The sequence below is a fragment of the Enterobacter vonholyi genome (assembly GCF_008364555.1).
GTDB lineage: Bacteria > Pseudomonadota > Gammaproteobacteria > Enterobacterales > Enterobacteriaceae > Enterobacter > Enterobacter vonholyi.
This window is the reverse complement of sequence record NZ_VTUC01000008.1, coordinates 57,672-114,659: the sequence shown is the minus strand read 5'-3', so window position 1 is coordinate 114,659 and position 56,988 is coordinate 57,672. Positions and strand designations below refer to the sequence as shown.

Sequence of the window (56,988 nt, the reverse complement as noted above, 5' to 3'; positions counted from 1 at the left end):
CAATTCTTTTCCATGCACGACGTGCATCTCCCGCCTTTTGCCAGCTTTCCGCCAACAAAATGGCAGCAGCTTGACCAGGCCGCGTGGCAGGAAGTGTTCGATCTCAAGCTCGGCTGGGACGTGACGGCGTTCGGCGGCAACAGCTTTGCCGCAGAGGGCCTGACGCTGTTTACCCTGCGCAACGGCTCGCCCAACGGCGTACCTTATGAAAAATGCTATGCCGAAAAAATCATGCACGTTCGAGACGGCCAGGTCACGCCAATGCATTTTCACTGGCGCAAGCGCGAAGACATCATCAACCGGGGCGGCGGTAATCTGATTATTGAGTTATGGAATGCCGGGGCGCATGAAGAGACGGAAAACACCGACGTGACGGTCACCGTCGACGGCTGCCGTCAGACCCACGCTCCCGGCAGCCAGCTGCGCCTGCTGCCCGGGGAAAGCATCTGCCTGACGCCCGGTCTTTACCACAGTTTCTGGGGCGAACGCGGCTTCGGTGACGTGCTGGTCGGGGAAGTGTCCTCGGTTAATGACGATGAACACGACAACCACTTTTTGCAGCCCGTTGCCCGCTATAACAACATAGAAGAAGACGAACCGGCGCTGCTGGTGCTGTGCAACGAGTACAACCTGTTTCGGATATAAGGGGTAAATAATGCCATTAATTTCTCTTGCCGACGGTCTTGCGCACGCCAGACAGCACCGCTACGCGCTGGGCGCGTTTAACGTGCTCGACTCCCACTTCCTGCGCGCGCTGTTCGCCGCCGCAAAGCAGGAACGCTCGCCGTTTATCATCAACATCGCCGAAGTGCATTTTAAGTACGTGTCGCTGGATTCCCTTGTCGAAGCGGTTAAGTTCGAAGCCGCCCGTCACGATATTCCCGTGGTGCTCAACCTCGACCACGGCCTGCATTTTGACGCCGTCGTGCGCGCCCTGCGCTTAGGGTTCAGCTCGGTAATGTTCGACGGCTCTACGCTGAGCTACGAGGAAAACATCCGCCAGACGCGGGAAGTGGTGAAAATGTGCCACGCGGTCGGCGTGTCGGTGGAGGCGGAGCTGGGCGCGGTCGGTGGCGATGAAGGCGGCGCGCTTTACGGACATGCGGATGAAGCCTTCTTCACCGATCCGCAGCTGGCGCGCGAATTTGTTGATTCAACCGGCATCGATGCGCTGGCCGTCGCCATCGGCAACGCGCACGGCAAGTATAAAGGCGAGCCGAAGCTCGATTTCCCGCGCCTGGACGCCATTCGCCAGCAGACGGGGCTGCCGCTGGTTTTACACGGCGGCTCCGGGATTAGCGATGCTGACTTCCGCCGCGCCATCGAGCTGGGCATTCATAAAATCAATTTCTATACCGGGATGTCGCAGGCCGCGCTTGCCGCCGTTGAGCAGCGCATGGCTAACCGCCAGCCGCTGTACGACGAGTTTGCCGAGCTGCTGCTGGGGATAGAAGAGGCGATTACGGATACGGTCGCCGAACAGATGCGCATCTTCGGCAGCGCGGGGCAGGCATAATGGAACGTAAAGGCATCATCGCCGCAGGCAATATGCTGGTGGACCACGTCCACCAGATCGTGCAGTGGCCGGAGCGCGGCTGGCTGGCGGAAATCACCCACAGCGAACGCTCAACCGGCGGCGCGCCGCTCAACGTCCTGCTGACGCTGGCGAAAATGCACGTTGGCCTGCCGCTGCAGGCGGTGGGGCTGATTGGCGAAGATGGCGACGGGGACTACATTCTGGCAATGCTCGACCAGTACCACGTCAACCGCCAGCGCGTTCAGCGCACCACATTTGCGCCAACCTCCATGTCGCAGGTGATGACCGATCCCAGCGGACAGCGCACCTTTTTCCACTCGCCGGGGGCCAACCGCCTGCTGGATCTACCCGCCTTCGATCGCTTAGACGGATCGATGAAGATCTTCCATCTCGGCTATCTCCTGCTGCTCGACAGCCTGGATATGCCCGATGACGAATTTGGCACCCGCAGCGCGCGGCTGCTGGCGCAGATGCGTGACCAGGGGTATGAAACGTCGCTCGATCTGGTTTCCCGCAAGGGCGACCCGCGCTATCAGCCGCTGGTGCTCCCTGCCCTGCGACATCTCGACTATCTGGTAATTAACGAGCTGGAGGCCGGTGAGTTTAGCGGCCTGACAATGCGTGACGAAAACGACGCCCCGCACGTTGCCCATATCGCCGACGCCGCGGCGCAGCTGCTGGCGGCCGGGGTACGCCAGCGGGTGGTGATCCACTGTCCGGAAGGAGCATGGGGAGAAGCACATGGTGAAGAGGGTCGCTGGATCCCGTCATGGATGCTGGAGCAGGAAGAGATTATCGGCAGCGTCGGCGCGGGCGATGCCTTTTGCGCAGGCTTTTTATACGGCTGCCATGAATCGCTGCCGCTAACAGAGAGTATTTATCTGGCACACGCCTGCGCGCGAGCAAGCCTGCTGGCCGCCAATGCGATTGATGGCGCAAAAACGCTGGCCGAGCTGCAGGCGTTTATTCGCGAGAGTGTTTAATTTAACAATAATTGCGATTTTTCATTACAGATCTATGAATTTTACATCTCCGAACTACACTCTCTCCATCTGGCATATTCGGCGTGGGCAGCACTCTGTCCGCACGCTTTTCCGAAATGAGATAGAAAGAGGACAAGGGAAAAATGTTCGCAGCCATCATCATCGGTATTTTCATTATCAGCGTTATTTATGCGCATTCACGCGGCAAAGAAAAACAGACGCTTTCCCGTCAGCTCTTCGACCATTCGACGTTCATGGCGCCCATCAATATGTTTATGACGGCTTTTTCTTCCCTGCCCGCCAGGCAGCCTTTCTTTGAAACAGAACGTTTTCCTGAATTAAATAAGCTGACGGAAAACTGGCTGATTATTCGCGAAGAGGCGCTGCGTTTGCAGCACCATATTAAGGCGGCGGAAAATAATAACGACGCTGGCTTTAACACCTTTTTTAAACGCGGCTGGAAACGGTTTTACCTGAAATGGTATGCCGATGCCCATCCCTCCGCGCAGTCTTTATGCCCGGTGACGACCCGGCTGGTGAGTGAAATCCCCTCGGTGAAGGCGGCCATGTTTGCCGAGCTTCCGGCGGGTGCAAAGCTTGGCAAGCACCGGGACCCGTACGCGGGCTCGGTTCGTTACCATCTGGGCTTATTCACACCGAATGACGACCGCTGCTTTATTGAAGTCGACGGGCAGCGCCACAGCTGGCGGGATGGTGAAGCCGTTATTTTTGATGAGACCTACGTCCACTGGGCAGAGAATAAATCGGATCAAACGCGCATTATTCTCTTCTGCGATATTGAGCGTCCGATGAAATGGCGCTGGGCGCAGGCGGTTAACCATTGGGTGGGGACCACGCTGATGTCTGCAGCCAGCTCACCGAATGACGAGAATGACAGCACCGGCGGCATAAACCGCATTTTTAAATACGTTCATGCGGGCCGCGAGCGGGGGCAGCGTCTGAAAAAAAGAAACCGTAAGGCCTATTACGCCCTCAAGTATCTGTGCATCATCGCAATTTTTGCCGCCATCATTGTTCCGGCAATAACGTAAGCCTTATGCCGCCTGCTCGGGCCGGCTCACGTCGGTGGCAAACACGTAACCCAGCCCGCGGATCGTTTTGATGAGCGCAGGCTGATGCGGGTTAGCCTCTATTTTCCGGCGCAGGCGCATGATTAGCACGTCAATCGTGCGGTCGAACACGTCGGCGCTTTCGCTGTGGGTCAGCTCAAGCAGCCTGTCACGGCTTAGCACCCGACGGGCATTCTGCGTGAGCGCCAGCAGCAGGCCGTACTCTCCCTGGGTTAAGGGCACGGGATTACGCTGCGGATCGCTCAGCTCGCAGCGGGTGGTATCTAGCGTCCATCCGTTAAACGCAATGCCCGCGGCGGGTGCTGCGGGAGCTTCCGCCGCCAGCACACCCGTACGGCGCAGCACCGCTTTCACGCGGGCAACCACCACGCGCGGGTTGAACGGTTTGGCAATATAATCGTCGGCCCCCATCTCCAGCCCCACCACCACGTCTGACTCACTCCCCAGCCCGGTTAGCATCACAACCGGTAGCGCCGGGCGCTGCTTTTGCAGCTGCAGCAGAACCTGCAGGCCGTTGATATCCGGCAGCATCATATCCAGCAGCACCAGCGCGATATTCGGCTCCTGTTGTACCCGGCGAAGTGCATCCTGGCCGTTATGGCAGACAAGCACGCTAAAGACGTGCTCGCTCAGCACGTCCTGAAGCAGTTCGCAGACTGCCGTATCGTCATCAACCACCAGAATCGCCGGTTTCATCGTATGCTTCCGTCAGGAGATTATGTTAAGTCTGAACTATTCTGCCGTCGGCTCCAGTCAAAAGGTTTTTTCAGTGACGGAAATTCAACCCATGTCACATCCGCCGCCCTGTCGACACGTCAATTTTGACGATTGGCTGCTTTTTGTCAGGGTTTTCACCGCGAAGGGACCGTAAAGTCAGGGTATACCCATACGAAAAATATGGCATAGAAGCTGCATAGTGGGTGCGAATGATTCGATTAACTGGAGCAGACTGATGAAAAAAGTCGTCACGGTTTGCCCTTATTGTGCCTCAGGTTGCAAGATCCACCTGGTGGTCGATAACGGCAAAATCGTCCGGGCGGAGGCCGCACAGGGGAAAACCAACCAGGGCACGCTGTGCCTGAAAGGTTACTACGGCTGGGATTTTATTAACGATACCCAAATCCTCACCCCGCGCCTGAAAACCCCTATGATCCGCCGCGAGCGCGGCGGCAAGCTGGAAGCCGTCTCCTGGAACGAGGCGCTGGATTACGTCGCCACGCGCCTGAGCGCCATCAAGGCCAAGTATGGCCCGGATGCCATCCAGACTACCGGCTCTTCCCGCGGGACGGGAAATGAAACCAACTATGTGATGCAAAAATTCGCGCGCGCCGTTATTGGTACTAATAACGTCGACTGCTGCGCTCGCGTCTGACACGGCCCATCGGTTGCAGGTCTGCACCAGTCGGTCGGTAACGGCGCAATGAGTAATGCCATCAACGAGATAGATAATACCGATCTCGTCTTCATCTTTGGTTATAACCCGGCGGATTCTCACCCTATCGTCGCGAACCACGTTATTCGCGCTAAACAGAATGGGGCGAAAATCATCGTCTGCGATCCGCGCAAAATTGAAACCGCGCGCATTGCGGATATGCACATTGCATTGAAAAACGGCTCAAACATCGCGCTGTTGAACGCAATGGGGCACGTCATTATTGAGGAGAACCTGTACGACCAGGCGTTTGTCGCGACCCGTACAGAAGGCTTTGAAGAGTATAAGAAAATAGTCGAGGGCTATACGCCTGAATCCGTCGAAGCGATAACCGGCGTCAGCGCGCAGGAGATTCGTCAGGCGGCCAGAATGTATGCCGGGGCAAAAACCGCCGCCATTCTCTGGGGTATGGGCGTAACCCAGTTCTACCAGGGCGTGGAAACCGTGCGCTCGCTCACCAGCCTCGCGATGCTGACCGGTAATCTGGGTAAAGCCCACGTTGGCGTGAACCCGGTGCGCGGTCAGAATAACGTGCAGGGCGCCTGCGATATGGGCGCGCTGCCGGATACTTATCCGGGCTACCAGTACGTGAAGTTCCCGGAAAACCGCGCCAAGTTCGCAAAGGCCTGGGGCGTGGAAAGCCTGCCGGAACACACCGGGTATCGCATCAGCGAGCTGCCGCACCGCGCGGCGCATGGCGAAGTGCGTGCGGCCTACATCATGGGTGAAGATCCGCTTCAGACCGACGCCGAGCTTTCTGCAGTGCGTAAAGGGTTTGAGGATCTGGAGCTGGTGATTGTCCAGGATATCTTCATGACCAAAACCGCGGCGGCGGCGGATGTGATTTTACCGTCGACCTCCTGGGGCGAGCATGAAGGCGTCTATACGGCGGCGGACCGCGGCTTCCAGCGCTTCTTTAAGGCGGTCGAGCCGAAGTGGGATCTGAAAACGGACTGGCAGATCATCAGCGAAATCGCCACCCGCATGGGCTACCCGATGCACTACAACAACACCCAGGAGATCTGGGACGAGTTGCGCAGCCTGTGTCCGGACTTCTACGGCGCCACCTATGAAAAAATGGGTGAGCTGGGGTACATCCAGTGGCCGTGCAGGGATGAGTCAGAGGCCGATCAAGGCACGTCCTATCTCTTTAAGGAGAAATTCGACACCCCGAACGGGCTGGCGCAGTTCTTCACCTGCGACTGGGTCGCGCCGATCGATAAACTCACCGACGAGTATCCGATGGTGCTCTCCACCGTACGTGAAGTGGGCCACTACTCCTGCCGCTCGATGACCGGAAACTGCGCCGCGCTGGCGGCGCTGGCGGATGAACCGGGCTACGCGCAGATCAACACCGCCGATGCGGAACGGCTCGGTATTGAGGATGAAGCGCTGGTGTGGGTGAACTCGCGCAAAGGGCGGATCATCACCCGTGCGCAGGTCAGCGATCGTCCAAACAAAGGGGCGGTCTATATGACCTACCAGTGGTGGATTGGTGCCTGCAACGAGCTGGTAACAGAGAACTTAAGCCCGATAACCAAAACGCCGGAGTATAAATACTGCGCCGTTAACGTTGAGCCGATTGCGGATCAGCACGCGGCGGAACAGTACGTGATCGATGAATATAACAAGCTGAAAGCCCGACTGCGCGAAAGCGCAATGGGTTGAAGCCGTTAATTCATCGCTGAATAAAGGGAGTGATATATTCACTCCCTTTTTATTTTCGATTAATTCATAAGAAATATAAATTATTATTCTGGAAAGCGGCTCGCAGAAATAATGTAATTTACGCAGAATAGAATTACATCTTTGCATTTTAATTCAGGGGGATAAGATGTTCGGCGGATGCTTAAGACTTTCTGTCTTGAGCATTGTTGAGGGACAGAAAGTGGAAAGCCCCGGGAAATTTTCATTCACCCGAGGCTACCCCTCAACAACCAACAGGTTGAGAGTAGCCTCTTATTCTTTTTTTGACAAGGAGTAAAAGGCATGACGCCATTAAAAACTGCGTTAGGCATCGTCTTTATTGTTTGCCTGACGATAGTGATTTTTACCTTTATTACTCGCGGTAAGCTCTGCGAGTTCTCAATAAAGAGTAAGCATCAGGAGGTGGCGGCAAAATTAGCCTGCAACGCAGGCTAATCTCTACGTGCGGAACAACGGTTCCGCCCGGCTTGTAGGATGCTGAGGTTTTAATGCACCCGTTTTTTTCTTTTGCGCCCGCGATTATACTGCGCGGCGTGTACCCAGATGATAAGAATCCATGAAAGCCATTTTTCTGTTGTTATTGTTTTTTACGTCCTTCGCCCGCGCGGATGAGATAGGCAGCCAGTATCGACAACAGGCCGAAGCCGGTGATGCGCGTGCCCAGTATTATCTTGCCGATACGTACTTCAGCTCCGGCGACAGCAAGCAGGCCGCGCAGTGGGCCGAGAAAGCCGCGAAAGGCGGCGATGTCGACGCCATGGGGTTGCTCTCGCAAATCCTCTTTACGCAAGGTGATTACGCACAGGCCAAAGCCCTGGCCCAACAGGCAAACATTGCTGGCAGCAAACGCGGTGCGATCATGCTGGCGCGCATTCTGGTGAATACTCAGGCGGGGAAAACTGACTATCCCCAGGCCATCAGACTGCTGCAAACGGCGACCGAAGATATCGACAGCGACTCTGCGGTCGATGCCCAACTGCTCCTGGGGCTGATTTATGCCAACGGCGTCGAGGTAGCGCAGGATGACGTGCAGGCTGCCTCGTGGTTCAAGCGGAGTTCAGCCCTTTCGCGTACCGGCTATGCCGAGTATTGGGCTGGGATGCTGTTCAGGCAGGGTGAGAAAGGCTTTATCACGCCCAATAAACAGAAAGCACTGTACTGGTTGAACCTGAGCTGTACGGAAGGGTTTGATACGGGATGCGAAGAGTTTGATGCGTTGAGCGGGGAATAAAATCCCCTCACCCTAACCCTCTCCCCAAAGGGGAGAGGGAGACAACGTTACATTACTGGTCAGCAGTCTTATCAAAACGACCCAGCACCTCGCGTTCATACGCCAGCGCCTTTTTACGATCGAATTTGTGTTCCCACTTGGCGATAACCAGCACCGCCAGCGCATTACCCACCACGTTCAGCGCCGTACGCGCCATGTCGAGGATACGGTCCACACCGGCGATAAAGGCCAGACCTTCCAGCGGAATGCCTACGCTGCCCAGCGTCGCCAGCAGCACCACGAACGAAACGCCCGGTACGCCTGCGATACCTTTAGACGTCACCATCAGCGTCAGTACCAGGACGATCTCCTGCCACAGCGACAGGTCAATGCCGTACAGCTGGGCAATAAAGATAGCGGCGATACTCTGGTATAGCGTCGAACCATCCAGGTTAAAGGAGTAACCGGTCGGCACCACGAAGCTGGTAATAGAGGCAGGCGCGCCGTAGGCTTCCATCTTCTCAATAATACGCGGCAGCACGCTCTCAGAGCTTGCCGTGGAGTAGGCCAGAATCAGCTCATCTTTCAGGATACGAATCAGGATCCAGATGCTCAGCCCGCACAGACGCGCCACGATGCCCAGCACCACCAGTGCGAAGAACAGGATGGCGAAGTGCACCAGGATCACCAGCTTCGCCAGCGGCCACAGGGAGGCAAAACCGAAGTTCGCCACGGTGACGGCGATAAGCGCAAACACCCCTACCGGCGCGTAACGCATCACCATGTGGGTCACTTTAAACATGGTCTCGGAGATAGAGCGGAACACGGTCACCAGCGGTTCACGGTGCGTCGCGGGCAGAGAAGAGAGCCCCAGACCAAACAGTACCGAGAAGAAGATGATCGGCAGCATTTCGCCCTTCGCCATCGACGCCACGATGTTGGTCGGCACCAGCGACAGGATTGTGCCCATCAGGCCATGCGCATGGCTCTGCACGTCAGCGGTCGTACTTTGGTATTTCGAAATATCCACCGTTGCCAGCTGCGACATATCGATCCCGGAACCCGGCTGGAACACGTTCGCCAGGGTGATACCAAGAATGATCGCAACCGTAGTGATCACTTCGAAATAGATAATGGTTTTTGCACCAATACGACCTAACTGCTTCGCATCGCCGACGCCCGCAATACCGACCACCAGCGTCGAGATCACAATCGGAACCACAATCATCTTAATCAGATGAATGAAGATATCCCCTGCCGGTGAGAGCAGGTTTGCAATCAGCCATTCGCGGCTGTCGCTGTGATAGTGAAGGTAACTGCCCAGCAAGATGCCCAGCACAAGGGCGATTAAGATCTGCCAGGCAAGGCTGACTTTAACGTTTTTCATAGAAACTGACTTCCTCAATGAAGCGCCTTATTCACTCAAACTGCATGAATATGGAGACATACTGAAAGGGTATGAATTGTGTTGCGTTGGTTTATGGGATTTTTTAACGCGGCGTATGAGTATCATTTGCGCGACCTGTTGCGCAAGCCTTAAAGAACGACGCGTTTCACTCACAAAAGCGACGATGACGGCAGTTTGTTCTAATTCTGATAAATAACCTTTTGTTATAAAAACGCTTTTTTAAACATAAATGTGAATAATCGTCAGCATAAATTATTTTCCTTCAAAGATTCATTCGCTCAATTTTCATACTCTTCAAACAATGCGTGATCTGCAGCCCAAATAATAAACAAAGCTTGTAAAGCCCCTACAATTAACGTTTTTGCGACATATTATTAACATCTTACAAGGAGAAAAAAAGCCATGAGCCAAATACACAAACATGACATTCCCGCAAATATTGCGGACCGTTGCCTGATCACCCCGGAGCAGTACCACGAGAAATATCAGCAATCTATCACCGCCCCGGACACCTTCTGGGGTGAGCAGGGTCATATCCTTGACTGGATCAAACCTTACCAGAAGGTGAAGAACACCTCCTTTGCGCCCGGCAATGTCTCCATTAAATGGTATGAAGATGGCACCCTGAACCTGGCGGCGAACTGCCTTGATCGTCACCTTGCCGAGCGCGGAAACGAGACGGCGATTATCTGGGAAGGCGATGATGCCTCCCAGAGCAAACACATTACCTATAAAGAACTGCACCGCGACGTGTGCCGCTTCGCCAACGTCCTGCTGGAAAAAGGCATTAAAAAAGGCGATGTGGTCGCTATCTATATGCCGATGGTGCCGGAAGCGGCTGTAGCCATGCTGGCCTGCGCGCGTATTGGTGCGATCCACTCCGTTATCTTTGGCGGTTTCTCACCAGAAGCGGTTGCGGGCCGTATTGTCGATTCCAGTTCAAAACTGGTGATCACCGCCGATGAAGGCGTGCGCGCCGGACGCGGAATCCCCCTGAAGAAAAACGTCGACGAAGCGCTGAAAAACCCGAACGTCAAAACGGTCAGCAACGTCATCGTCCTTAAGCGTACCGGCGGCAAAATCGACTGGAACGAGGGGCGTGACCTGTGGTGGAGCGACCTGATTGAAAAAGCGAGCGACCAGCATCAGCCTGAAGAGATGAACGCAGAAGATCCGCTCTTCATTCTTTACACCTCCGGCTCGACCGGTAAGCCGAAAGGCGTGCTGCACACCACCGGCGGCTATCTGGTCTACGCGGCCACCACCTTCAAATACGTCTTTGACTACCATCCGGGCGACATCTACTGGTGTACCGCCGACGTGGGCTGGGTTACCGGACACAGCTACCTGCTGTACGGCCCGCTGGCCTGTGGCGCAACGACGCTGATGTTTGAGGGCGTACCGAACTGGCCGACTCCGGCGCGGATGTGTCAGGTGGTCGACAAGCACCAGGTCAATATTCTCTACACCGCACCAACGGCGATCCGCGCATTAATGGCGGAAGGTGATAAAGCCATCGAAGGCACTGACCGCTCTTCATTGCGCATCCTCGGTTCCGTGGGTGAGCCCATTAACCCGGAAGCCTGGGAGTGGTACTGGAAGAAAATCGGCAACGAGAAATGCCCGGTCATGGACACCTGGTGGCAGACCGAAACCGGCGGCTTTATGATCACCCCGATGCCGGGCGCCACGCAGCTGAAAGCGGGCTCGGCAACGCGTCCGTTCTTCGGCGTACAGCCTGCGCTGGTGGATAACGAAGGCAACCCGCTGGAAGGGGCCACCGAAGGCAACCTGGTGATCACGGACTCGTGGCCGGGTCAGGCGCGTACCCTGTTCGGCGATCACGATCGCTTCGAGCAGACCTACTTCTCGACCTTTAAAAACATGTACTTCAGCGGCGACGGCGCGCGTCGTGATGAAGATGGCTATTACTGGATCACCGGACGCGTGGACGACGTGCTGAACGTCTCCGGCCACCGTCTGGGCACCGCTGAGATTGAATCGGCGCTGGTGTCGCATCCGAAGATTGCCGAAGCCGCCGTTGTCGGCATTCCGCACAACATCAAGGGCCAGGCAATTTACGCTTACGTCACCCTGAACCACGGGGAAGAGCCGTCGCCAGAACTCTATGCTGAGGTGCGCAACTGGGTGCGTAAAGAGATTGGCCCGCTGGCGACGCCGGACGTGCTGCACTGGACCGACTCGCTGCCGAAAACCCGCTCCGGCAAAATCATGCGCCGTATCTTGCGCAAAATCGCGGCAGGGGACACCAGCAACCTCGGTGATACCTCAACGCTCGCGGATCCTGGCGTGGTGGAAAAACTGCTCGAAGAGAAGCAGGCCATCGCAATGCCTTCCTAGTGTTTTCTCCCTCTCCCCTCACCCTCTCCCCATAGGGGAGAGGGGATAAAAACTAACCTTACCTTTGGAGACTCTGTGATGAATGACCATATTTGTCAGCAGATAGAGAATAGTGCGCACTACAGGGAGCTCGTCGATAAGCGGCAACGGTTTGCCTTCACCCTTTCCATCATCATGCTGATTATCTATGTCGGCTTTATTCTGCTGATCGCCTTTGCGCCGCACTGGCTGGGTACCCCGCTGCACGAGGGCACCAGCGTGACGCGCGGTATTCCGATTGGCATTGGCGTCATCGTGATTTCATTTGTGCTGACCGGCGTTTACGTCTGGCGCGCGAACGGTGAATTCGATCGCCTTAATAAAGCGGTACTGCAAGAGGTAAAAGCATCATGAAGAGAATTCTGACGGCGCTCGCCGCCACGCTTCCCTTTGCCGCCCACGCGGCAGATGCGATTACCGGCGAGGTACAGCGCCAGCCAACCAACTGGCAGGCGATTGTGATGTTCCTGATTTTCGTGGTGCTGACGCTGTATATCACTTACTGGGCGTCGAAACGCGTGCGCTCCCGTAACGATTACTACACCGCAGGCGGCAATATTACCGGCTTCCAGAACGGGCTGGCGATTGCGGGTGACTTTATGTCCGCCGCCTCGTTCCTCGGGATCTCCGCGCTGGTGTACACCTCCGGCTATGATGGCCTGATCTACTCCCTCGGCTTCCTCGTCGGCTGGCCGATCATTCTGTTCCTTATTGCCGAGCGCCTGCGCAATCTGGGCCGCTATACCTTCGCCGACGTGGCCTCGTATCGTCTGAAGCAGGGGCCGATTCGCACCCTCTCCGCCTGCGGCTCGCTGGTGGTGGTGGCGCTGTACCTGATTGCGCAGATGGTCGGCGCGGGTAAATTGATCGAACTGCTGTTCGGCCTGAACTACCACATCGCGGTAGTGCTGGTGGGCGTGCTGATGGTGATGTACGTTCTGTTCGGCGGCATGCTCGCCACCACCTGGGTGCAGATCATCAAAGCCGTTCTGCTGCTGTTCGGCGCCAGCTTTATGGCCTTTATGGTGATGAAGCACGTTGGCTTCAGCTTCAATAACCTGTTCACCGAAGCCATGGCGGTCCACCCGAAAGGGGAAGCCATCATGAGCCCGGGCGGGCTGGTGAAAGACCCGATATCGGCCCTGTCGCTCGGTCTGGGCCTGATGTTTGGTACCGCAGGCTTACCGCATATCCTGATGCGCTTCTTCACCGTGAGCGATGCGCGTGAAGCGCGCAAGAGCGTCTTCTACGCTACCGGCTTCATGGGCTACTTCTATATCCTGACCTTTATCATCGGCTTTGGCGCGATCATGCTGGTGGGGGCGAACCCGGCGTTTAAAGACACGGCGGGCGCGCTGATTGGCGGTAACAACATGGCGGCGGTGCATCTGGCGGACGCCGTGGGCGGTAACCTGTTCCTCGGCTTTATCTCTGCCGTAGCCTTCGCCACCATTCTTGCGGTGGTTGCGGGTTTAACGCTGGCCGGGGCGTCTGCGGTGTCGCACGACCTCTACGCCAACGTCTTCCGCAAAGGCGCGAGCGAGCGCGATGAGCTGAAGGTCTCGAAAATCACCGTGCTGGTGCTGGGCGTCGTGGCGATTCTGTTGGGCATTCTGTTCGAGAAGCAAAACATCGCCTTTATGGTGGGGCTGGCCTTCTCGATTGCGGCAAGCTGTAACTTCCCAATCATTCTGCTTTCCATGTACTGGTCGAAACTGACCACCCGTGGGGCGATGATTGGCGGCTGGCTGGGGCTGCTGACGGCGGTGATCCTGATGATTCTGGGACCAACCATTTGGGTGCAGATCCTCGGTCACGCAAGCGCCATCTTCCCGTATGAATACCCGGCGCTGTTCTCTATTGCCGTGGCGTTTATCGGTATCTGGGTCTTCTCGGCAACCGACAATTCGCCGGAGGGTAACCTGGAGCGTGAGAAATTCCGCGCCCAGTTTATCCGTTCACAAACCGGTCTCGGCGTTGAGCAGGGCCGCGCGCACTAAGCCTTTCTCCCCGGTCATTCTGGCCGGGGAGCTTAAAACATCACCCACGCCACCAGCGGCGCAACCAGCACCATCACCACGCCCGACAGCATCATGACCAGGCTCGCGACAACGCCCTCCTGCTGGCCCAGCTCATAGGAACGTGCCGTGCCCGCGCCGTGCGACGCCGCGCCAAACCCCGCGCCTTTGGCCATCCCTTCCCGAATAGAAAGCCGCAGAAAGAGCATATCGCCCACCGCCATCCCAAAGACGCCCGTCACCACCACAAACAGCGCCACCAGGTCCGGCTGTCCGCCGAGGGGTTTAGCCGCCGCCAGCGCGAACGGCGTGGTCACCGAGCGTACGGCCAGGCTGCGCTGAATTTCGTCGGGCAGCGTAAACAGCCGCGCCAGCCAGACGGAGCTACAGACCGCGACCACCGTGGCGGTAATCACGCCTGCGCTGAGCGACATCCAGTGGCGTTTGATAATCGCCAGATTGTCGTAAACGGGCACGGCAAAGGCGATGGTCGCCGGGCCGAGCAGCCACAGCAGCCAGTGGGATTCACCAATATAGTTTTGCCAGGAGATATGGCCGAAGACCAGCATCAGCACCAGCAGGATCGGCGTGAAGACCAGCGGCATCAGCGGCAGGGCATGAAAACGGCGATACAGCCGCTTGTTGGCAAAGTAGATCCCGAGCGTCGCAATCAGGCACAGGACGCTGATCTGAAAGTTAGTCATGTTTGTGCCTGCTGATTTCAAACCGGTAGACTTTATCCACGACCCAGGCGGTCGCTCCCAGCACCATCAGCGTACTCAGCGCGATGACCGCGAAGATGCGCCAGCCGTCCACCATCAGCAGCTGCGCATAGTTCACCACCGCCACCACGGCAGGGACAAAGAACAGCAGCATCTCCGCCAGCAGCCAGCGCGCCCCGGCGCGCACCCAGTTGAGGGGGATTACGCGACAGAGGATGAGCGTCAACATCAGCAGCATTCCCACCAGGTTGGCAGGCAGCGGCAGATGGAGCCAGCCGACAAGATATTCGGCGAAAACAAACAGTCCCGCGTAGAGCAGTACCTGAACCGGGACCTGGAGTCGTTGTACAACGGCAGGCGTAACACGGCTTAACGCCACGGCCATGGGGGTTTTCCTCAAAAATGAGACGAGGCGCCAGTATAGTGAGCGCACGGTGTGGACTGAAATGAATTAAAATCATCAAAGGTATAGTTTCGAGGAATAATCATGGACATAAGAACGCTGCGCTATTTTGTCGAAGTGGTTCGTCAGCAAAGTTTTACCCGCGCAGCGGAGAAGTTGTTTGTTACCCAGCCCACCATCAGCAAAATGCTGAAAAACCTCGAAGATGAACTGAACTGTACCCTGCTGATCCGCGACGGGCGCAAGCTGCTGCTGACCGACACCGGACGCGTGGTGTTCGAACGCGGGCTGGCGATTCTGGCGGAGTTCCGCCAGCTGGAAGCAGAGCTGGACGATATTAATCATCTGACCAAAGGGGTGCTTCGCCTCGGCATTCCCCCGATGGTCGGCATGATGATGGCCGGACCGATTAGCCTGTTTCGCCAGCGTTATCCCGGCGTAGAGCTGAAGATTTCGGAGTTTGGTGGGTTAACCGTCCAGCAGGCGGTCACTAACGGCGAGCTCGACGTGGCAATGACCGCCCTCCCCGTTGAGGAAGAGAGCGGCCTGGCGACGCTTCCGCTCTTTAGCCACCCGCTGTGCGTGCTGGTGCCCCGCTCCGGCGACTGGCTAAAGAGGGAGTCGGTGAAGCCTGAACTGCTCGGCGAGCACCCTCTGCTGATCTACAACGAAGACTTCGCCCTCAGCCGCCAGCTTATGACGCTGTTTAACCAGCATAACGTCAAGCCACGCATTGCGGTACGCAGCGGACAGTGGGATTTCCTGGCGGCGATGGTGCAGGCCGGCGTGGGAATTGCCATTCTGCCGCAGCCGATTTGCGAGCGTCTGGATAAAAACACGCTGCGCTGGATCCCACTGGAGAGCGATCTGCACTGGCAGTTAGGGATGATCTGGCGTGAAGGGGTCTATTTGTCGCAGAGCGCGCAGGCGTGGCTGCAGTGTTGTGAGGGGTTTTGGGTGCGGTCTGAATAGTGCCCGGTGGCGCTTACCGGCCTACGTTCGAACCGTAGGCCGGGTAAGGCGAAGCCGCCACCCGGCAAAACAGCGCTACTGATTCTCTATCAACAGCGCTTCCAGCAGGTCCAGATCGTGCAGCAGCTTTTGCAGCGTCTCGTTACTGATCTGGCGCGTGGCGCGCAGGTGATACAGTTCGGCGCGCTCTGAGCGCAGCGCCGCCAGGCGGAACCGGCGTTCCAGGTTCTCCTCCTGCAGCGAGCTTTCCACATCGTTACGCCCGTCCGCGCGGCGACGAAGGTTACCAATCACCCGGGAACTCACTTCCGTCAGCAGCTGATTGTCGATGTTCTCCTCCGCATCTGCGGCCAGACGCTCTTCCATTTTCTGGATGGCGACAATGGCCACTTCGGCGGTGGCTGCGCGCGCAATGCGCTCTTCCTTGTGCTGCTGGGTCGAATCGCCGACATCAATATGCTGCAGCAGGATCGGCAGCATAATCACGCCGACAAACAGTGAGAAGAGAATCACGCCCGCCGCCAGGAAGACCAGCTCGTAGCGCGCCGGGAAGACATCGCCTGTCGGCAGCAGCAGCGGAATGGAGAGCACACCGGCAAGGGTAATCGCCCCGCGTACGCCCGCAAAAGAGGCAATCAGCAGTTCACGCGTTGTCCACGAGCCGAACTCCATCGGTTTTTTCTTCAGGAAGCGGACGCTGAAGTTTTTCATCGTCCACAGCCAGCCGAAGCGCACCAGCATCAGCGCCATGTAAATCAGCACGATGTCGGTAAACAGCATCCAGACCTCAACGTTCGGGTCGGCCTCCGCCGCCACCAGCGAGGACTCCATAATGCCAGGCAGCTGCAGGCCCAGGAGCAGGAACACCATGCCGTTAAAGACAAACTCCAGCATGGCCCAGGTGCTGTTTGCACGCAGGCGCATGGCCAGCGGCGCGCGGCGCATTACGCCGGAACGGGTAATGGTCATCCCTGCCGCAACCGCTGCCAGAATGCCCGACACGCCGATATGTTCGGCAATCAGATAAGAGGCAAACGGCAGCAGGAACAGCAGTACGATCTGCGTAGCGGGTTCATCGCCGCCCCAGCGGCTGAGGAAGCGCAGCGAGCGGCCGTACAGCCAGCTCACCACGAAGCCTGCGAGAATACCGCCAATCGCCACCTTGAAGAATTCCAGCGTTGCGCCGCCGACGGTAAAGACCATCGTACCCATCGCTACGGCCACGGCAAACTTCAGGGCGACCAGGCCGGAGGCGTCGTTCATCAGCGCCTCACCCTGTAAAATCCCCATGATTTTCTTCGGAATACGGCCTTCACCCACAATGCCGGACAGCGCCACGGCATCGGTTGGCGACAGCACGGCGGCCAGCGCAAAAGCCGGTATTAACGGAATGCCCGGCACCGTCCAGTAGATCAGGAAACCAATCCCGACGACGGTGACCACCACCAGCGCAAGCGCCAGGCCGAAGATCTCTCGCCCGTGCTCAAGGAATTCGCGCGTGGGCGTTTTCCAGCCATCGGCAAAAAGCAGTGGCGGAATAAACAGCACGAGGAACAGTTCGGGGTCAAATTCCACGTGCAGGCCAAACGTCGGCCACGCCAGCAGCGCGCCGATGGCAATTTGCATTAATGGTAGGGGGACCTGAAAGGGCAGTACGCGTGTAACCACCCCGGATAGCGAGACCACAAGGGTCATGATGAGTATTGTGAAGAAGATTTCCATGCGTTCCCTGTTTGCTGTGTTGCTTATGTACTCCGGAAGGCGTCGTGCCTTTTATTCTATCTTCCCCAGAGTAACGCAAAAGGCAACAGGATGAGTCCTGAAAATAAAAACGGGCGGCCTGAGCCACCCGTTTTCGCATCAAAGGACAACTTAGATTGCCCAGCCGCCTGCGTAGAACGCCACCAGCGCAACGGCGATAACAACGGTGCCAACGTTCAGCTTGCGCCATTCACCGGAAACCAGACGACCGATCACCAGCGACGCGAAGCCGATCATAATGCCGGTCACGATGTTACAGGTCAGTACGATGAAGACCGCGGTAATCAGGCCAGACATCGCGTCCACAAAATCCGCAAAGTCGATTTTCGCCACGTTGCTCAGCATCAGCAGGCCAACGTACATCAGCGCTGGCGCGGTCGCGTACGCCGGAACCAGGTACGAGAGCGGAGAGAGGAACAGGATCAGCATGAACAGCACGCCGACGGTGATCGCCGTCAGGCCGGTTTTACCGCCTGCCGCCGTACCCGCCGCGGACTCGATGTACACCGCCGCAGGCGCCGCACCCACCAGACCAGAGAAGACGCTGCTCAGGGAGTCAGTGGTCAGCGCTTTGCCGCCGTCAATAATCTGACCGTCTTTATCCAGCAGGTTCGCCTGACCGGCCACCGCACGAATAGTACCGGTCGCGTCAAACACGGCGGTCATCACCAGCGCCAGCACGCTTGGGAGGATCACCGGGTTCAGCGCGCCAACGATATCCAGGCTGCCAATCAGAGAGTTGCCTTTGTCATCGCTCAGCGACGGCATGGCGAAAATGCCGGAGAAATGGACGTTCGGATCGAAAATCAGGCCCACAATCGACACGCCGATAATGGTCAGCAGAATGCCGCCCGGGACTTTTAGTTTTTCCAGACCGATAATCACCGCCAGTCCGATCAGCGACATGATCACCGGGAAGCTGGCGAAATGGCCGAGCGCCACCGGCAGGCCGTCCAGCGGGTTCTTGATGACCAGACCGACGCCGTTGGCGGCGATCAGCAGCAGGAACAGGCCGATGCCGATGCCGGTACCGTGCGCTACGCCCTGCGGCAGGTTGCGCAAGATCCAGCTACGGATGCCGGTCGCTGAAATAACGGTAAACAGCACACCCATCAGGAACACGGCGCCCAGCGCAACCGGTACGCTGATGTGCTGACCCAGCACCAGGCTGAACGCGGTAAACGCGGTCAGGGAGATGGCGCAACCAATCGCCAGCGGCAGGTTCGCCCACAGGCCCATCACGATAGAGCCCACGCCGGCCACAAGGCAGGTCGCTACAAAGACAGCCGCTGGCGGGAAGCCCGCTTTGCCCAGCATGCCCGGCACAACGATGACGGAATAAACCATCGCCAGAAACGTTGTCAAACCGGCAACGATTTCCTGACGCACGGTGCTGCCGCGGGCCGAAATTTTAAACATGGCGTCAAGTGAACCGCCAGTACGCGCAGATGGCGTAGACATAGAAAACATCCCCTGAGAGTTTTTTAGGAAGTCCGTAAGCGAGGTGGAGACGCCACTGCCAGCTAAACGTCAAATCCTTGTGTTGCGTTTGCGACGAAAGGGCGTCACAGAAAAAGCAAACGTTTAGCTCCGCGCTTACAAACGGGTGGTCAAATTAAGGCAAACGATTATCTAGCCTAATCCCCGCCCTTTTCAACTGAACTTTATCGTTTTTCGCTAAAATTCACTTATGACGCTGAAGAAATAAACAGAGGATGCGCAAACGTTATCGTCAATGCGCAATTTGTTTACATTTAATCCTCACCCGGGATGGATAACGGCCCCCCTTGTTCCAGGGTTCTTTGCCAGCCAGGGCTGTTCTCAACCTTACTTTTCCACGCCTGAATATGCGGCAGGTTGTTAATACCGCCGCGCGCCAGCAGGGCAAAAATCGGAAAGCTCATCTGGATGTCGGCCATGCTGAACGTATCCCCGGCAAACCAGCTGTTTTTAGCCAGATGTGATTCAATAAAGCGCGCATGGGTTTCCAGCTGGCGGTTGAGGTACGCTTTCTGCACCCCCTGCCCCAGCGCTTTCCCCAGGGTTCTGATACCAAACGGCACCGGCGGTTTGCCGAGGCTGCTGAAGACCAGCTTCATTAACAACAGCGGCATCAGCGATCCTTCCGCATAGTGCAGCCAGAAGCGGTACTGCACCTTATGCGCCGGATCTAAAGGCTTAAGCCGCGACTCGGGATCGTAAGTTTCCTGCAGGTACTCCAGAATGGCGCCAGACTCCGCAAGGATCAGCCCGTTATCTTCGATAACCGGTGATTTACCCAACGGATGTACCTTTTTGAGAGCCTCCGGCGCCAGCATGTTTTTTTGGCGCTGATAGTGAACGATCTCATAAGGCAGGCCGAGTTCTTCCAGCGCCCAGATGGCGCGGTGTGAGCGCGACTGGTTAAGGTGGTGTACCGTGAGCATGGCTTTCTCCTGTTATTCATACTTTTTAACTATAGAAAATTGAACAACACCGCGAAAAAAATTCGGCTAAAAACCGGTCAGCGACGCTGGCGAAAAAACGGGGCTTGCATAGAATTAAAGTGTCAGCACAATCCGGAACCTCCCCAACCAGCTCGACACTGAGGGGTGCTGACGTCGGGGGAAACCCTCCCGTGAACCAGCGGGATAGAGTGAAAGACAAAGACCGGGAAAAACTAAAGCGCCCTTATGTGGCGCTTTAGTTCTTTATGTGCTTTTTGCCGCGCAATCTCAATCCTCTTCCAGCAGCCGCGCCCCCGTCCCCTGCTCGCCCAGTTTGTCGCCGGGGTTACGCAGCGGGCAGTCGCTGCGCGACAGGCAGCCGCAGCCGATGCAGCCATCCAGCTCGTCACGCAGAGCGACCAGCGTGTGAATACGCCTGTCCAGCTCTTCACGCCACTGGGACGACAGCTCTTTCCACTCTTTCGGACTCAGCGTGTGCCCTTCCGGCAGTACCCCAAAGGCCTCACCGATCGTGGCCAGGGGAATTCCGATTCGTTGCGCAATTTTGATTATCGCCACGTAGCGGAGCACGTCGCGAGTATAGCGACGCTGGTTACCCCCGTTACGGATGCTCTTGATTAACCCTTTGCTTTCATAGAAGTGGAGCGCCGATACCGCAACGCCGCTTCGTTTCGCCACTTCACCGGGAGTTAAAAGCGCTTTAATTCGCGGCAATCTCTTTTCCATAAAACCTCTTTACCTCAAGTTAACTTGAGGAATTATACTCACCCGCAGAGAAAACGACGAATTAACCGAGATAGTTGTATCTACAGAGGGGCAACCTTATGTCGCATCAGCAGATTATTCAGACGCTTATTGAATGGATTGATGACCATATCGACCAACCGTTGAACATTGATGTGGTCGCGAAAAAGTCGGGCTATTCGAAATGGTATTTACAGAGAATGTTCCGCACGGTCATGCATCAGACGCTGGGTGAGTACATTCGCCAGCGCAGACTTCTGCTGGCAGCGCAGGCGCTACGCTCAACGCAGCGGCCCATTTTTGATATCGCGATGGATCTTGGCTATGTGTCGCAACAAACCTTTTCCCGCGTGTTTCGCCGCGAGTTTGACCGTACGCCGAGCGACTATCGCCACCAGTTGAATTAATCACTCTCAGTGCAAAGGCTGCTGCTGCCAGGTCATAAATTCCTGGGGCGGCATCGCTTTCGCGAAGTGCCATCCCTGACAAAACTGGACGCCGCGCTTCAACAGCCAGCTCACCTGCTCTGCCGTCTCTACCCCTTCCGCAATGGTTTTCAGGCGCAGGCTCTGCGCCATCTCGATAATATGCTCGGCGATCAGGTGGCTGGTACTGTTGGTCGTTAAGGTATCGATAAACGATTTATCGATCTTCAGGATATCCACGTTCAGCGAGTAGAGATTGTGCAGGTTCGAGTAGCCGGTACCGAAGTCATCGATCGCGACTTCATAACCCGCCTGACGGAAAGCCTGAATCACCGGCGTGGTTTTTGGCACATCGATAAAACCACGTTCCGTCACTTCAATTTTGATTTGCTGCGCGCGGACGGCGTAGTGGCGAGCCTTGTCGGAAATCATGGCGATCAGCCGCGAGGAGTGGAAATCCGTGGCCGACAGGTTAATCGAAATATAGAGATGCGGATGCTCCGCCAGGAAATGGCCCAGATCGTTGAACACCTCCTCAACGACATAGTCCGTAATCCGCTCGCTCATTCCCTCATTTTCCGCCAGCGGAATAAACTCAGCCGGGCTCATCACCTGCCCGTTAAAACCCGGCCAGCGTAACAACGCTTCCGCACCCACACACTGGTTGTTCTTGATATCAATAATCGGCTGATAGTGGACGCAAAGCTGTCGCTTGTTCAGCGCCCGGTGCAGTAAGCGCCCCGGCGAATTAAGCTCACGATGGGTACGGGACCATACCAGCAAAATAATAATGCTGCAGATCATGCCCAGCGGTAGCGTCAACGTCGCCTGGTGATAAAGCGTTTCATAAAAGCGTTTATTCGATGTCGACACAATGGCCGCAATAGGTCTTTTGGGAGACGTTACTATCGTATAAAAGCGGTTATCTTTTTGAAATACCGATTCCTTATCTCGAATCATCGAATTTAATAAAGAAACATTGGCTTTCTGGCTAACCGAAAAGAAAGCATTGGTTACCGTGTCGTACACCCCCCACGAGAGAGAATGATCCGCGGACATGACTTCGCTGTATGAAAGCGGATTGACGACCACCACATAATTTCCGCGCTGCATATATGTCATTTTATAGCCAGTATAAAATGGGGTATCGCGATAATAATAGATAGCGACGTCAGGTTTACGCGTGTAATTAGCGACAGGAATAGCGTAGGGATGATCCGGTGTAAAAACGGTCGAACAAAGAAAATTCTGACCTTCAGCGTAAATTAAATCGGCGACAAACAGGCGGCCACGAACAACGTTCAGCATATATTGACGGTGTCCCGGCGTGCAAAGCTCACCCTGATATTTTTCAGCCTCGTCCCGGGCCAGCTCAACCTGTTGAATAACCAGCTCTGTTTTGTCCAAAGCCAGTTCAGCAAATGTGCGTAGCTGTGCGCTTGTTTCAGACACGGCGCGTAGCTGGGCAAACCATAGCGCAAGCATCACCGGCAGCATAACTACCATGATGATCCCTACCACCCTGAGCATTTTGCGCCGCGCGCTACGATTCATTTCCCGCCCTATATCCCTGCATGTTGTACGCCTGTAGTAATGAAGGCCGGATGCTTTGTTAAACAGGTGATTACGTTGCATGAATCATGCAAAGTTAGCAACTGACTTTTAGTATTAAAAATCTTAAATTTCGTTATGACGATAATATTTTCCCGTAAGTTAAACTGTAAGTATTCGTTCCGTTTCAATTAAGGGAAATAATTATCCAGCCCGCCGGGGCCGACGGAAAGATAACACAACAGGCGATCGTTGATTAAGCCAAACGTCTGACAGCATGAAAAAAGTACAACATCGTCATGACGTTTTATGCTATTTGCGCCGGGTACTGTGTTTGTTGATTTATAAATAATCAGTCTTGACCACAGTATTTTCAGTAATGGCGGAGAATAACGCCCCTGTTATAAAAACCGAATTTGCGGTATCCCCACTTACCCGACGGTCGTTTCCGGCACGTTGTGGGTTCACTTCCTCATGCGCCGAGGCTGGTCCTGCCTACAGAATCGCTTTTCCTGAGGAATAAAATCCTCTTTTTTGATCGCACTGGCACTGGCGAATAAATCATCAATTGTGATATAGTTCACACATATTTTGTAACGAGAAACACTGTTTCATTCAGTTCGTCTGTTTTGTAGAGGATGGGTTTTATGGCAACCATTACTACCAGCATGGTTCTTCTGCGCTGGCCTTTGTTGAGTGCGGTACTGATGTTTTTAGCCAGCACGCTGAACATTCAGTTTCGTAAATCTGACTATGCGGGTCTTGCTGTCATCAGCACCCTGCTGGGGCTGGGCGCTGCCTGCTGGTTTGCAACGGGTCTGCTTGGTATCACCCTGTTGGATATCGCTGCCGTCTGGGAAAATATTAAAGTGGTGATGGTTGAGGCGATGAGCCACACGCCGCCAGACTGGCCGATGGTGATTACCTGATCCCTTACGGAATAAAAAAACCCAGACGATGGTCTGGGTTTTTTGTTTAGCACGCGGAAATCAGAACGGAATGTCGTCGTCGAAATCCATTGGCGGTTCGTTAGACGGCGCCGGAGCAGACTGCTGCTGCGGACGAGACTGTGCTCCGCCGCTGAACTGGTTGCCACCCTGCGGCTGCTGAGGCTGACCCCAACCGCCCTGCTGCTGGCTCTGACCGCCACCTGCAGGTGCGCCGCCGCCCTGACGGCCACCCAGCATCTGCATGGTGCCGCCCACGTTGACCACTACTTCAGTCGTATACTTCTCAGCTCCGGACTGATCGGTCCATTTGCGGGTACGCAGCTGGCCTTCGATATAGACCTGAGAACCTTTGCGCAGATATTCTCCGGCCACTTCGGCCAGTTTGCCAAACAGCACAACGCGGTGCCATTCGGTCTGCTCTTTCATCTCACCGGTCGCTTTATCACGCCAGGATTCGGAAGTAGCCAGCGTAATGTTGGCAACTGCACCACCACTCGGCATGTAGCGTACTTCCGGGTCCTGGCCCAGATTACCGACGAGAATCACCTTGTTTACGCCTCTGCTGGCCATGTTCGTGTCTCCTGAATACGTTTCTTAATAGTGTAAACGCGCGAGTGTACCATTTCCATGCTGCACTTTGATAGTTGCGTAGCACGTTCCAGAGTTCTCCCGCAACTCAACATTGTTACACAGCGAATCAGAAAATGCATTCCAATACTGTATATTCAAACAGGTCAAATTGTGTCATAATTAGCCGTTTCTGACAGCCGTTTGTCCTTCAAACAAACCAGGCAATCCGTGTTCCAACCGGGAAAGGTGAATGGATAAGATCGAAGTTCGGGGCGCCCGCACCCACAATCTCAAGAATATCAACCTCATAATCCCTCGCGACAAACTCATTGTCGTGACCGGGCTTTCGGGGTCTGGCAAATCCTCACTGGCTTTCGACACTCTGTATGCCGAAGGACAGCGTCGTTACGTTGAATCGCTCTCGGCGTACGCTCGTCAGTTCCTGTCACTGATGGAAAAACCGGATGTCGACCATATTGAAGGGTTGTCACCTGCTATCTCTATTGAGCAGAAGTCCACGTCGCATAACCCGCGCTCAACGGTCGGTACCATTACCGAAATTCATGACTACCTGCGTCTGCTGTATGCCCGCGTGGGCGAGCCGCGCTGCCCGGACCACGACGTCCCGCTGGCGGCGCAAACCGTGAGCCAGATGGTCGATAACGTGCTGTCGCAGCCGGAAGGCAAGCGCCTGATGCTCCTTGCGCCAATCATCAAAGAGCGTAAGGGCGAACACACCAAAACGCTGGAAAACCTGGCAAGCCAGGGCTATATCCGCGCCCGTATCGACGGCGAAGTGTGTGACCTGTCCGATCCACCAAAGCTGGAGCTGCAGAAGAAGCACACCATCGAAGTGGTGATTGACCGCTTTAAGGTGCGCGACGATCTCGCCACGCGCCTGGCGGAATCCTTTGAAACGGCGCTGGAACTCTCTGGCGGCACGGCCGTGGTCTCCGACATGGACGATCCAAAAGCGGAAGAGCTGCTCTTCTCCGCCAACTTTGCCTGCCCGATTTGCGGCTACAGCATGCGCGAGCTGGAACCGCGCCTGTTCTCCTTTAACAACCCGGCGGGCGCGTGCCCGACGTGTGACGGCCTGGGCGTGCAGCAGTATTTCGATCCGGATCGCGTGATCCAGAACCCGGAGCTGTCGCTGGCGGGCGGGGCCATTCGCGGCTGGGACAAGCGTAACTTCTACTACTTCCAGATGCTGAAATCGCTGGCAGAACACTACAAGTTCGACGTTGAAGCGCCGTGGGCCAGCCTGAGCCCGAACGTGCACAAAGTGATCCTGTTCGGTTCCGGTAAAGAGAACATCGAGTTCAAATACATGAACGATCGCGGCGATACCTCCGTGCGTCGCCACCCGTTCGAAGGGGTGCTGCACAACATGGAGCGCCGCTACAAAGAGACTGAATCCAGCGCGGTGCGCGAGGAGCTGGCGAAGTTCATCAGCAACCGCTCCTGTGCCACCTGTGAAGGAACGCGCCTGCGCCGCGAAGCGCGCCACGTGTTTGTGGAAAACACGGCGCTGCCGACCATCTCAGACATGAGCATCGGCCACGCGATGGACTTCTTCAATAACCTGAAGCTCTCCGGCCAGCGCGCGAAAATAGCCGAAAAAGTGCTGAAAGAGATTGGCGATCGCCTGAAATTCCTGGTGAACGTCGGCCTGAACTACCTGACGTTATCCCGCTCGGCAGAAACGCTCTCCGGCGGTGAAGCGCAGCGTATACGTCTGGCGAGCCAGATTGGCGCGGGTCTGGTAGGCGTGATGTACGTACTGGATGAGCCGTCCATCGGCTTGCACCAGCGCGACAACGAGCGTCTGCTCGGCACGCTGGTCCACCTGCGCAACCTCGGCAACACGGTAATCGTGGTCGAGCACGATGAAGATGCGATCCGCGCGGCTGATCACGTGATCGATATTGGTCCGGGCGCAGGCGTACACGGCGGGCAGGTGGTTGCAGAAGGGACGCTGAAGGACATCATGGCGGTGCCCGAATCGCTGACCGGCCAGTACATGAGCGGCAAGCGTAAGATTGAGGTGCCAAAACAGCGCGTAGCGGCAGATCCAGAAAAAGTGCTGAAGCTGACCGGCGCGCGCGGCAACAACCTCAAAGACGTCACCCTGACGCTGCCTGTTGGCCTGTTTACCTGTATCACCGGCGTATCCGGTTCCGGTAAATCGACGCTGATCAACGATACGCTGTTCCCGATTGCGCAGACGGCGCTGAACGGCGCGACGCTGGCCGAGCCGGCGCCGTACCGTGACATCCAGGGGCTGGAGCATTTCGACAAAGTTATCGATATTGACCAGAGCCCGATTGGCCGTACCCCGCGCTCTAACCCGGCAACCTATACCGGCGTCTTCACGCCCGTACGTGAACTGTTTGCCGGTGTGCCGGAAGCACGCTCCCGCGGCTATACGCCAGGACGTTTCAGCTTTAACGTACGCGGTGGCCGCTGCGAAGCGTGCCAGGGCGATGGCGTGATCAAGGTTGAGATGCACTTCCTGCCGGATATCTACGTGCCGTGCGACCAGTGCAAAGGCAAGCGCTATAACCGAGAAACGCTGGAGATTAAGTACAAAGGCAAGACCATCCACGAAGTGCTGGACATGACCATCGAAGAGGCGCGCGAATTCTTTGATGCCGTTCCTGCGCTGGCGCGTAAGCTGCAGACGCTGATGGACGTGGGCCTGACCTACATTCGTCTGGGGCAGTCGGCAACCACGCTGTCCGGCGGCGAAGCGCAGCGCGTGAAGCTGGCGCGCGAGCTGTCAAAACGCGGCACCGGTCAGACGCTCTACATTCTGGACGAGCCGACCACCGGCCTGCACTTTGCCGATATCCAGCAGCTGCTCGACGTGCTGCATCAGTTGCGCGATCAGGGCAACACTATCGTGGTCATCGAACATAACCTGGACGTGATTAAAACCGCGGACTGGATTGTCGATCTCGGCCCGGAAGGCGGCAGCGGCGGCGGTGAAATTCTCGTCTCCGGTACGCCAGAGACGGTTGCAGAGTGCGAAGCCTCGCACACTGCGCGCTTCCTTAAACCGTTGCTGTAATTGTCACACGGAGAGCTGCTGTCGGGTCGTTTCCGGCAGCAGCTCAACCGCCTGCTGATAGGACGCGTCCACCAGGTAGTAAATTTGCGAGCCTGGAATCGATCCATCCAGATAGACGGTGCTCCAGTGCGCCTTATTCAGGTGCTTGCTCGGCCTCACGTCATCATGCTGTTGACGTAGCAAATCAGCCAGTTCAGGGCTGGTTTTCAGCGACGCCGCAGGACGGCCTTCCACCTCTTTCACCATCGCAAACAGCACATCCCCCACCTTAACCTGCGTGGCTTTCCAGTCGCTATGGACGCTCTGCTCCGCGCCGGGCTTGCTCATGCAGTACTGAAGTATCTCCGAAATTGTCATCTTTATTCCCCTTGTAGCGTGGCGATAATTTTACGCGAACCACCGTGAATGCGATGCTCTCCCAGCCAGATCCCCTGCCACGTTCCCAACAGCAGCCGCCCGTTGTGAACCGGCAGCATAAGCGATACGCCCAACAGGGAGGATTTAATATGCGAAGGCATATCGTCTGCCCCCTCATAGTCATGCTCATAAGGAGCGTTGTCCGGGACGCTCTTCAGAAAATGGTGCTCCATGTCTGACCGGACGGTGGGATCGCAATTTTCATTAAGCGTGAGAGAGGCAGACGTGTGCTGAAGGAGCAGATGCAGCAAACCCGTTTTGACCCGCGGCAGGTCGCGGATTTGCCCGATGACTTCGTCCGTCACCAGATGAAATCCGCGTGGTTTCGCGCTTAAGGTCAGGGTCTGTTGATACCACATGTGCTGCTCCGTAATGAAAGATGAATCTTTCTAAGTGTGCAGCAAGAAGGCAAAAGGTAAAACCCGCAGCGACGAGATTTGCTTAAAAAAGAGTCAAACTCGTCGCCTGCGGTTTAATACTCAGAGTTCACAATGACCTCTTCGCCAAACTTTCCGGCCATCGGCAGCGGTCGATAGGTGGAGTTAGAGGCACGCAATACCCTGATTCCTCTGGCACCCACGTCATGCGCGGCGGTGATGTCGTTATCCGAATCGCCGTAGAATACTTTGATATTTTTCTTTTCCAGCCACTGGGTTTTGGTGTTTTGCCCTTCTTTGTCACCAGCAAAAATCACCGGATTCATGCTGGTCGCCGGGATCTGGAAATCATCCTGCAGCGTTTTCGAGACGGTTTCCGTTTTGGTCTGACTGCGGCCGGTCACAAAATAAATGCTGTCACCGCGCTTCACGTGCATGGCAATAAGTGCACGGGCAACCTCTTTCGGGATGCTGAATTCGTCCCAGCCGTTATTCATTTTTTCCCAGAATTCCGGGTTCTTCAGATACGCTTCGCTGTCGGGTGAATACGTTTTCTTCCCGCGCCAGAAGCCAGGGCTTGAGAACAGCACGGTATCGTCAATGTCAAAGCCCACGGCCATTGGCGCGCGGCCCATCAGGCTGTTTTCGATTTGGGCCACGGAAACCCAGTGAATAGGTGCCTGCTCGGCAAGAATGGCGGCGGTGGTGCCGGTGTAAAGCGGCGTCGGGGCAGAAGCTCGCGCGACGACGGCGCTATTAAGCGAGAACAATAAGCAGGCGGCGCTGAGCGCCAGTGTGATCTTGCGCATATTTTCCCCTGAAAATTCAGTTTGTTATCGTTTTAATTTGAGCGAACGGTCAAAAAACTATCCGACCATAACCCCAGCGGGAGGTGAAGGGAAGGAGTTTTTACTTATGAAGATGAATAAAAAGAAGATGATCACAAAGCGCAGATGTGACGTGTAGGCCCGGTAACCGGGCAAGATTCTTGTGCGGCCTGATGCCCTCACCCCAACCCTCTCCCACAGGGAGAGGGGGAAAAGAGTAGTGAGTACTTACATTACAGCAGCAAACGCCTGCGCCACGCGATGAACGTTGCTGGAATTCAGACCCGCCACGCACATACGGCCGCTGGCGATGAGATAAATGCCGAACTCTTCGCGAAGGCGATCGACCTGCGCCGCACTCAGTCCGGTATAGCTGAACATCCCGCGCTGCTTGAGCAGATAGTCGAAGTTATGTCCCGGCACCGCCTCTTTCAGGACGTTAACCAGTTCCTGACGCATCGAAAGAATGCGCTTACGCATCGCTTCCACTTCGCCAAGCCAGGACGCTTTCAGCTGCTCATCACCGAGAACCGTCGCCACCACCTGCGCACCAAAGTTTGGCGGGCTGGAGTAGATACGGCGTACCGTCGCTTTCAGCTGGCCGAGCACGCGGCTGGCTGCTTCGGCATCCTCACACACTACGGACAGACCGCCAACGCGTTCACCGTACAGGGAGAAGATTTTAGAGAAGGAGTTACTAACCAGAGCAGGCAGCCCGGCGCTGGCTACGGCGCGGATGGCGTAAGCATCTTCTTCCATGCCCGCGCCAAATCCCTGGTAGGCAATGTCGAGGAACGGGATCAGGTCACGGGCCTTCAGTACCTCAATCACCGCATCCCACTGGGCGTTAGTGAGATCTGCACCGGTCGGGTTATGGCAGCATGGGTGCAGCAGCACAATACTGCGCGCCGGCAGCGTGTTCAGTTTTTCTAACAGCGCTTCAACGCGCACGCCGTTAGTTTTGCTGTCGAACCATGGATAGGTCTCGACCTTAAAGCCTGCGCCCTCGAAGATCGCAACGTGGTTTTCCCACGTCGGGTCACTGACCCACACGCCTGAATCCGGGAAGTATTTTTTCAGGAAGTCTGCACCCACTTTCAGCGCACCCGAGCCGCCCAGCGTCTGGATCGTCGCCACGCGTTTTTGCGCGAGCACTGCGTGATCGGCGCCGAACAGCAGCGGTGTAATGGTGTTGCGATAAGCGTTTAGCCCTTCCATCGGCAGATAAAGGGAAGCGCCGTGTGGAACAGCGTTCAGACGCGCTTCGGCTTCGGCAACGGCTTTTAATTGAGGAATGATGCCATCCTCGTTGTAATACAGACCGATGCTGAGGTTCACTTTGTCGCTACGAGGATCTTCTTTGAAACGCTCCATTAAGGAGAGGATAGGGTCGCCGGCATAGGCGTCAACTTTCTGAAACACGCGATGGTTCTCCGGAATTCGATGAGGCAGGGATTTCAACAATAAACCGGAAGCAGGTGAAGGTCGAGAGCGATATCAGATCAGTCCCTGGATATATCGGCAAATGTGATCGATTCGCTCAGGCAATGAGCCCCGCACGCGCAGAAAAGGAATATTTCGTGCCGACAGCTCTGCTTCATACCATACCTGCTGTCTGTGGCGAAACGCCTCGCCCTGCCGGGTCCCATCCTGCACAAAGGGAAATTCATCCCCGCAGAGTACGACCAGAGAATAGTCGCGTTCGGCTAACTCAATTAACGCCTGCGGCGCGTTGCCAAACTGATCGAGCGCGTAAAACAGGGTCGTTAAAGGTGACGTATCACAGACCAGATAAGGCGCCGTGCAGGCTAATTCTTCCCGACGCACCTGCTCGCGGGCAATATGCAGCAAATCCTCCCGATCCAGGATACCGTTCTTCTTTTCCCAGTGTTCACGACCATACTCTGCAACGTACGGAACGTTTAGCGTTTGCGCCAGTGCCTTTGCAAGCGTGCTTTTGCCCGTCGATTCTCCACCTAATAAGCAGATACGAAAAACAAAGCTACGGTACACCTCTGGGGACATCATCTTGCGATAACGATGAACATCAGAGCGGATGAGCGTTCCCGATGGAGCTTCTGGTCCCCGTTGACGCTGGAGACGCACGTGCGCAACCGGTCGTCCGAAACGCTGGCTCAGGACAGTGGCAAACCCGTCTCCATAGTCTTCGGCAGTAAATACCGCTTCTGGCTGACAATGCAAAATGTCCTCACACAGCGTTGCAACATAATGCCTGTGAAGATCGTCATCAGCGTCATTCGGTGGCGGTGGCGCAAGGCCATATGAAGCCAACACTTGCGGCGAAAGCACGAGGTGGCGACATTGTGGGAAGCGCGTTGTTAACCAGTTAAGCCGCTTTTCAGGTTCGTAACCGCGTATTTCCGGCGACGAATAGCTGATGATACAGACCGTCTCGCACTGCTCAAGTGCCGTATTGATGAGCGCTTCATGGCCCGCATGTAATGGTGCGAATTTGCCTACCACCAGACCGTTGGCATACAGCGTCATTGCGCACGGATCTCCTTGCGCCATTGATACAGTCCGTGCCACGCATTTAACCAAAACACCAGATATAAACCGGCGGTCAGATACAGTTCTCTCGTCGCGTACAGCGGTACTGCGAGCGTATTAACGGCAAGCCAGATGTACCAATTTTCCAGACGCCGTCCCATCAACATAAACTGAGCAAGAATGCTGAATGTCAAAATGATGGAGTCCAGCCAGGGGGCCCATGCATTAGTATAGAGATGCAGTATCCACCCGTATACCACTGCTACGCTTATGGCGCAGGTTAAAAGCATAAAAAAATGTCTCGGTCTGGTACGACGAACAGGCAAGACCTCTCCATGATTGCCTTTAAGCCAATGCAGCCAGCCGGTTATGCTCGTTATGATGAAAAAGAACTGAAGGGTAACGTCAGCATAAAGCTGCACAGAATAGAAGACCCAGGCATAAAGCCCGCTACCGATGATGCCTATCCACCACGTATGGATATTGTTTCTGGCGGCCAGCCAGACTGAGAGAGCATAGGCCAGACACGCAGCGATTTCTGAAGGTGACATTATCCTTCCCTGGAATGAAACGTTAGTCGACGTACTTCATCGCCACCCGAGACGTCAGGCGGGTAATAAGTTCGTAAGCACTCACTTTAGTGATTTCAGCAATACGTTCAACGGGTAAACCTTCCCCCCACATCACCACACCGTCGCCGGGTTTATCCTGCGCTTCTGGCCCCAGATCGACGCAAATCATGTCCATCGCCACGCGACCAACAATCTTCACCTCGCGACCGTTGACGAGAACCGGCGTACCCGACGGCGCGGCACGGGGATAACCGTCGCCATAGCCCATCGCCACCACGCCAAGACGGGTATCACGCTCGCTGGTCCAGGTACCGCCGTAGCCCACCGGCTCACCCGCTTTATGGTCACGCACGGCAATCAGGTTAGAGACCAGCGACATGACCGGCTGGAAGCCAAAATCCGGCCCCCAGGGCTTGTTCTCCAGCGGTGATACGCCGTAAAGGATGATACCCGGTCGCGCCCAGTCGAAGTGCGACTGCGGCCACAGCAGGATCCCGCCGGAAGCTGCGATCGAGCGCATCCCCGGCTTGCCTTCGCAGAAGGTATTAAAGATATCCAGCTGCCGCTCGGTTGCACCGCACTCGGGCTCATCGGCACGGGCGAAGTGGCTAACAATATTCACCGGCTGGCGCACGTTTTTGCACCGGCATAAACGCTGGTAAAACGCTTCCGCGCTTTCAGGACGCACGCCCAGACGGTGCATGCCCGTGTCGAGCTTCATCCAGACGGTCACCGGCTCGCTCAGCTCGGCGGTTTCAAGTGCGGCCAGCTGTTCTTCATTGTGTACCGCCGTGTGCAGATGCTGGTCAGCAATGGTTGGCAGATCGCTGGCTTCGAAAAAGCCTTCGAGGAGGAGAATCGGTTGGGTAATCCCCCCCGCGCGCAGGCGGAGGGCTTCTTCAAGACGGGCGACGCCAAAGGCATCGGCATCGGGGAGCGTTCGCGCGGTCTCAAGAAGACCGTGTCCGTAAGCGTTCGCTTTCACGACTGCAACGAGCTTGCTGGCAGGCGCCAGTTCACGCAGACGTTGCAGGTTGTGTCGCAGAGCGCGGCGGTTAATAACAACAGTTGCCGCTTGCATTTGAATTCCTTAGAAATTACTCATCATCATATTGAGGACCGGCATAGTTGTCGAAACGCGACCACTGTCCGTTAAAGGTCAGACGTACCGTCCCGATCGGGCCGTTACGTTGTTTACCAATAATAATTTCGGCGATCCCTTTCAGGTCGCTGTTCTCGTGATAAACCTCATCACGGTAGATAAACATGATTAAGTCGGCATCCTGCTCGATGGAGCCGGATTCACGCAGGTCGGAGTTGACCGGGCGCTTGTCGGCGCGTTGTTCCAGAGAACGGTTAAGCTGCGACAGCGCCACCACCGGCACGTGCAGCTCTTTGGCTAATGCCTTGAGCGAGCGGGAAATCTCCGCAATTTCCAGCGTACGGTTGTCGGAAAGCGACGGGACGCGCATCAGCTGAAGGTAGTCGATCATGATGAGGCCGATGCCGCCGTGTTCACGGGCGATACGGCGCGCGCGGGAACGAACCTCCGTCGGCGTCAGGCCGGAGGAGTCATCGATATAGATGTTCCGTTTTTCCAGCAGAATGCCCATGGTGCCGGAGATGCGCGCCCAGTCCTCATCGTCAAGCTGGCCGGTACGAATGCGGGTCTGATCCACGCGCGACAGCGACGCCAGAGAACGCATCATAATCTGCTCGGAGGGCATCTCAAGACTGAAGATAAGCACCGGCTTATCCTGCAACATCGCCGCATTTTCGACGAGGTTCATCGCAAAAGTGGTTTTACCCATCGACGGACGCGCGGCGACGATAATCAAATCCGACGGCTGCAGACCGGCGGTTTTCTTGTTCAAATCATCATAGCCGGTGTTCACCCCGGTGACGCCATCGTGCGGCTGCTGGAACAGCTGTTCGATACGGGCGACGGTGGCGTCGAGCACATCGGCGATATTTTTTGGGCCTTCGTCTTTGTTAGCGCGGCTTTCGGCGATTTTAAAAACGCGGGACTCAGCAAGGTCAAGCAGGTCTTCGCTGGTGCGCCCCTGCGGATCAAAACCGGCTTCGGCGATCTCGTTCGCCACCGAGATCATCTCGCGGACGACGGCACGTTCGCGCACGATATCGGCATAAGCGCTGATGTTCGCCGCACTAGGCGTGTTTTTTGACAGTTCCGCCAGATAGGCAAACCCACCGCAGCTGTCGAGCTGACCAAGACGCTCCAGCGATTCCGCGAGCGTGATCAGGTCGATCGGGCTGCCCGACTCCTGTAGACGCGCCATTTCGGTAAAGATATGGCGGTGCGGACGGGTGTAGAAATCTTCCGCCACGACGCGCTCGGCGACGTCGTCCCAGCGCTCGTTATCCAGCATTAAACCGCCCAACACCGACTGTTCCGCTTCAATCGAGTGCGGCGGGACCTTTAACCCTGCGACCTGGAAATCACGCTCGCGAGGTTCAGTCTGTTTGTTGAAGGGTTTGTTTCCTGCCATAGTGAATGGAGTTACCGAGATAAAGAGTGGGTCGAAAGATTACCATATTTTTCTTACGGAGGGAGCATGGCAACGCGCATTGAATTCCAGAAACACGGTGGGCCAGACGTACTCAAAGCGGTGGAGTTCACCCCCACCGCGCCTGGCGAAAACGAAGTGCAGGTTGAAAACAAAGCCATAGGCATAAACTACATCGACACCTATATTCGCGGCGGTCTCTACCCGCCTCCGTCAATGCCGAGCGGCCTCGGCACCGAGGCAGCCGGTGTCGTCGTAAAAGTGGGCAGCGCGGTTAAGCATATTAAAGAGGGCGACCGCGTGGTATATGCGCAGTCTGCGCTGGGCGCTTACAGCTCCGTCCACAACGTTCCGGCGGATAAAGCCGCCCTGCTGCCTAACGCTATCTCCTTCGAACAGGCGGCGGCCTCGTTCCTGAAAGGCTTAACCGTTTACTACCTGCTGCGTAAAACCTATGAAATTAAACCCGACGAGCAGTTCCTGTTTCATGCCGCGGCGGGCGGCGTCGGGCTCATCGCCTGTCAGTGGGCAAAAGCCCTGGGCGCAAAACTGATCGGCACCGTGGGCAATGCCCAAAAAGCGCAGCGCGCGCTGCAGGCGGGCGCCTGGCAGGTGATTAACTATCGTGAAGAGAGCATTGTCGAACGGCTGAAGGAGATCACCAGCGGCAAAAAGGTGCGCGTCGTGTATGACTCGGTTGGGAAAGACACCTGGGAAGCGTCGCTGGACTGTCTGCAGCGTCGTGGGCTGATGGTGAGCTTCGGCAATGCGTCAGGCGCTGTCACCGGCGTGAATCTCGGTATTCTGAATCAGAAAGGTTCGCTGTACGTCACGCGCCCTTCCCTGCAGGGCTACATCACCAACCGGGAAGAACTTGAGGAAGCCAGCAACGAGCTGTTCTCGCTGATCGCCAGCGGTGTCATCAAAGTGGATGTGGCAGATGCGCAGAAATTCGCGCTGACCGATGCGCAGCGCGCGCATGAGGTGCTGGAGAGCCGGGCGACGCAGGGGTCGAGCCTGTTGATTCCCTGAGCCCCAAAAAGAAATTGGGCTTCCCGTGGGAAGCCCTTTCTTTTTTTAGTTCGGCTGTATGTAGGGTACAGCACGATGAATTCTTTAACGGCAGTCATAGTGACAGATTCGATAAGTAAATCCTATTCTGTTCTAAGCCATGCTGCCGGAAAAGTTACAACTATGTGACGAACCCCTCAATACCTTAGTAACGAAAGCGGTTATTGCGCTGATAACCGGGCACTTTTGGCGATTTAATCGACCGAATCACCCACACCACCGCAACGGCCAGCAGTAACCACGGCAGCAGTTTGATCGTCAGCGCAAACAGTCCGCCAATAAACATGACCACCGTCGCCACCACGATAGCCGCCAGAATGCCGAGCAACGAAACGCCTGTCGCTAACAGCATGACAAAAAAGCCAATCACAAAAAGTAGTTCCAGCATGGTGCTCTCCCACGAGTTCCCGAGTAATGCATTAAGCATTACAAGATCCATGCCAAAGCTAACGTTTTGTTCTTAAAGCAAAACGCCCCGCAAGAACTCGCAGGGCGTGGTGAATTTGACGAACTTTTAGCGAAAGTTATCGCTTGTCTGCCACCAGTCGCAGCGCATGTTCCAGCACCTCAATATCGGCTCCGGCTTTATGCGCATTCTCGCTCAGGTAGCGGCGCCACTGACGCGCGCCCGGTATACCCTGGAACAGACCCAGCATATGGCGGGTGATATGGCCGAGATACGTACCGTTGCTCAGCTCGCGCTCAATATAAGGATACATCGCCCGCACGACGGCAACCGGATCGGTGTCTGCGCCTTCAATGCCAAAGATTTCGCGATCGACCGTCGCCAGAATGCCCGGGTTCTGATACGCCTCGCGGCCGACCATCACGCCATCCATATGCGCCAGATGCGCTTTGGCCTCTTCCAGCGACTTGATGCCGCCGTTAATGGACATGGTCAGGTGAGGGAAGTCACGCTTCAGCTGATGCACGCGCGGGTAGTCCAGCGGCGGGATTTCGCGGTTCTCTTTCGGGCTCAGGCCGGAGAGCCAGGCTTTTCGCGCGTGGATGATGAACATCTCGCATTCGCCCTTTCCGGAGACCGTATCGATGAAGTCGCACAGGAATTCGTAGCTGTCCTGGTCGTCAATCCCGATACGGGTTTTGACCGTGACCGGAATGGAGACCGCATCGCGCATCGCCTTGATACAGTCCGCTACCAGCTGCGCGTTCCCCATCAGGCAGGCACCGAACATACCGTTTTGCACACGGTCGGACGGGCAGCCAACGTTCAGGTTGATCTCGTCGTAGCCGCGCGCTTCCGCCAGCTTCGCGCACTGCGCCAGCGCGGCCGGATCGCTGCCGCCCAGCTGCAGGGCAACCGGATGCTCTTCTTCGCTATAGGCCAGATAGTCGCCCTTCCCGTGAATAATTGCGCCCGTGGTCACCATTTCGGTGTACAGCAGCGTATGGCGGGAGAGCTTGCGCAGGAAATAGCGGCAGTGTCTGTCCGTCCAGTCGAGCATCGGCGCAATGGAGAAACGGTGTGCGGGGAAAGCGGTCTGTGATTCTGACGACATGGCGAAGTTTTAAGCATCTGGTGGAAAAGGGGCGCTACTATAGCACAAAGAAAAGCCGGAGGCGCAGCGCCTCCGGTTGACTTTAGAACGTCATGCTCAGCTGAGCCCCTGCGCCCCAGGTTTCGTCTTCACCGTACAGGCCCATCAGGTCAACATGCACGGTGCTAAACGGCGCGAAACCGACACCGCCGGTAAAGACATTGCTGTCGTTACCCTTCACGTCTGCACGATAACCCGCACGCACCGCCAGCCAGCTCAGCGGCGTCACCTCGGCACCGACACCCACGTACTGCGACGTATCTTCGCTCTTGAAGCCTTTGGTTTCGGTCAGATCGCCATCGGCGGTCAGCGTCACCAGGTCGTTGTGCCAGGCGGCACCGGCGGTTACCAGTGGGCGGATCTGATAGGTGTCTTTATAGCTCACCACTTCTCCCGTACGGCCATTGCGGATACGGATATCTTTGGTGTCGATATCGCGCGACATCAGGTTTTGTCCGCTCACGCCAACGGTCCAGTGTTCGCCGAAATCGGCCGCAATACCGGCATCCACGTTGAAGCCCGTATCGTCAGTACGGTAGCGGCTGTCGTTCCACTTGTTACTGTCGTAATCGTAGATTGACGTGGTGTAGTTATAGACCCAGGTTTTTTGCAGCTTTGGCGTCACGCCCACGGAAACAGGGACGCCGCCGAGGTCAAACTGACGGGCAACGGCAACACCATAGTCGGAGACAATCGCCGCCCGGCCGGATGCCGTTGAGTTGAGATTTTTGGTGATCTGATCCGTGCCGTTCAGCGCAGCGTCCAGTGCAACACCGGCAGCCACCACGTTACTGCGTTGAATACCGCGAAGGTAATCAATATCCTGCTGATCGATAGACGAGCTCACCCGGCCATGGGCATAGCCTTTCGCCATGAAGGCTACCGAAAGGACATCGTTAGGGATACTCACCGCAAGCCCTGCCCCTGCCGTTGCGCGTGCGGTTTTGCCTTTGAGATAGTCCAGCTCATCGGCCAGATCTTTGGCCGCGCCCTGGAATTGATTAATGGAACCTAATGGATTGGTGATAATTTCTCTTGGCGTGAGATTATCAACCACATCCTTGTAGTGATTGATTTTGTCGTTGATGGTATCAATCTCGTCCTGAAGATTGTCCTCATCCGTTACCTGTACGCCAATGGACGGCAAAATAACCGTCACATCATCGTCAGGTTTTGCCTTTGCCAGCAGCGCGGGGTTGATTAATGCCCCACTGCCATAGCTCCCGGAGGCAACGCCAGTGCCACCCATTGCGTCGCTCCGTGATTCTGTCCAGGTATTGGCTGCTCCCGCCTGATTTGCCATAAACAAGGAAACAGCGATACTAACCACCGAAAATTTAAAATTTTTTTTCACAGTATGCCCGTTATAGTCTGTTATGAAATAACCCCTGTCTGTTATCACCCAAACAGGAACGAACTATTGCTGTGAATAAGTAGTAAAAGACCCGCTATTTCTATCCCTAAGTAAAACTCCCTTACGGCCTGTTATATTTTGTGACGGCCCTCAATATTTATAGAAGAGGAAATTATTTTTTCCCAGGTTTTCCATCATGCGGTCCAAAAAACTGGGGCGGGTGGTCTACCCAGCGATCCTCTCGGGTAGCGGCATAAACCGGGTTAAGCGGATAGTATATGCGGTTATGCTTCTTGTTGGCCTCGCCAACGACCAGGAGCCGAACCTCGTCGTCCGTGTTGTTGATAAAGGTATGACAGATGCCGGTACCGGCGGGAAAACCTACGCTGTCGCCAGGCTCCAGCTTCCACAAGTAGCCATTAATCCAGGCGTCAGGGTGGCCTTCAAGCACGTAAATAAACTCTTCTTCGTCGCTCTCCGCGTGCGGATAGGACGTCCTGCGCCCAGGCGGCAGGCGCTCATGATGGATGCCAATACGCCCGAGCCCAAGCTTTCGAGCCAACGGGGCGCCGATAGAAAAAAGCTCATCGCTGTCGGGATAGGTCGAATCATCCGCGCCTTCAAGGTCGCGCCAGTGTCGAATACAGTCAGGTTTTTTCATTGTTTATTTCCCGGTTTGTAATGGGTCAGGTATAGCACAGACTGGCGGATCTCGGCGTTTTTACCAGAACATGATAAAGTGAGGGTTTTCCGTCCTATAACATCCGGGGTGCTACATGGATAAGTCCACAAAAGAGCTGTTAGCGCAGGCCGAAAAGCTGTGTGCGCAACGCAATGTGCGCCTGACTCCGCAGCGCCTTGAAGTATTACGCCTGATGAGCCTGCAGCAGGGTGCTATCAGCGCCTACGATCTGCTCGACCTGCTCCGCGAAAGCGAGCCGCAGGCAAAGCCGCCGACGGTTTATCGCGCACTGGATTTCCTGCTGGAACAAGGGTTCGTGCACAAGGTGGAATCCACCAACAGCTATGTGCTGTGCCATCTGTTCGATCAGCCCACCCACACATCGGCGATGTTTATCTGTGACCGCTGCGGCGTGGTGAAAGAAGAAGCTGCGGAAGGCGTGGAAGATATAATGCATACGCTGGCAGCGAAAATGGGCTTTGCCCTGCGTCATAACGTGATTGAAGCCCACGGGCTCTGTTCCGCGTGCGTGGAGGTGGAAGCCTGTCGCCATCAGGACGCCTGTCAGCACGACCACTCTATCCTGGTGAAGAAAAAGCCGCGTTAGCGGCAAAAGAAAAGGCGGCCTGGAGCCGCCCTGTGGGTTATTCAGCGTTACCAGCGGTAGTCGTTACGGGTTTCCCAGTCTTTGACTTCGTTTTCCGCCTGATCTTTCGCGTAGCCGTAACGTTCCTGAATTTTACCGACAAGCTGATCGCGTTTACCTTCAATGACGGTCATGTCGTCATCAGTCAGCTTACCCCACTTTTCTTTCGCTTTACCTTTGAACTGCTTCCAGTTGCCGCCGATTTCGTCTTTATTCATCATCGTGTCCTCTTAGTTAAGCGTCGGGTCGTAACGTCCGTTACGTTCTTTTCTGCTGGACGTGATAATTATTGTAGTTAAGGATTCCGTAGTTAATTTCATATTCGGAATCTTTAACCGTCACGATATATCGTGGCGCGAAGAGAACCAGGTATCGTTTTGCCAGTGGCGGTGCCAGATAAACGCCAGCGATAACCCGCGCAGCGTGAGGAAGACGGCCAGGGCCAGCCACAAACCGTGATTACCCAGCCAGGGAAGCGTTAGCAGCGTCAGACCAAACCCTGCCGCCGCGACCGCCATGCTGTTGCGCATTTCTGCTCCGCGCGTCGCACCAATAAACATGCCGTCCAGCAGATAACACCAGACGCCGACCACCGGTAAGATGACTTGCCAGAGGAGATAGTGACTCGCCAGCTCGCGCAGAGCAGGGATAGTCGTCAGCAATGCAACGATCTGCTCACCAAAGCAGGCGTAAACCAGACCAAAGGCCAGCGCCACCAGTCCCGACTGACGGCAGGCTGCCCGCCAGACATCCCGAAGCTGCCCGCTTTCTCGCGCACCGTACGCCTGCCCGGAATGCGCTTCAACCGCGTAGGCAAAACCGTCCAGCGCATAGGCGGTAAAGGTCAGAAGCGTCATCAATATCGCGTTGACCGCCACGATTTCTGGCCCCAGTCGAGCCCCGAAAACCGTCAGCGCGCCGAAGCAGAGCTGAAGAAGCAGCGAGCGCAGCATGATGTCACGGTTGAGGGCTAGCAGCTTACGGATATTGCCGCGCCATGCGCTTTTGAGCAGCGCCAGAGAGATCCCGCGCATCGACAGCACGCGCCAGACCATCCACAAGCCAATGATAAAGGTCCCGTATTCGGCAATCGCCGTCGCCAGCGCCGCGCCCCGCACGTTCATATGCAGGCCCATCACCAGCCAGATATCCAGCACAATGTTGAGAAGGTTGCCCACCACCAGCAAAATCACTGGCGCCCGGGCATACTGAACGCCCAGTAGCCACCCCAGCAGAACCAGGTTAGCCAGCGACGCTGGCGCGCTGAGCCACCGGATTTCAAGGAAACGTCGCGCCTGATCCAGTACCGCCTCGCTGCCGCCAACGATATGAAGCGCAAGATCGATCAGGGGTGTCCGTAATACAACGATTAACGCACCCGCGCCAAGCGCGAGTATAAGCGGCTGCACCAGCGCGCGCGCCAGACGCAGCGGATCTTTCGCACCATAAGCCTGTGCGGTAAGACCGGTGGTGCTCATGCGTAAAAAGAGCAACAGCATAAACAGGAAGCTGGTTGCCGTCGCGCCAATCGCCACGCCGCCAAGATAAACCGGTGAATCAAGATGGCCTATAACGGCAGTATCAACCAGTCCCAGCAAAGGCACGGTAATATTGGAGAAAATCATCGGCAGGGCAAGACGCCACAATGCCTTATCTGATGCCGTCAGTAGTGACATGCGAAATACCGGGAAAGGTAGATGAACAGGCTACAGCGGAAGCGTAGCCTGTCAGGAAGAGATTACAGCCATTCACCGTTACGAATCACGCCTACTGCCAGACCTTCGATAGAGAAGTTCTGTTCGCGGAGATCGACCACAATTGGGGTGAACTCGTTGTTTTCAGGCAGTAACTGAACGGTGTTACCCTGTTTTTTCAGACGTTTGACGGTGACTTCATCGTCAATGCGCGCGACAACCACCTGGCCGTTACGCACATCCTGCGTTTTATGTACCGCAAGCAGATCGCCGTCAAGAATACCGATGTCTTTCATCGACATGCCGCTAACGCGCAGCAGAAAATCAGCGCTCGGCTTGAACATGGCTGGATCGACCTGGTAATGACCTTCAATATGCTGCTGTGCCAGTAAAGGCTCACCGGCAGCAACACGACCTACCAGCGGAATGCCCGTCTCTTCTTCTACCAGCAGTCGGATACCGCGTGACGCGCCTGATACAATCTCAATCACGCCTTTACGCGCCAGCGCTTTCAGGTGTTCTTCGGCAGCATTCGGAGAACGGAAACCCAGACGCTGCGCGATTTCCGCACGCGTAGGTGGCATACCCGTCTGGCCGATATGATCCCGGATGAGATCAAACACCTCTTGCTGCCTGGTCGTTAACGCTTTCATTCCGCCCCCTGGGTGTATATACAGTTATGCTGTGAGTATATACAGTCAAAGGCGATTTTGGAACCAAAAACTGCACAAAAAACCAGGGACTTAATTATTCCTCGAGGCTCATCGGAAATGTGACCAAAGCAGCGTGACCCAGGTGATAACGGCAGTGATAATCGCCAGTAATACGGCAGCAGATCCCATGTCTTTTGCGCGGCCAGAAAGCTCATGGAAATCGGAACCGATGCGATCCACAACGGCCTCAATAGCGCTATTAAGAATTTCCACTATCATCACCAGAAGTACGGAACCGATAAGAAGTACGCGGGTAATAGCATCAACATCAAGGAAACAGGCGACGATCACCGCGATGATAGCGGCGACGCCCTCCTGGCGAAACGCGGCCTCGTTGGCCCATGCGGCACGGAAACCTTTCCATGAATAGCCGGCGGCTTTGATGATACGTGTTAACCCAGTGGTATTATTGGCCATTAAAAGAACCTTTTTTAAAAAAGAGCGTCAGTAACAGGGGCCGTAGCGCGTTTCGCTACAGCCTGAAGTATGACGGGTAACAACAGAAATTTTGCGCGCTTTCTGTTATCCTTGCGCCGCAATTGCATTATTAACCAGAGGCTTTACATCGTTTATGTCCGGCTGGCCACGAATTTACTACAAATTACTTAATTTACCATTAAGCATCCTGGTAAAAAGCAAGTCTATCCCAGCAGAACCCGCGCTGGAACTGGGGCTCGATACGTCGCGTCCCATTATGTACGTTTTGCCTTATAACTCGAAGGCTGACTTACTGACGCTTCGCGCCCAGTGTCTGGCGCATGACTTACCAGATCCGCTTGAACCGCTGGAAGTTGACGGCACGCTGCTGCCGCGCTACGTGTTCATCCACGGCGGGCCGCGCGTGTTTACCTATTACACGCCGAAAGAAGAGTCCATCAAGCTGTTCCATGACTATCTCGACCTGCACCGCAGCAATCCCGATCTGGATGTGCAGATGGTGCCGGTATCGGTGATGTTTGGTCGTCGTCCGGGCCGCGAAAAAGGTGAAGAGAACCCGCCGCTGCGCATGCTTAACGGCATCCAGAAGTTCTTCGCGGTCTCCTGGCTGGGACGCGACAGCTTTGTGCGTTTCTCCCCTTCTGTTTCGCTGCGTCGCATGGCGGACGAGCACGGCACCGACAAGATCATCGCGCAAAAACTGGCGCGCGTGGCGCGTATGCACTTCGCCCGTCAGCGCCTGGCTGCCGTAGGGCCACGCCTCCCGGCGCGTCAGGATCTGTTCAACAAGCTGCTGGCTTCCAAAGCGATTGCCCGCGCCGTTGAAGATGAAGCGCGCAGCAAGAAAATTTCGCATGAGAAAGCCCAGCAGAACGCCATTGCGCTGATGGAAGAGATTGCAGCGAACTTCTCTTACGAGATGATTCGCCTTTCCGATCGTATTCTCGGCTTTACGTGGAACCGCCTTTATCAGGGCATCAACGTCCATAACGCCGAGCGCGTGCGTCAGCTGGCGCATGATGGCCATGAGATTGTCTATGTCCCCTGCCACCGCAGCCACATGGACTATCTGCTTCTCTCCTACGTGCTCTATCACCAGGGGCTGGTACCACCGCACATTGCTGCCGGTATCAACCTGAACTTCTGGCCGGCGGGCCCAATCTTCCGTCGCCTGGGCGCGTTCTTTATTCGTCGTACCTTCAAGGGCAACAAGCTCTACTCTACCGTGTTCCGCGAGTATCTGGGCGAGCTGTTCAGCCGCGGCTATTCCGTGGAGTACTTCGTTGAAGGCGGGCGTTCCCGTACCGGTCGTCTGCTCGATCCGAAGACCGGCACGCTGTCGATGACCATCCAGGCCATGCTGCGCGGAGGTACCCGTCCGATCACGCTGGTGCCTATCTACATTGGCTACGAGCACGTGATGGAAGTGGGCACGTACGCGAAAGAGCTGCGTGGCGCGACCAAAGAGAAAGAGAGCCTGCCGCAGATGCTGCGCGGCTTGAGCAAGTTGCGCAATCTTGGTCAGGGCTACGTTAACTTCGGCGAGCCGATGCCGCTGATGACGTACCTGAACCATCACGTTCCGGAGTGGCGCGAGTCCATCGATCCTATCGAAGCGGTGCGTCCGGCCTGGCTGACGCCAACGGTTAACGGCATCGCGTCCGAGCTGATGGTGCGCATTAACAACGCCGGTGCGGCTAACGCCATGAACCTGTGCTGTACGGCGCTTCTGGCTTCGCGCCAGCGCTCGCTGACCCGTGAACAGCTCACAGAGCAGCTGGATTGCTATCTGGATATGATGCGGAACGTACCGTATTCGGTTGATTCGACCGTACCTTCTGCGACCGCCAGTGAGCTTATCGATCACGCGCTTCAGATGAATAAGTTTGAAGTCGAAAAGGACACGATCGGCGACATCATCATTCTGCCGCGCGAGCAGGCGGTGCTGATGACCTACTACCGCAACAACATCACGCATATGCTGATGCTGCCGTCGCTAATGGCCGCCATTATTACCCAGCATCGACATATTTCCCGTCAGGAGCTACTGCGCCATCTTGAGACCATCTATCCGATGCTGAAAGCGGAGCTGTTCCTGCGCTGGAGTAGGGATGAGCTGGCGACAGAACTGGATAAGATGACGGAAGAGATGCGTCGCCAGGGGCTGATCACCGTTTCAGACGACGAGCTGCACATCAATCCATCACGCTCCCGTACCCTGCAGCTGCTGGCGGCCGGTGCGCGTGAAACGCTGCAGCGCTACGCCATTACGTTCTGGCTGCTGAGTGCGAACCCGTCTATCAACCGCGGTACGCTGGAGAAAGAAAGCCGGACGCTGGCCCAGCGTCTGTCCGTTTTGCACGGCATTAACGCCCCTGAATTCTTCGACAAAGCAGTCTTCAGTTCTCTGGTGCTGACGCTGCGCGATGAAGGCTTCATCAGCGATACGGGCGATGCCGAACCGGAAGAGACGCTGAAGGTGTACCAGATGCTGGCAGAGCTGATTACCTCGGACGTGCGTTTGACGATTGAGAGCGCCACGCAGGGCGAGTAACGCAATGCCGGGTTATGGCCCGGCCTGACGCCCTGGATAATAAAAAGGCCCGGTAAGCGCTTACGCTACCGGGCCTTATTTTTGAGCCTGGTCAAATCACCGCATTCAGCTCAGCAGTGTAAAGGCTATCATCCCGACAATCGCACCCGTCGTGCCGAGTATGGTTTCCATCAGCGTCCAGGTTTTCAGAGTTTGCGCTTCGGTAGCACCGGTAAACTTACCGAACAGCCAGAAGCCGGCGTCGTTAACGTGAGAGACCACAATCGAACCGCCCGCGATACAGATAGAGAGCGCGGCCATCTGCGCACCGGAATAGTTCAGCTGTTCAATCACCGGCATCACCAGACCCACGGCGGTTAAACACGCCACGGTTGCGGAACCCTGAATGATACGTACCGCCGCGGCCAGTACGAAACAGGTTACCGCAATCGGCAGGCCCATCCCGGTCAGCGCTTCGCCCAGAGCCGGACCCACGCCGGAATCCACCAGTACCTGCTTGAACACGCCGCCGGCACCAATCACCAGCAGGATAATACCCGCAGGCTGCAGCGCGGCACCGCAGATCTCCATCACCCGGTCTTTTGGCATCCCCTGACGCATCGCCAGGCCGTAAATCGCCACCAGGCACGCCACCAGGATCGCCGTGAACGGGTGACCGATGAACTCAAACCATTCGTACGCGGTAGAACCCACCGGCACAAAGCGCGCGGCGATGGTTTTCAGACCCACGAGAACCAGCGGGAGCAGGATCAGCGACAGGCTGAAGCCGAAGGACGGCATTTTGCCCTCGCCCAGGTGCGGCTCGGTGATGTCGTCCGGAATATGCAGCTCAACGTAACGGCTGATGAAGTTACCCCAGAGCGGGCCGGCGATAATCATTCCCGGAATTGCCGCGCACAGGCCTATCAGGATCATCCAGCCAAAGTCGGCGTGCATCTGGGACGCCAGCAGCATCGGTGCAGGCCCCGGCAGCAGAAACGCTGCGGCCGCCGCAACGCCCGCAAACAGTGGAATAACCAGCTTCACGAGGTTTGTGCCGGTATGGCGCGCCATGGAGAACGCGACGCTTATCAGCAACACAACGGCCACTTCAAAGAACAGCGGCAGCGCGCAAATCAGGCCCGCCAGGCCAATCGCGTAGTGCGCACGGCTGTGGCCAAAGGATTTCAGCATCTTAACGGCAATCTGGTCGACCGCGCCCGTCTCGTGCAAAATCTTGCCAAACATCGCGCCCAGCGCGACCACAATCGCCAGGAAGCCCAGCGTTCCGCCCATCCCTTTTTCCATTGTCGCGGCGATCTTGTCGAGCGGCATACCGGAAAAGAGACCTGCGCCAATAGAAACCACCATCAAAGCAACAAAGGCGTGCATACGCGCCTTCATCACTAAAAACAGCAGCAGCAATACCGAACCCACTGCTGTCAAAACTAGCGTTAATGTACTCAAAACTTACTGCCTTTTATTAATGACCTCGATGGTGCTGGCAACAACACCCTCCAGTGACTGATCGATATCAACCACTAAGACGTCTTTCTCGTCTTCACCCGGCTCCTGCAGCGCTTCGAACTGCGTTACCAGCATCTGGGTTTTGAAGAAGTGACCTTTACGCGCCTTCAGGCGGCTTTCAATCACCTCGAAATCCCCTTTCAGGTAGATGAAAGAGAGATTCGGGTTGCCGTCACGCAGCAGGTCGCGGTAGGTTTTTTTCAGCGCGGAGCAGACGATCAGGGAGACTTTATTGGTACGCTGCATAGCGAACGCGGCGTCATTTAGCGCCTGCAACCACGGTTTGCGGTCGTCATCGTTCAGCGGCTCGCCGGAGGCCATTTTCATGATGTTGCTGCGCGGATGGAGGAAGTCGCCATCAAGAAACGCAGCCTGGAGTTGATGCGCCACTTCGCTGGCCACGGCTGATTTCCCGCTACCGGAAACGCCCATCAGGACGTAGACGTGGTGATCGTGATTAGTCGTGCTCAAAGGGTGTCCCTCAGTCAATTGTTACGGGTAACAGTTATCGGTAACATTGTCCTGCCGGGGCAAAAGAGAAGCAATATCCAAACGTGCGCGAAGTGAATAAGTGTGAGCTACTTCAAATTTGTCAGTTCAAATAGATCCACCCGGTGACAAGGTGAAACCTAAATCTAACATTTTCGGGGTCACCGTCTCGCCACGAATGCGCGCCAGCAGGCGTTCTGCGCCAATGCGGCCCATACGTTCACGCGGCGTCAGGACGCTCGCCAGACGCGGCTCCATCACCTGGCCAATGTCGTGGCCGTGGAAACCGGCGATCGCCATATCATCAGGGATCTTCAGCCCCAGACGCTGACACTCAAATGCTGCGCCGACCGCAAGGTCATCGTTGGTACAGAAAATACCGTCCAGTTGCGGATACTCGCGTCGCGCCTGACGCATCAGCTCAATACCCGACGTATAGGAAGAGGACTGCTCCACCATCACGCTGTACGGGGTTAAGTTCGCGTCGAGCATCGCCTGCTCGTATCCCTTCTGTTTGATGATAGTACGTTCATCAAGACGCGCACCCAGATAGGCGATATGACGATGCCCGCGGGCGATGATAGCCGCCGTCATCTGGCGCGCCGCTTCGAAGTTATCGAACCCAACGGCGATGTCGAGGCACGGCGACTGGCTGTCCATCAGTTCTACCACCGGGATACCGGCCACTTCGATCATTTTGAGCGTACGGGCAGTGTGGGTACGTTCGGTTAAAATCAGGCCGTCGATGTTCCAGGAAAGCATCGATTCAAGTCGCTCCTCTTCCAGCTCCGGCTTGTACCCGTAGTGGGCGAGCATGGTCTGATAACCAAAAGCATCGGTGACGCTTTCGATTCCCCGTAATACTTCGGCGAAAACCTGGTTGGTCAGGGAAGGAAGCAGAACGCCCACCGCGCGGCTGGTCGCATTCGAGAGAATATCGGGCGCGCGGTTGGGGATATAACCCAGTTCATCAAGGGCAGCGGCAATCTTGCCACGTAACGCCACGGAAACCTGCTCCGGGTTACGTAAAAAACGGCTGACCGTCATTTTGGTCACACCGACGCGATCGGCGACATCCTGAAGTACGGGGCGTTTCTTTTTCATCGTCCTGAGAAATCTTGAAGTGAGAGATTTGCTCAGTTTACCACGGACAAAGCCCATCCTTCCCCTGTGAAAGGGAAGGATGGGGATTTATTTATGTTTTATTACACCGGCGGCAGGTCAAACAGCAGGATTTCACTGTCGCTGTCGGCGTGCACGGAGAGCGCCTGCTCATCCCAGATGGCCAGACCATCGGCGGTAGTTGCTTTGGTGCCATTAATGGACACCTCACCTTTCACCACCTGGATCCAGACGCGGCGGTTGGCGGCAATCTGATGGACAGACTGTTCGTCTTTTGCCAGCGCCCAGCGGTACAGCTCCATATCCTGATGCACCTTCAGGGAACCTTCACGCGCATCCGGGGAGAGCACCAGCTGTTTGCCCTGTTTCGCGTCGAAGCGGCGCTGCTCGTAGCGCGGCGTGATGCCGGTCTCTTCTGGAATGATCCAGATTTGATACAGGTGCAGTTTTTCCGTTTTGCTCGGGTTGTACTCGGAGTGACGCACCCCGGTACCCGCGCTCATAATCTGGAACTCGCCCGCCGGAACCTGCTCTTTGTTGCCCATGCTGTCCTGGTGCTCAACCGCCCCTTCCAGCACGTAGGTCAGGATTTCCATGTCTTTGTGCGGGTGAGTACCGAAGCCCTGCCCTGCATCAATCACGTCGTCGTTAATCACGCGCAGCGCGGAGAAGCCCATGAAGTTCGGGTCGTAGTAGTCGGCAAACGAGAATGAATGCCATGAGTCCAGCCAGCCATGATTCGCGTGACCACGTTCGTTTGCTTTGCGTAAGTAGATCATTGTTTTCACCCTCAGTTCGTTTCGATGGAGTAAGTGTGGACGCAAACGGTCTGGGATCATAGAGGGTGAAAATTGACTCCTCTGTTCAAAAATTATGAACAAGCACAGAGGAGCCGTTTTTGCTTATTTCGCAAGGGTTATCGTGGCAGGAGAAGCCTGCTCGAAGGACCGCTCAAGGATTTCCAGGTTGGTCAGAACGTCAGATTCCTTGACGTAATTCGCCGTGCCGTTTGTGAGGGTCTCAAACAGCGCATCGTAGACGCGGCCATAGTCGCCGATTTCCGGCTTCAGCGTTTCTTTGACCGTCACGCCCTCGTTGTTCACATACTCCAGCACGCCCACGGAATCGTCCGCCGCAAAGCCCGGCTCGCCCGGCATGATGTTGGCCTTCAGGCTGGTCTCCTGCTGGTCAATGCCGTACTTAATGAACGAACCCCGGGTACCGTGAACGATAAATTTCGGGTAGTCGATCTTCACCAGGTGGCTGGTTTTGACGATGGCCTTCATGTCGCCGTAGAACAGCTGGGCTTCGAAGGTATCGTCCGGATTGGCTTTGTTGCGCAGGCTGCGAATGTCATACGCCACGTGGTCCGGGCGGCCAAACAGGGAGATGATCTGGTCCATGGTGTGCACGCCCAGACCATAGAACGAACCATCCTGAGGCAGTCCGGGTTGCGTTTCCGCCACAGGACGGTAGTAATCGAAGTGACTTTCGATTTCCACGATGTTGCCGAGCTTGCCGCTTTCAATCGCTTTTTTCGCCGTCAGGAAGCAGCTGTCAAAGCGCCGGTTCTGATATGGCGTAACGGTCAGGCCTTGACTTTTCGCCAGCGTAAACAGTTCCTTCGCTTCGGCGATAGTCGGGGTGAACGGCTTTTCTACCAGCACGTTTTTACCCGCATTGAGCGCGCGTTTGGCATAGTCAAAATGGCTGTCGGCGTGGGTGCAGACAATCACCAGCTTCACCTGTGGGTCGTTAAGCACCTCGTCGAGATCGCAGGTGAAGTGGATGTGGGAGTACTGCGGAGATTGCTCTTCCGGCTTCGCGCGGCGGCGGTAGATATGGGCCACATGCCAGCTGTCTTTGCGGTTAAGAACATACGGCAGGTGATAGCGGGTCGTACTTTTACCAAATCCAATAAATGCGCAATGTAGTGTCATGGCTCAGTCCTTTTGGAAGGTTACTGAGTCTAACCATAACAAAAAAAAAGCCAGCTAAAAGCTGGCTAAAGTAATACTGGAAGCAATGTGAGCAATGTCGTGCTTTCAGGTTCCCGTAGCGGTCTTCCTGAACGCAGAGCAATAATAATCATTCTCATTCGCACTTGTCCAATACTTTTTGCAAAAAATAGCGGTTGACTCAAATTTTAAAGTCATTGATGTTGGAAGGGACTTTTAACTGACTGAGGAACAAGGAATGAGTGAGATAGTGATACGCCACATCGAACCCAGCGATGCAGAAGCTTTACGTGACATCATGTCGCATCCTGATGTGTATCACGACACGCTACAACTCCCTCATCCTTCTATGGAAATGTGGCACGAACGCGTTGCGACAAAACCAGGCCGGCGCCATCTCGTTGCCTGTCTGGACCAGCGCGTTATTGGACATATGGCGCTGGACGTAATGGAAAACCCGCGTCGCAGCCATGTTGCCACATTCGGCATCAGCGTGGCTGCGGATATGCAGGGACGCGGCGTAGGCCGCAGGCTCATGAGCGAGATGATCAACCTGTGTGACAACTGGTTGCGCATTGAACGTATCGAACTGACGGTCTTTGCCGATAACCCCGCGGCAGTTGCCCTCTATAAAAATTTTGGTTTTGAAATCGAAGGCACCGGCAAGCGCTATGCCCTGCGCAACGGCGAGTATGTGGATGCGTATTATATGGCGAGAGTGAAGTGACACACTCCCCTCACCACGGCCCTCTCCCCTATGGGGAGAGGGTTAGGGTGAGGGGAATAATCAATACCCCGCCGTCAAATCATCCACCGAACGCGGATCTGATGCGCCAAACAGCGCTCCGTCCGGCCCTACCATAATGCTCTGGGTGCTACCCATCGCCTCTTTCACCGCCACCTTCTGCCCACGCTGCTCAAGCAGTTTAATGGTGTCCGGGCTAAAGCCCTTCTCGACGCGCAGCTCGTCCGGCAGCCACTGGTGGTGGAAGCGCGGGGCGTTGGTGGCTTCGGCGACGTTCATCCCAAAGTCAATGCTGTTCACCACCATCTGCAATACTGTGGTGATAATTCGGCTGCCGCCCGGGCTGCCGGTTACCAGCCAGGTTTTGCCATCTTTCACGACAATGGTGGGCGACATGGACGACAGCGGACGTTTCTTCGGTCCTACCGCATTCGCATCGCCGCCGACCAGCCCGTAGACGTTCGGCACGCCCGGCTTGGCGGAGAAGTCATCCATCTCGTTGTTCAGCAGAATGCCGCTGTTGCCCGCCACAATCCCGGTTCCGAAGGTGGTGTTGAGCGTATAGGTCACCGCCACCGCGTTACCGTCTTTATCCACCACCGAGAAGTGGGTGGTCTGGTTGCTTTCATACGGCGCCAGCTTGCCGGGGCGGATCTCGCTCGACGGCCTGGCCTTGTTGATATCGATCTGATCGGCAATGGATTTGGCGTACGCCTTGTTGGTCAGCGCCTGCCACGGCACCTTCACGAAGTCCGGGTCGCCGAGATATTCCGAGCGATCGGCATAGGCGCGTTTTTCCGCTTCCGCCATTATCTGCATGGCATCCGCGCTGCCAAAGCCGAACTTGTGCATATCGAAGTTTTCAAGAATGTTGAGGATCTGCACGATGTGAATGCCCCCGGAAGACGGCGGCGGCATGGAGAACACCTCATAGCCGCGGTAGGTGCCGCTAATCGGCTCGCGCTCCACCGCCCTGTAGTCCGCCAGATCCGCTTTGGTGATGAGCCCGCCGTTTTTTTGCATCTCTTCCGCAATCTGATCGGCAATCGCCCCTTTGTAGAAGGCGTCCGGACCGTGCTCCGCAATCAGCTCCAGGCTTTTAGCGAGGTTTTTTTGCACCAGCTTATCGCCCTTCTTCAGCGGTTCACCGTCTTTCCAGAAGATGGCCTTGCTGTTTTCGTGATTCGGAATGACTTCGCTACCGTAGGTTTTGAGGTCGTCTGCCAGCGCGTCATTCACCATAAAGCCCTCCCGCGCCAGCTTGATGGCAGGCTGAACAACCTTGTTCAGCGGCATCGTGCCGTATTTTTCCAGCGCCAGCGAGAAGCCCGCAACGGTGCCCGGCGTGCCGGACGCGAGATGCGAGGTCAGGGATTTTTTACTGTCAGGGTTGCCCTGGTCATCAAGGAACATGTCCCGTGACGCCTGAGAAGGCGCCATTTCACGGAAGTCGATGGCGGTGGTTTTCCCGTCTTTGGTGCGCAGCATCATAAAGCCGCCGCCGCCCAGGTTCCCCGCCTGCGGATGCGTTACCGCCAGCGCATAGCCGACGGCGACCGCGGCATCCACCGCGTTACCGCCCTGTCTGAGAATATCGACGCCCACGCGGGTCGCCAGCGCATCCACGGATGCCACCATGCCGTGGGTTGCCCGCACGGGATGAAAAACATCTTCCTCCACGCCGTAAGAGACCGGAGGCGCCGCGGGCGGGTTCGCCGCCACGCTAAATGTACCGCCAGCCATCAGCGCGGCGAGGGCGACCCAGCGCAAAAACGTTGGTTTCATCATTATTGTTCTCCAGGTGAAGGGATCCATATTCCCCGCTTAAGCCTGGTTCACAACTCCTAAAAAATCATCGTCATGGTGAAATCAGGGTAAACTTAAGAGAGACCTCAAGAGGAGGAAATGACAATGAAACGCTTATTGATTCTTACGGCGCTGATCCCCTTTGCCGCGCTCGCACAGCCACTCAACACCATGAATAACCCGAATCAGCAGGGTTACGTCATCCCGAGCCAGCAGCGTATGCAGACCGAGATGATGAGCCAGCAGCAGCAGCAAAAAGGGATGCTGAATCAGCAGCTGAGAACGCAGACCCAGGTGCAGCAGCAAAGCCTGCAAAATCAGATGAACGCCAACACCCAGCGCGTGCAGCAGGGCCAGGTGCGCGAGCAACCGTTGCCAAATAAAAACGGCGGGATGTTAGGGGGAATGACGTCGTCAGGTAGCGGACAGCAGCATATGCTGCCGCCGCAGTCGAATGGCAGTATGCTTAATCCGCAGAACTAAAGTCCGGGCCGATCAGGTCGATTGCATCGGTGCAGATGCTGTCCACCCCCCAGCGCAGCAGTTCGGCCGCGCGCTGGGGTTTATTGACGGTGTAAACCAGAATATGCAGACCCGCGTCCTTCAGCATCTTCACCCGCGCCTCATCCAGCAGCTTGTGGTTGAGATGAATAGAGACGCACGCTAAGCGCGTCGTCAGCTCGCGCCAGTCCTCGCGCCACTCGTCAAGCAGCAGCCCGCGCGGCAGCTCCGGTACGGCCGCCTGTGCCGCTTCCAGTGCGTCAATTTCAAACGAGGAGAGCAGCGGCGCGGTCATCCCTTCCCACAGCTCGCGCGCGGCAAGGGCAATCACTTTGCCCGTCAGCAGCCCGGTGCCGGTGGTCGGTTTGATTTCGATATTGGCCATCATGCCGTGCTGGCGACAGCGATCGGCTACTTCCGCCAGCAGCGGCAGCGGTTCGCCTTTAAATTCGCCGCTGTACCAGCTTCCGGCGTCAACTTTCAGCAGATCGCGCCACGGCAGCTCGCCCGCCACGCCCCAGCCGTTGCTGGTGCGTTCGAGGTTATCGTCATGCAGCAGGAAAATTTCGCCGTCTTTCGACAGCTTGGCGTCGAACTCGATCATCGTGTGACCGTAGCGCGCGCCGACGTCAATCGCCGCCAGCGTGTTTTCCGGCGCCAGCTTACCGCCGCCGCGGTGGGCGACGACGTGGGGATAAGGCCAGTTGCTCATACTCGTTGTCCTGTTTCACCGTCAAACAGGTGCAGATGATTTTCCGGCAGGTGCAGCCACAGCGTGCTGCCTGCTTTAGGGCGCTCCTGATGTGCCAGACGCACCACCATCTTTTGCTCGCCCCAGCGCCCGTGCGCCAGGTTATCTGCACCCAACATCTCCAGCGTGTCCATGACCAGCGGCACGCCGCCTTCCGCCTGAGAGGTTAAACCGATATGTTCCGGGCGGATACCGAGCGTCATCTTACGCCCGGCGTAGCCACGATAGTACCAGTTGATTGGCAATGCCATCCCGCTTTCCAGCTCAAAGTGCGAGCCCGCGCTGCTGATACGCCCTTCCAGCAGGTTCATCGCCGGGCTGCCGATAAAGCTCGCCACAAAGCGGGTAGCCGGTTTCTCATACACTTCCACCGGGGTACCGATCTGCTCGGCAACGCCTTTGTTCATCACCATCACGCGCTGGGCGAGGGTCATGGCTTCGACCTGATCGTGGGTAACGTACAGCGAGGTGGTTTTCAGACGACGGTGCAATTGCTGCAGCTCAAGACGCATCTGCACGCGCAGCTTGGCGTCGAGGTTAGAGAGCGGCTCGTCGAAGAGGAATACCGCCGGATCGCGCACGATGGCGCGCCCCATCGCTACGCGCTGGCGCTGGCCGCCGGAGAGCTCGCGCGGGCGGCGCTTGAGCAGGCCGTCCAGCTCCAGAATGCGGGCAGCCTCTTTCACGCGCTCGTCGATATGACCTTTGCCCATGCCGCGGATTTTAAGCCCCCAGGCCATGTTCTCCTCCACGCTCATGTGCGGATAGAGAGCGTAGTTCTGGAAGACCATCGCGATGCCTCTGTCTTTCGGCTCCATCTCGGTGACGCGCTGGCGGTCAATCCAGATATCCCCGGAGGTCACGCGCTCCAGCCCCGCCACCATGCGCAGCAGGGTGGATTTGCCGCAGCCGGACGGGCCGACCATCACGATAAATTCCCCGTCCGCCACGTCGAGCGTCAGCGGCTGGATCACCTGGGTTTTGCCGTCCCAGCTTTTGGTTACTGCCTGAAGTTTTAAACCTGCCATCTTATTTCTCGCTATCGACCAGGCCGCGGACAAACGCGCGCTGCATGGCTAAAACAATGACTACGGGTGGGATAAGGGTGAGCAGCATCGCCGCCATCACCTGGTTCCAGAGGGTGGTGCCTTCGCCGGCGGCAATCATGCCTTTGATGCCCGCCACGGCGGTGCCAAGATTGACGTCCTGAATAATCAGCAGCGGCCACAGGTACTGGTTCCAGCCGTAGATAAAGGTGATCACAAACAGCGCCGCAAGGTTGGTTTTCGACAGCGGCAGCACGATGTCGCGGAAGAAGCGCATCGGTGAGGCGCCGTCGATGCGCGCCGCTTCAATCAGCTCGTCCGGCAGAGTCATAAAGAACTGGCGGAACAGGAAGGTGGCGGTCGCCGAGGCCATCAGCGGCAGGGTTAAGCCCGCGTAGCTGTCGAGCATCTTCAGGTTGGCGATCACCTCCACCGTCGGGAAGATACGCACCTCAACCGGCAGCATCAGCGTGATGAAGATCATCCAGAAGAAGAGGTTACGCAGCGGAAAGCGGAACCAGACGATGGCGAACGCCGAAAGCATCGACACCGTAATTTTGCCGACCGTAATGCCAAACGCCATGATGAAGCTGTTGAGCATCATCAGCCAGAACGGTGCGCTGTTGGCGCCCACGCCCTGGGTCCAGATGGTCTTCATGTTCTCAAAGAGGTGGCCGCCGGGGATCAGCGTCATCGGCGTATCGAACACCGCTTTGGTGTCCAGCGTGGCGGCGACAAAGGCCACGTACAGCGGGAAGAGGATGACGATGATCCCTAAAATCAGCATGGTATGGCTGAAAATCGTCAGCCCGCGACGGTTCTCAATCATTGGTAGCGCACCTTACTTTCGACATAGCGGAACTGCACCACCGTGAGGATGATGACGAGGAACATCAGCACGACGGACTGCGCGGCAGAGGCCGAGAGATCCAGCCCGGCGAAGCCTTCGCGATAGATTTTGTAAATCAGCGTGGTGGTCGCCTGCACCGGGCCGCCTGCGGTGGCCGCATCGATTACCGGGAAGGTGTCGAAGAAGGCGTAAACGAGGTTAACCACCAGCAGGAAGAAGCTCACCGGGGCGATCAGCGGCAGCGACAGCCTGAAGAAGCGACGAATCGGTCCTGCGCCGTCAATCGCGGCGGCTTCCACCAGCGAACGCGGAATGGACTGCAGCGCGGCAAAGAAGAACAGGAAGTTATAGCTAATCTGCTTCCACACCGAGGCGAACACCACCAGGAACATGGCCTGGCCGCTGTTCTGGGCGTGGTTCCAGTCGTAGCCGAACTCAGCCAGGAAGTGGGTAATCAGCCCGCGACCGGGGTTAAACAGGAAAATCCACAGCACGGCGGCGACGGCGGGCGCCACGGCGTAAGGCAGCAGCATCAGGGTCTGATACAGGCGGCTGCCGCGCACCACGTAATCGACCAGCGCGGCGAAAAACAGCGAGGCAACAAGGCCGCTGACGGTGACCAGCGCGCTGAACTTCATCGTCGTCCAGAAGGAGTCCAGGTAGTAGCTGTCATGAAATAGCGCGGTAAAGTTGTCCAGGCCAACAAACTGGCTGGAAAGCCCAAACGGATCGACGCTTTGTACCGAGTACCACAGCGCTTCGCCCGCAGGCCAGATAAAGAAGATAACGGTGATGACCAGCTGCGGCGCGACCAACAGGTACGGCAGCCAGCGGGAACGGAACACCGGACGGGATGATGACATAGGT

At 56.2% G+C, this 56,988-nt stretch carries 55 protein-coding genes (1 of these 55 cut by a window edge); 19 read left to right on the top strand and 36 right to left on the bottom strand.

Annotated features, from left to right (window positions below; translation table 11 throughout):
• From F0319_RS14230 to lpxO, 4 genes are all read left to right on the top strand, one after another.
• Window positions 1-645 carry the 3' portion of a D-lyxose/D-mannose isomerase gene (locus tag F0319_RS14230; protein ID WP_111964188.1) on the top strand. The gene continues 42 nt to the left of window position 1, outside the view, so the window shows 645 of its 687 coding nt (coding positions 43-687); its start codon lies beyond the left edge, outside the window; the stop codon is at window positions 643-645.
• A gap of 10 nt (window positions 646-655) precedes the next feature.
• Window positions 656-1,516 carry a ketose 1,6-bisphosphate aldolase gene (locus F0319_RS14225; RefSeq protein ID WP_111964189.1) on the top strand — a complete coding sequence of 287 codons (861 nt, stop codon included), beginning with the start codon at window positions 656-658 and terminating at the stop codon, window positions 1,514-1,516.
• A complete protein-coding gene (locus F0319_RS14220; RefSeq protein WP_111964190.1) occupies window positions 1,516-2,520 on the top strand; it encodes a carbohydrate kinase family protein in 1,005 nt (334 codons plus the stop codon). Before F0319_RS14225 ends, F0319_RS14220 begins: the two co-directional genes overlap by 1 nt.
• Before the next feature lie 143 nt (window positions 2,521-2,663).
• Entirely contained in the window at window positions 2,664-3,572 is a 909-nt protein-coding gene (gene lpxO, locus F0319_RS14215; RefSeq protein ID WP_115876902.1) for a lipid A hydroxylase LpxO, read from the top strand.
• Window positions 3,573-3,575: 3 nt separating this feature from the next.
• Here the strand turns inward: lpxO and F0319_RS14210 are convergent, their stop codons facing one another.
• Window positions 3,576-4,307 carry a response regulator gene (locus F0319_RS14210; protein ID WP_149367226.1) on the bottom strand — a complete coding sequence of 244 codons (732 nt, stop codon included), beginning with the start codon at window positions 4,305-4,307 and terminating at the stop codon, window positions 3,576-3,578.
• Between the two features lie 256 nt (window positions 4,308-4,563).
• Here F0319_RS14210 and fdhF point away from each other — a divergent pair, with 256 nt between their 5' ends.
• From fdhF to F0319_RS14195, 3 genes are all read left to right on the top strand, one after another.
• The gene (fdhF, locus tag F0319_RS14205) at window positions 4,564-6,711 is read left to right on the top strand and encodes a formate dehydrogenase subunit alpha (RefSeq protein WP_084831941.1); all 2,148 of its coding nucleotides are present in this window, start codon (window positions 4,564-4,566) and stop codon (window positions 6,709-6,711) included.
• A gap of 321 nt (window positions 6,712-7,032) precedes the next feature.
• The gene (locus tag F0319_RS14200; protein ID WP_111964193.1) at window positions 7,033-7,185 is read left to right on the top strand and encodes a Hok/Gef family protein; all 153 of its coding nucleotides are present in this window, start codon (window positions 7,033-7,035) and stop codon (window positions 7,183-7,185) included.
• Window positions 7,186-7,306: 121 nt separating this feature from the next.
• Window positions 7,307-7,981 carry a tetratricopeptide repeat protein gene (locus F0319_RS14195; protein ID WP_111964194.1) on the top strand — a complete coding sequence of 225 codons (675 nt, stop codon included), beginning with the start codon at window positions 7,307-7,309 and terminating at the stop codon, window positions 7,979-7,981.
• A gap of 52 nt (window positions 7,982-8,033) precedes the next feature.
• Here F0319_RS14195 and gltP read toward each other — a convergent pair whose 3' ends face one another.
• Complete coding sequence (gltP, locus tag F0319_RS14190; RefSeq protein WP_024906735.1) at window positions 8,034-9,347, bottom strand: glutamate/aspartate:proton symporter GltP; 1,314 nt, start codon at window positions 9,345-9,347, stop codon at window positions 8,034-8,036.
• A gap of 423 nt (window positions 9,348-9,770) precedes the next feature.
• Between gltP and acs the strand changes: the two genes are divergently transcribed.
• The 3 genes from acs (at window position 9,771) to actP (ending at window position 13,768) form a co-directional block, all read left to right on the top strand.
• A complete protein-coding gene (gene acs / locus F0319_RS14185) occupies window positions 9,771-11,729 on the top strand; it encodes an acetate--CoA ligase (protein ID WP_115876906.1) in 1,959 nt (652 codons plus the stop codon).
• Window positions 11,730-11,807: 78 nt separating this feature from the next.
• On the top strand, window positions 11,808-12,122 hold the full coding sequence (locus F0319_RS14180; RefSeq protein WP_008503396.1) for a DUF485 domain-containing protein: 315 nt from the start codon (window positions 11,808-11,810) through the stop codon (window positions 12,120-12,122).
• Complete coding sequence (gene actP, locus F0319_RS14175) at window positions 12,119-13,768, top strand: cation/acetate symporter ActP (protein ID WP_149367225.1); 1,650 nt, start codon at window positions 12,119-12,121, stop codon at window positions 13,766-13,768. Before F0319_RS14180 ends, actP begins: the two co-directional genes overlap by 4 nt.
• A gap of 32 nt (window positions 13,769-13,800) precedes the next feature.
• Here the strand turns inward: actP and F0319_RS14170 are convergent, their stop codons facing one another.
• On the bottom strand, window positions 13,801-14,490 hold the full coding sequence (locus tag F0319_RS14170; RefSeq protein ID WP_024906731.1) for an LrgB family protein: 690 nt from the start codon (window positions 14,488-14,490) through the stop codon (window positions 13,801-13,803).
• The gene (locus F0319_RS14165; protein WP_021242769.1) at window positions 14,483-14,893 is read right to left on the bottom strand and encodes a CidA/LrgA family protein; all 411 of its coding nucleotides are present in this window, start codon (window positions 14,891-14,893) and stop codon (window positions 14,483-14,485) included. Before F0319_RS14165 ends, F0319_RS14170 begins: the two co-directional genes overlap by 8 nt.
• Window positions 14,894-14,995: 102 nt before the next feature.
• Here F0319_RS14165 and F0319_RS14160 point away from each other — a divergent pair, with 102 nt between their 5' ends.
• Window positions 14,996-15,883 carry a LysR family transcriptional regulator gene (locus F0319_RS14160; protein ID WP_024906729.1) on the top strand — a complete coding sequence of 296 codons (888 nt, stop codon included), beginning with the start codon at window positions 14,996-14,998 and terminating at the stop codon, window positions 15,881-15,883.
• 75 nt (window positions 15,884-15,958) lie between these two features.
• Here the strand turns inward: F0319_RS14160 and F0319_RS14155 are convergent, their stop codons facing one another.
• From F0319_RS14155 to soxR, 4 genes are all read right to left on the bottom strand, one after another.
• Window positions 15,959-17,605, bottom strand: coding sequence for a Na+/H+ antiporter (locus F0319_RS14155; protein ID WP_111964197.1), 1,647 nt, complete (start codon window positions 17,603-17,605; stop codon window positions 15,959-15,961).
• A 150-nt stretch (window positions 17,606-17,755) separates the two neighbouring features.
• Complete coding sequence (gene ghxP, locus F0319_RS14150) at window positions 17,756-19,105, bottom strand: guanine/hypoxanthine transporter GhxP (RefSeq protein WP_008503390.1); 1,350 nt, start codon at window positions 19,103-19,105, stop codon at window positions 17,756-17,758.
• Between the two features lie 293 nt (window positions 19,106-19,398).
• Window positions 19,399-20,070: a glutathione S-transferase family protein gene (locus F0319_RS14145; RefSeq protein WP_149367224.1), complete on the bottom strand. Its 672-nt coding sequence runs from the start codon at window positions 20,068-20,070 to the stop codon at window positions 19,399-19,401.
• Between the two features lie 288 nt (window positions 20,071-20,358).
• Window positions 20,359-20,817 carry a redox-sensitive transcriptional activator SoxR gene (gene soxR, locus F0319_RS14140; RefSeq protein ID WP_008503388.1) on the bottom strand — a complete coding sequence of 153 codons (459 nt, stop codon included), beginning with the start codon at window positions 20,815-20,817 and terminating at the stop codon, window positions 20,359-20,361.
• 98 nt (window positions 20,818-20,915) lie between these two features.
• Between soxR and soxS the strand changes: the two genes are divergently transcribed.
• Window positions 20,916-21,242: a superoxide response transcriptional regulator SoxS gene (gene soxS / locus F0319_RS14135; RefSeq protein WP_008503387.1), complete on the top strand. Its 327-nt coding sequence runs from the start codon at window positions 20,916-20,918 to the stop codon at window positions 21,240-21,242.
• A 6-nt stretch (window positions 21,243-21,248) separates the two neighbouring features.
• Here the strand turns inward: soxS and F0319_RS14130 are convergent, their stop codons facing one another.
• A complete protein-coding gene (locus F0319_RS14130) occupies window positions 21,249-22,814 on the bottom strand; it encodes an EAL domain-containing protein (RefSeq protein WP_111964200.1) in 1,566 nt (521 codons plus the stop codon).
• A 644-nt stretch (window positions 22,815-23,458) separates the two neighbouring features.
• On the opposite strand from F0319_RS14130, the gene F0319_RS14125 reads away from it, so the two are divergent.
• On the top strand, window positions 23,459-23,740 hold the full coding sequence (locus tag F0319_RS14125) for a YjcB family protein (RefSeq protein WP_008503385.1): 282 nt from the start codon (window positions 23,459-23,461) through the stop codon (window positions 23,738-23,740).
• A gap of 60 nt (window positions 23,741-23,800) precedes the next feature.
• Here the strand turns inward: F0319_RS14125 and ssb1 are convergent, their stop codons facing one another.
• Window positions 23,801-24,331, bottom strand: coding sequence for a single-stranded DNA-binding protein SSB1 (ssb1, locus tag F0319_RS14120; protein ID WP_023310055.1), 531 nt, complete (start codon window positions 24,329-24,331; stop codon window positions 23,801-23,803).
• Window positions 24,332-24,581: 250 nt separating this feature from the next.
• Here ssb1 and uvrA point away from each other — a divergent pair, with 250 nt between their 5' ends.
• Window positions 24,582-27,404, top strand: coding sequence for an excinuclease ABC subunit UvrA (gene uvrA / locus F0319_RS14115; protein WP_045328845.1), 2,823 nt, complete (start codon window positions 24,582-24,584; stop codon window positions 27,402-27,404).
• 3 nt (window positions 27,405-27,407) lie between these two features.
• Here uvrA and F0319_RS14110 read toward each other — a convergent pair whose 3' ends face one another.
• The 8 genes from F0319_RS14110 to dnaB form a co-directional block, all read right to left on the bottom strand.
• The gene (locus F0319_RS14110; RefSeq protein WP_111964201.1) at window positions 27,408-27,761 is read right to left on the bottom strand and encodes an MmcQ/YjbR family DNA-binding protein; all 354 of its coding nucleotides are present in this window, start codon (window positions 27,759-27,761) and stop codon (window positions 27,408-27,410) included.
• 2 nt (window positions 27,762-27,763) lie between these two features.
• Window positions 27,764-28,180, bottom strand: a complete 417-nt coding sequence (locus F0319_RS14105; RefSeq protein WP_111964202.1) for a secondary thiamine-phosphate synthase enzyme YjbQ — start codon at window positions 28,178-28,180, stop codon at window positions 27,764-27,766.
• A 113-nt stretch (window positions 28,181-28,293) separates the two neighbouring features.
• Window positions 28,294-29,007 (bottom strand): acid phosphatase AphA, encoded by a 714-nt coding sequence (aphA, locus tag F0319_RS14100; protein WP_059347291.1) that lies wholly within the window; start codon window positions 29,005-29,007, stop codon window positions 28,294-28,296.
• Between the two features lie 246 nt (window positions 29,008-29,253).
• Complete coding sequence (gene tyrB, locus F0319_RS14095) at window positions 29,254-30,447, bottom strand: aromatic amino acid transaminase (RefSeq protein WP_149367223.1); 1,194 nt, start codon at window positions 30,445-30,447, stop codon at window positions 29,254-29,256.
• Between the two features lie 75 nt (window positions 30,448-30,522).
• Window positions 30,523-31,533 carry an AAA family ATPase gene (locus F0319_RS14090; RefSeq protein ID WP_149367222.1) on the bottom strand — a complete coding sequence of 337 codons (1,011 nt, stop codon included), beginning with the start codon at window positions 31,531-31,533 and terminating at the stop codon, window positions 30,523-30,525.
• Window positions 31,530-32,087: a nicotinamide riboside transporter PnuC gene (gene pnuC, locus F0319_RS14085; RefSeq protein WP_149367221.1), complete on the bottom strand. Its 558-nt coding sequence runs from the start codon at window positions 32,085-32,087 to the stop codon at window positions 31,530-31,532. The genes F0319_RS14090 and pnuC overlap by 4 nt, the downstream gene beginning before the upstream one ends.
• A 22-nt stretch (window positions 32,088-32,109) precedes the next feature.
• Window positions 32,110-33,189 carry an alanine racemase gene (gene alr, locus F0319_RS14080; protein WP_149367220.1) on the bottom strand — a complete coding sequence of 360 codons (1,080 nt, stop codon included), beginning with the start codon at window positions 33,187-33,189 and terminating at the stop codon, window positions 32,110-32,112.
• A 16-nt stretch (window positions 33,190-33,205) separates the two neighbouring features.
• Window positions 33,206-34,618 (bottom strand): replicative DNA helicase, encoded by a 1,413-nt coding sequence (gene dnaB / locus F0319_RS14075; RefSeq protein WP_023310046.1) that lies wholly within the window; start codon window positions 34,616-34,618, stop codon window positions 33,206-33,208.
• A gap of 66 nt (window positions 34,619-34,684) precedes the next feature.
• Here dnaB and F0319_RS14070 point away from each other — a divergent pair, with 66 nt between their 5' ends.
• Window positions 34,685-35,668, top strand: coding sequence for a quinone oxidoreductase (locus F0319_RS14070; protein ID WP_133293585.1), 984 nt, complete (start codon window positions 34,685-34,687; stop codon window positions 35,666-35,668).
• Between the two features lie 184 nt (window positions 35,669-35,852).
• On the opposite strand, the gene pspG is transcribed toward F0319_RS14070, so the two are convergent.
• The 4 genes from pspG to F0319_RS14050 form a co-directional block, all read right to left on the bottom strand.
• The gene (gene pspG / locus F0319_RS14065; protein ID WP_111964222.1) at window positions 35,853-36,095 is read right to left on the bottom strand and encodes an envelope stress response protein PspG; all 243 of its coding nucleotides are present in this window, start codon (window positions 36,093-36,095) and stop codon (window positions 35,853-35,855) included.
• Between the two features lie 136 nt (window positions 36,096-36,231).
• Window positions 36,232-37,227, bottom strand: a complete 996-nt coding sequence (dusA, locus tag F0319_RS14060; protein WP_149367219.1) for a tRNA dihydrouridine(20/20a) synthase DusA — start codon at window positions 37,225-37,227, stop codon at window positions 36,232-36,234.
• 82 nt (window positions 37,228-37,309) lie between these two features.
• Window positions 37,310-38,620, bottom strand: a complete 1,311-nt coding sequence (locus F0319_RS14055; RefSeq protein ID WP_149367218.1) for a conjugal transfer protein TraF — start codon at window positions 38,618-38,620, stop codon at window positions 37,310-37,312.
• A 172-nt stretch (window positions 38,621-38,792) separates the two neighbouring features.
• Complete coding sequence (locus F0319_RS14050) at window positions 38,793-39,281, bottom strand: cupin domain-containing protein (RefSeq protein WP_111964208.1); 489 nt, start codon at window positions 39,279-39,281, stop codon at window positions 38,793-38,795.
• Between the two features lie 115 nt (window positions 39,282-39,396).
• On the opposite strand from F0319_RS14050, the gene zur reads away from it, so the two are divergent.
• On the top strand, window positions 39,397-39,909 hold the full coding sequence (zur, locus tag F0319_RS14045) for a zinc uptake transcriptional repressor Zur (RefSeq protein WP_008503369.1): 513 nt from the start codon (window positions 39,397-39,399) through the stop codon (window positions 39,907-39,909).
• Between the two features lie 47 nt (window positions 39,910-39,956).
• Here zur and F0319_RS14040 read toward each other — a convergent pair whose 3' ends face one another.
• The 4 genes from F0319_RS14040 to F0319_RS14025 all read right to left on the bottom strand — a co-directional run bounded on the left by F0319_RS14040 (window position 39,957) and on the right by F0319_RS14025 (window position 42,772).
• Entirely contained in the window at window positions 39,957-40,166 is a 210-nt protein-coding gene (locus F0319_RS14040) for a CsbD family protein (protein WP_024906712.1), read from the bottom strand.
• 120 nt (window positions 40,167-40,286) lie between these two features.
• Window positions 40,287-41,624, bottom strand: coding sequence for an MATE family efflux transporter DinF (dinF, locus tag F0319_RS14035; RefSeq protein ID WP_149367217.1), 1,338 nt, complete (start codon window positions 41,622-41,624; stop codon window positions 40,287-40,289).
• A 62-nt stretch (window positions 41,625-41,686) separates the two neighbouring features.
• The gene (gene lexA / locus F0319_RS14030; protein WP_111964211.1) at window positions 41,687-42,295 is read right to left on the bottom strand and encodes a transcriptional repressor LexA; all 609 of its coding nucleotides are present in this window, start codon (window positions 42,293-42,295) and stop codon (window positions 41,687-41,689) included.
• Window positions 42,296-42,403: 108 nt separating this feature from the next.
• The gene (locus tag F0319_RS14025; RefSeq protein WP_111964212.1) at window positions 42,404-42,772 is read right to left on the bottom strand and encodes a diacylglycerol kinase; all 369 of its coding nucleotides are present in this window, start codon (window positions 42,770-42,772) and stop codon (window positions 42,404-42,406) included.
• Window positions 42,773-42,926: 154 nt separating this feature from the next.
• On the opposite strand from F0319_RS14025, the gene plsB reads away from it, so the two are divergent.
• Window positions 42,927-45,347 (top strand): glycerol-3-phosphate 1-O-acyltransferase PlsB, encoded by a 2,421-nt coding sequence (gene plsB, locus F0319_RS14020; RefSeq protein ID WP_111964213.1) that lies wholly within the window; start codon window positions 42,927-42,929, stop codon window positions 45,345-45,347.
• Between the two features lie 105 nt (window positions 45,348-45,452).
• Here the strand turns inward: plsB and gntU are convergent, their stop codons facing one another.
• The 5 genes from gntU to F0319_RS13995 all read right to left on the bottom strand — a co-directional run bounded on the left by gntU (window position 45,453) and on the right by F0319_RS13995 (window position 50,404).
• Window positions 45,453-46,793: a gluconate transporter gene (gntU, locus tag F0319_RS14015; RefSeq protein WP_014833577.1), complete on the bottom strand. Its 1,341-nt coding sequence runs from the start codon at window positions 46,791-46,793 to the stop codon at window positions 45,453-45,455.
• Between the two features lie 3 nt (window positions 46,794-46,796).
• Window positions 46,797-47,324 carry a gluconokinase gene (gene gntK, locus F0319_RS14010; protein ID WP_008503362.1) on the bottom strand — a complete coding sequence of 176 codons (528 nt, stop codon included), beginning with the start codon at window positions 47,322-47,324 and terminating at the stop codon, window positions 46,797-46,799.
• A 126-nt stretch (window positions 47,325-47,450) separates the two neighbouring features.
• Window positions 47,451-48,446 carry a gluconate operon transcriptional repressor GntR gene (gntR, locus tag F0319_RS14005; protein WP_021242747.1) on the bottom strand — a complete coding sequence of 332 codons (996 nt, stop codon included), beginning with the start codon at window positions 48,444-48,446 and terminating at the stop codon, window positions 47,451-47,453.
• Between the two features lie 101 nt (window positions 48,447-48,547).
• Window positions 48,548-49,243, bottom strand: coding sequence for a pirin family protein (locus tag F0319_RS14000; RefSeq protein WP_111964214.1), 696 nt, complete (start codon window positions 49,241-49,243; stop codon window positions 48,548-48,550).
• 123 nt (window positions 49,244-49,366) lie between these two features.
• On the bottom strand, window positions 49,367-50,404 hold the full coding sequence (locus tag F0319_RS13995) for an oxidoreductase (protein WP_149367216.1): 1,038 nt from the start codon (window positions 50,402-50,404) through the stop codon (window positions 49,367-49,369).
• Between the two features lie 256 nt (window positions 50,405-50,660).
• On the opposite strand from F0319_RS13995, the gene yhhY reads away from it, so the two are divergent.
• On the top strand, window positions 50,661-51,149 hold the full coding sequence (gene yhhY, locus F0319_RS13990; RefSeq protein ID WP_111964216.1) for an N-acetyltransferase: 489 nt from the start codon (window positions 50,661-50,663) through the stop codon (window positions 51,147-51,149).
• A 60-nt stretch (window positions 51,150-51,209) separates the two neighbouring features.
• Here the strand turns inward: yhhY and ggt are convergent, their stop codons facing one another.
• On the bottom strand, window positions 51,210-52,955 hold the full coding sequence (gene ggt, locus F0319_RS13985) for a gamma-glutamyltransferase (protein ID WP_188035107.1): 1,746 nt from the start codon (window positions 52,953-52,955) through the stop codon (window positions 51,210-51,212).
• Between the two features lie 123 nt (window positions 52,956-53,078).
• On the opposite strand from ggt, the gene F0319_RS13980 reads away from it, so the two are divergent.
• Window positions 53,079-53,456: a DUF2756 family protein gene (locus F0319_RS13980; protein WP_111964217.1), complete on the top strand. Its 378-nt coding sequence runs from the start codon at window positions 53,079-53,081 to the stop codon at window positions 53,454-53,456.
• Here the strand turns inward: F0319_RS13980 and ugpQ are convergent.
• Genes ugpQ through ugpA form a run of 4 tightly spaced genes read right to left on the bottom strand, consistent with a single transcriptional unit; the run spans window position 53,440 to window position 56,984 of the window.
• Window positions 53,440-54,186, bottom strand: coding sequence for a glycerophosphodiester phosphodiesterase (ugpQ, locus tag F0319_RS13975; RefSeq protein WP_115876932.1), 747 nt, complete (start codon window positions 54,184-54,186; stop codon window positions 53,440-53,442). The genes F0319_RS13980 and ugpQ overlap by 17 nt on opposite strands.
• Entirely contained in the window at window positions 54,183-55,253 is a 1,071-nt protein-coding gene (locus F0319_RS13970) for a sn-glycerol-3-phosphate import ATP-binding protein UgpC (RefSeq protein ID WP_149367215.1), read from the bottom strand. Before F0319_RS13970 ends, ugpQ begins: the two co-directional genes overlap by 4 nt.
• A 1-nt stretch (window position 55,254) precedes the next feature.
• Window positions 55,255-56,100, bottom strand: a complete 846-nt coding sequence (ugpE, locus tag F0319_RS13965; RefSeq protein ID WP_149367214.1) for a sn-glycerol-3-phosphate ABC transporter permease UgpE — start codon at window positions 56,098-56,100, stop codon at window positions 55,255-55,257.
• Window positions 56,097-56,984, bottom strand: a complete 888-nt coding sequence (ugpA, locus tag F0319_RS13960; protein ID WP_023618241.1) for a sn-glycerol-3-phosphate ABC transporter permease UgpA — start codon at window positions 56,982-56,984, stop codon at window positions 56,097-56,099. Before ugpA ends, ugpE begins: the two co-directional genes overlap by 4 nt.
• Window positions 56,985-56,988: the final 4 nt, after the last annotated feature.

Bases quoted from the DNA above. Each gene is read 5' to 3' on its own strand.
- F0319_RS14050 (WP_111964208.1), bottom strand. From the start codon at position 39,281: ATGAAAAAACCTGACTGTATTCGACACTGGCGCGACCTTGAAGGCGCG.
- F0319_RS14180 (WP_008503396.1), top strand. From the start codon at position 11,808: ATGAATGACCATATTTGTCAGCAGATAGAGAATAGTGCGCACTACAGG.
- acs (WP_115876906.1), top strand. From the start codon at position 9,771: ATGAGCCAAATACACAAACATGACATTCCCGCAAATATTGCGGACCGT.
- ugpA (WP_023618241.1), bottom strand. From the start codon at position 56,984: ATGTCATCATCCCGTCCGGTGTTCCGTTCCCGCTGGCTGCCGTACCTG.
- F0319_RS14125 (WP_008503385.1), top strand. From the start codon at position 23,459: ATGGCAACCATTACTACCAGCATGGTTCTTCTGCGCTGGCCTTTGTTG.
- F0319_RS14170 (WP_024906731.1), bottom strand. From the start codon at position 14,490: ATGACTAACTTTCAGATCAGCGTCCTGTGCCTGATTGCGACGCTCGGG.
- zur (WP_008503369.1), top strand. From the start codon at position 39,397: ATGGATAAGTCCACAAAAGAGCTGTTAGCGCAGGCCGAAAAGCTGTGT.
- F0319_RS14165 (WP_021242769.1), bottom strand. From the start codon at position 14,893: ATGGCCGTGGCGTTAAGCCGTGTTACGCCTGCCGTTGTACAACGACTC.
- F0319_RS14070 (WP_133293585.1), top strand. From the start codon at position 34,685: ATGGCAACGCGCATTGAATTCCAGAAACACGGTGGGCCAGACGTACTC.
- plsB (WP_111964213.1), top strand. From the start codon at position 42,927: ATGTCCGGCTGGCCACGAATTTACTACAAATTACTTAATTTACCATTA.
- F0319_RS14220 (WP_111964190.1), top strand. From the start codon at position 1,516: ATGGAACGTAAAGGCATCATCGCCGCAGGCAATATGCTGGTGGACCAC.
- F0319_RS14000 (WP_111964214.1), bottom strand. From the start codon at position 49,243: ATGATCTACTTACGCAAAGCAAACGAACGTGGTCACGCGAATCATGGC.
- F0319_RS14210 (WP_149367226.1), bottom strand. From the start codon at position 4,307: ATGAAACCGGCGATTCTGGTGGTTGATGACGATACGGCAGTCTGCGAA.
- gntR (WP_021242747.1), bottom strand. From the start codon at position 48,446: ATGAAAAAGAAACGCCCCGTACTTCAGGATGTCGCCGATCGCGTCGGT.
- ggt (WP_188035107.1), bottom strand. From the start codon at position 52,955: ATGATGAAACCAACGTTTTTGCGCTGGGTCGCCCTCGCCGCGCTGATG.
- ugpQ (WP_115876932.1), bottom strand. From the start codon at position 54,186: ATGAGCAACTGGCCTTATCCCCACGTCGTCGCCCACCGCGGCGGCGGT.
- ugpE (WP_149367214.1), bottom strand. From the start codon at position 56,100: ATGATTGAGAACCGTCGCGGGCTGACGATTTTCAGCCATACCATGCTG.
- aphA (WP_059347291.1), bottom strand. From the start codon at position 29,007: ATGCGCAAGATCACACTGGCGCTCAGCGCCGCCTGCTTATTGTTCTCG.
- pnuC (WP_149367221.1), bottom strand. From the start codon at position 32,087: ATGTCACCTTCAGAAATCGCTGCGTGTCTGGCCTATGCTCTCTCAGTC.
- pspG (WP_111964222.1), bottom strand. From the start codon at position 36,095: ATGCTGGAACTACTTTTTGTGATTGGCTTTTTTGTCATGCTGTTAGCG.
- dinF (WP_149367217.1), bottom strand. From the start codon at position 41,624: ATGTCACTACTGACGGCATCAGATAAGGCATTGTGGCGTCTTGCCCTG.
- F0319_RS14160 (WP_024906729.1), top strand. From the start codon at position 14,996: ATGGACATAAGAACGCTGCGCTATTTTGTCGAAGTGGTTCGTCAGCAA.
- uvrA (WP_045328845.1), top strand. From the start codon at position 24,582: ATGGATAAGATCGAAGTTCGGGGCGCCCGCACCCACAATCTCAAGAAT.
- F0319_RS14040 (WP_024906712.1), bottom strand. From the start codon at position 40,166: ATGAATAAAGACGAAATCGGCGGCAACTGGAAGCAGTTCAAAGGTAAA.
- soxR (WP_008503388.1), bottom strand. From the start codon at position 20,817: ATGGAAAAGAGATTGCCGCGAATTAAAGCGCTTTTAACTCCCGGTGAA.
- F0319_RS14105 (WP_111964202.1), bottom strand. From the start codon at position 28,180: ATGTGGTATCAACAGACCCTGACCTTAAGCGCGAAACCACGCGGATTT.
- F0319_RS13970 (WP_149367215.1), bottom strand. From the start codon at position 55,253: ATGGCAGGTTTAAAACTTCAGGCAGTAACCAAAAGCTGGGACGGCAAA.
- dusA (WP_149367219.1), bottom strand. From the start codon at position 37,227: ATGTCGTCAGAATCACAGACCGCTTTCCCCGCACACCGTTTCTCCATT.
- F0319_RS13980 (WP_111964217.1), top strand. From the start codon at position 53,079: ATGAAACGCTTATTGATTCTTACGGCGCTGATCCCCTTTGCCGCGCTC.
- lpxO (WP_115876902.1), top strand. From the start codon at position 2,664: ATGTTCGCAGCCATCATCATCGGTATTTTCATTATCAGCGTTATTTAT.
- F0319_RS14025 (WP_111964212.1), bottom strand. From the start codon at position 42,772: ATGGCCAATAATACCACTGGGTTAACACGTATCATCAAAGCCGCCGGC.
- ghxP (WP_008503390.1), bottom strand. From the start codon at position 19,105: ATGTCTACGCCATCTGCGCGTACTGGCGGTTCACTTGACGCCATGTTT.
- F0319_RS14200 (WP_111964193.1), top strand. From the start codon at position 7,033: ATGACGCCATTAAAAACTGCGTTAGGCATCGTCTTTATTGTTTGCCTG.
- alr (WP_149367220.1), bottom strand. From the start codon at position 33,189: ATGCAAGCGGCAACTGTTGTTATTAACCGCCGCGCTCTGCGACACAAC.
- F0319_RS14145 (WP_149367224.1), bottom strand. From the start codon at position 20,070: ATGCTCACGGTACACCACCTTAACCAGTCGCGCTCACACCGCGCCATC.
- F0319_RS14225 (WP_111964189.1), top strand. From the start codon at position 656: ATGCCATTAATTTCTCTTGCCGACGGTCTTGCGCACGCCAGACAGCAC.
- F0319_RS14110 (WP_111964201.1), bottom strand. From the start codon at position 27,761: ATGACAATTTCGGAGATACTTCAGTACTGCATGAGCAAGCCCGGCGCG.
- yhhY (WP_111964216.1), top strand. From the start codon at position 50,661: ATGAGTGAGATAGTGATACGCCACATCGAACCCAGCGATGCAGAAGCT.
- F0319_RS13995 (WP_149367216.1), bottom strand. From the start codon at position 50,404: ATGACACTACATTGCGCATTTATTGGATTTGGTAAAAGTACGACCCGC.
- F0319_RS14195 (WP_111964194.1), top strand. From the start codon at position 7,307: ATGAAAGCCATTTTTCTGTTGTTATTGTTTTTTACGTCCTTCGCCCGC.
- gltP (WP_024906735.1), bottom strand. From the start codon at position 9,347: ATGAAAAACGTTAAAGTCAGCCTTGCCTGGCAGATCTTAATCGCCCTT.
- soxS (WP_008503387.1), top strand. From the start codon at position 20,916: ATGTCGCATCAGCAGATTATTCAGACGCTTATTGAATGGATTGATGAC.
- lexA (WP_111964211.1), bottom strand. From the start codon at position 42,295: ATGAAAGCGTTAACGACCAGGCAGCAAGAGGTGTTTGATCTCATCCGG.
- actP (WP_149367225.1), top strand. From the start codon at position 12,119: ATGAAGAGAATTCTGACGGCGCTCGCCGCCACGCTTCCCTTTGCCGCC.
- ssb1 (WP_023310055.1), bottom strand. From the start codon at position 24,331: ATGGCCAGCAGAGGCGTAAACAAGGTGATTCTCGTCGGTAATCTGGGC.
- F0319_RS14130 (WP_111964200.1), bottom strand. From the start codon at position 22,814: ATGAATCGTAGCGCGCGGCGCAAAATGCTCAGGGTGGTAGGGATCATC.
- dnaB (WP_023310046.1), bottom strand. From the start codon at position 34,618: ATGGCAGGAAACAAACCCTTCAACAAACAGACTGAACCTCGCGAGCGT.
- F0319_RS14090 (WP_149367222.1), bottom strand. From the start codon at position 31,533: ATGACGCTGTATGCCAACGGTCTGGTGGTAGGCAAATTCGCACCATTA.
- F0319_RS14155 (WP_111964197.1), bottom strand. From the start codon at position 17,605: ATGGAAATCTTCTTCACAATACTCATCATGACCCTTGTGGTCTCGCTA.